Annotated in this window: 47 protein-coding genes (1 of these 47 only partly in view); 26 read left to right on the forward strand and 21 right to left on the reverse strand. The window is 73.8% G+C overall.

Translation table 11 applies throughout. From position 1 onward, the window contains the following. Positions 1–388 precede the first annotated feature (388 nt). Positions 389–3,763 (reverse strand): pyruvate carboxylase, encoded by a 3,375-nt coding sequence (locus tag AB0B40_RS27970; RefSeq protein WP_362266233.1) that lies wholly within the window; start codon positions 3,761–3,763, stop codon positions 389–391. Between the two features lie 430 nt (positions 3,764–4,193). Between AB0B40_RS27970 and AB0B40_RS27975 the strand changes: the two genes are divergently transcribed. The 8 genes from AB0B40_RS27975 (at position 4,194) to AB0B40_RS28010 (ending at position 13,427) form a co-directional block, all read left to right on the forward strand. Further along, positions 4,194–6,257 carry an ATP-binding protein gene (locus tag AB0B40_RS27975; RefSeq protein ID WP_362266185.1) on the forward strand — a complete coding sequence of 688 codons (2,064 nt, stop codon included), beginning with the start codon at positions 4,194–4,196 and terminating at the stop codon, positions 6,255–6,257. Further along, positions 6,254–6,661: a roadblock/LC7 domain-containing protein gene (locus AB0B40_RS27980; protein ID WP_345055344.1), complete on the forward strand. Its 408-nt coding sequence runs from the start codon at positions 6,254–6,256 to the stop codon at positions 6,659–6,661. Before AB0B40_RS27975 ends, AB0B40_RS27980 begins: the two co-directional genes overlap by 4 nt. A gap of 11 nt (positions 6,662–6,672) precedes the next feature. After that, positions 6,673–7,020 (forward strand): DUF742 domain-containing protein, encoded by a 348-nt coding sequence (locus AB0B40_RS27985; RefSeq protein WP_345055347.1) that lies wholly within the window; start codon positions 6,673–6,675, stop codon positions 7,018–7,020. 13 nt (positions 7,021–7,033) lie between these two features. After that, positions 7,034–7,627, forward strand: coding sequence for an ATP/GTP-binding protein (locus AB0B40_RS27990; RefSeq protein WP_345055417.1), 594 nt, complete (start codon positions 7,034–7,036; stop codon positions 7,625–7,627). Then, positions 7,624–8,835 (forward strand): cytochrome P450, encoded by a 1,212-nt coding sequence (locus tag AB0B40_RS27995; RefSeq protein WP_345055350.1) that lies wholly within the window; start codon positions 7,624–7,626, stop codon positions 8,833–8,835. Before AB0B40_RS27990 ends, AB0B40_RS27995 begins: the two co-directional genes overlap by 4 nt. 102 nt (positions 8,836–8,937) lie before the next feature. Beyond that, a complete protein-coding gene (locus AB0B40_RS28000; protein ID WP_345055353.1) occupies positions 8,938–10,164 on the forward strand; it encodes a cytochrome P450 in 1,227 nt (408 codons plus the stop codon). Positions 10,165–10,352: 188 nt separating this feature from the next. Continuing rightward, on the forward strand, positions 10,353–11,342 hold the full coding sequence (locus tag AB0B40_RS28005) for an aldo/keto reductase (RefSeq protein WP_345055356.1): 990 nt from the start codon (positions 10,353–10,355) through the stop codon (positions 11,340–11,342). Between the two features lie 768 nt (positions 11,343–12,110). After that, positions 12,111–13,427 carry an MFS transporter gene (locus AB0B40_RS28010; protein WP_362266235.1) on the forward strand — a complete coding sequence of 439 codons (1,317 nt, stop codon included), beginning with the start codon at positions 12,111–12,113 and terminating at the stop codon, positions 13,425–13,427. A 17-nt stretch (positions 13,428–13,444) separates the two neighbouring features. On the opposite strand, the gene AB0B40_RS28015 is transcribed toward AB0B40_RS28010, so the two are convergent. The 4 genes from AB0B40_RS28015 to AB0B40_RS28030 all read right to left on the reverse strand — a co-directional run bounded on the left by AB0B40_RS28015 (position 13,445) and on the right by AB0B40_RS28030 (position 16,794). After that, a complete protein-coding gene (locus AB0B40_RS28015; RefSeq protein ID WP_345055359.1) occupies positions 13,445–14,176 on the reverse strand; it encodes a metallophosphoesterase in 732 nt (243 codons plus the stop codon). Beyond that, entirely contained in the window at positions 14,173–14,451 is a 279-nt protein-coding gene (locus AB0B40_RS28020; RefSeq protein ID WP_345055361.1) for a hypothetical protein, read from the reverse strand. The genes AB0B40_RS28015 and AB0B40_RS28020 overlap by 4 nt, the downstream gene beginning before the upstream one ends. Further along, positions 14,448–15,137, reverse strand: coding sequence for a hypothetical protein (locus tag AB0B40_RS28025; RefSeq protein ID WP_362266189.1), 690 nt, complete (start codon positions 15,135–15,137; stop codon positions 14,448–14,450). Before AB0B40_RS28025 ends, AB0B40_RS28020 begins: the two co-directional genes overlap by 4 nt. A gap of 106 nt (positions 15,138–15,243) precedes the next feature. Continuing rightward, positions 15,244–16,794: an APC family permease gene (locus AB0B40_RS28030; protein ID WP_362266191.1), complete on the reverse strand. Its 1,551-nt coding sequence runs from the start codon at positions 16,792–16,794 to the stop codon at positions 15,244–15,246. 285 nt (positions 16,795–17,079) lie between these two features. Here AB0B40_RS28030 and AB0B40_RS28035 point away from each other — a divergent pair, with 285 nt between their 5' ends. Together AB0B40_RS28035 and AB0B40_RS28040 are read left to right on the forward strand one after the other, a co-directional pair. Beyond that, positions 17,080–18,234 (forward strand): PP2C family protein-serine/threonine phosphatase, encoded by a 1,155-nt coding sequence (locus tag AB0B40_RS28035; RefSeq protein ID WP_345055366.1) that lies wholly within the window; start codon positions 17,080–17,082, stop codon positions 18,232–18,234. Between the two features lie 336 nt (positions 18,235–18,570). Further along, a complete protein-coding gene (locus AB0B40_RS28040; protein WP_345055368.1) occupies positions 18,571–19,329 on the forward strand; it encodes an NPP1 family protein in 759 nt (252 codons plus the stop codon). A 99-nt stretch (positions 19,330–19,428) separates the two neighbouring features. On the opposite strand, the gene AB0B40_RS28045 is transcribed toward AB0B40_RS28040, so the two are convergent. The 4 genes from AB0B40_RS28045 to AB0B40_RS28060 all read right to left on the reverse strand — a co-directional run bounded on the left by AB0B40_RS28045 (position 19,429) and on the right by AB0B40_RS28060 (position 22,476). Then, positions 19,429–19,929: a hypothetical protein gene (locus AB0B40_RS28045; protein WP_345055370.1), complete on the reverse strand. Its 501-nt coding sequence runs from the start codon at positions 19,927–19,929 to the stop codon at positions 19,429–19,431. A 190-nt stretch (positions 19,930–20,119) separates the two neighbouring features. Continuing rightward, positions 20,120–20,596 carry an SRPBCC domain-containing protein gene (locus AB0B40_RS28050; protein WP_345055372.1) on the reverse strand — a complete coding sequence of 159 codons (477 nt, stop codon included), beginning with the start codon at positions 20,594–20,596 and terminating at the stop codon, positions 20,120–20,122. Positions 20,597–20,692: 96 nt separating this feature from the next. Further along, positions 20,693–21,508 carry an SAM-dependent methyltransferase gene (locus AB0B40_RS28055; RefSeq protein ID WP_345055374.1) on the reverse strand — a complete coding sequence of 272 codons (816 nt, stop codon included), beginning with the start codon at positions 21,506–21,508 and terminating at the stop codon, positions 20,693–20,695. 92 nt (positions 21,509–21,600) lie between these two features. Then, positions 21,601–22,476, reverse strand: a complete 876-nt coding sequence (locus tag AB0B40_RS28060; protein WP_345055376.1) for a helix-turn-helix transcriptional regulator — start codon at positions 22,474–22,476, stop codon at positions 21,601–21,603. 1,189 nt (positions 22,477–23,665) lie between these two features. On the opposite strand from AB0B40_RS28060, the gene AB0B40_RS28065 reads away from it, so the two are divergent. After that, positions 23,666–24,244, forward strand: coding sequence for a GNAT family protein (locus AB0B40_RS28065; RefSeq protein WP_345055378.1), 579 nt, complete (start codon positions 23,666–23,668; stop codon positions 24,242–24,244). Between the two features lie 159 nt (positions 24,245–24,403). Beyond that, a complete protein-coding gene (locus tag AB0B40_RS28070; protein ID WP_362266195.1) occupies positions 24,404–24,961 on the forward strand; it encodes a GNAT family N-acetyltransferase in 558 nt (185 codons plus the stop codon). 293 nt (positions 24,962–25,254) lie between these two features. Here AB0B40_RS28070 and AB0B40_RS28075 read toward each other — a convergent pair whose 3' ends face one another. After that, positions 25,255–25,713: an NAD(P)H-dependent oxidoreductase gene (locus AB0B40_RS28075; RefSeq protein ID WP_345055382.1), complete on the reverse strand. Its 459-nt coding sequence runs from the start codon at positions 25,711–25,713 to the stop codon at positions 25,255–25,257. Positions 25,714–25,822: 109 nt separating this feature from the next. Here AB0B40_RS28075 and AB0B40_RS28080 point away from each other — a divergent pair, with 109 nt between their 5' ends. From AB0B40_RS28080 to AB0B40_RS28090, 3 genes are all read left to right on the forward strand, one after another. Then, positions 25,823–26,464 carry a class I SAM-dependent methyltransferase gene (locus AB0B40_RS28080; protein ID WP_362266197.1) on the forward strand — a complete coding sequence of 214 codons (642 nt, stop codon included), beginning with the start codon at positions 25,823–25,825 and terminating at the stop codon, positions 26,462–26,464. 109 nt (positions 26,465–26,573) lie between these two features. Continuing rightward, complete coding sequence (locus tag AB0B40_RS28085; protein WP_345055386.1) at positions 26,574–27,281, forward strand: lipoprotein; 708 nt, start codon at positions 26,574–26,576, stop codon at positions 27,279–27,281. A 233-nt stretch (positions 27,282–27,514) separates the two neighbouring features. Beyond that, entirely contained in the window at positions 27,515–28,195 is a 681-nt protein-coding gene (locus AB0B40_RS28090) for a pyridoxamine 5'-phosphate oxidase family protein (RefSeq protein ID WP_345055388.1), read from the forward strand. A gap of 33 nt (positions 28,196–28,228) precedes the next feature. Here AB0B40_RS28090 and AB0B40_RS28095 read toward each other — a convergent pair whose 3' ends face one another. Both AB0B40_RS28095 and AB0B40_RS28100 read right to left on the reverse strand, forming a co-directional pair. Further along, positions 28,229–28,903, reverse strand: coding sequence for a hypothetical protein (locus AB0B40_RS28095; protein WP_362266200.1), 675 nt, complete (start codon positions 28,901–28,903; stop codon positions 28,229–28,231). A gap of 153 nt (positions 28,904–29,056) precedes the next feature. After that, positions 29,057–31,129: a DUF1996 domain-containing protein gene (locus AB0B40_RS28100; protein ID WP_362266237.1), complete on the reverse strand. Its 2,073-nt coding sequence runs from the start codon at positions 31,127–31,129 to the stop codon at positions 29,057–29,059. A 376-nt stretch (positions 31,130–31,505) separates the two neighbouring features. On the opposite strand from AB0B40_RS28100, the gene AB0B40_RS28105 reads away from it, so the two are divergent. From AB0B40_RS28105 to AB0B40_RS28120, 4 genes are all read left to right on the forward strand, one after another. Further along, positions 31,506–33,248, forward strand: coding sequence for an NlpC/P60 family protein (locus AB0B40_RS28105; RefSeq protein WP_362266202.1), 1,743 nt, complete (start codon positions 31,506–31,508; stop codon positions 33,246–33,248). A 217-nt stretch (positions 33,249–33,465) separates the two neighbouring features. Continuing rightward, positions 33,466–34,830 carry an FAD-dependent oxidoreductase gene (locus AB0B40_RS28110; RefSeq protein ID WP_345055393.1) on the forward strand — a complete coding sequence of 455 codons (1,365 nt, stop codon included), beginning with the start codon at positions 33,466–33,468 and terminating at the stop codon, positions 34,828–34,830. A gap of 463 nt (positions 34,831–35,293) precedes the next feature. Continuing rightward, on the forward strand, positions 35,294–36,550 hold the full coding sequence (locus tag AB0B40_RS28115) for a hypothetical protein (protein WP_362266204.1): 1,257 nt from the start codon (positions 35,294–35,296) through the stop codon (positions 36,548–36,550). A gap of 36 nt (positions 36,551–36,586) precedes the next feature. Next, the gene (locus AB0B40_RS28120) at positions 36,587–36,883 is read left to right on the forward strand and encodes a DUF1232 domain-containing protein (RefSeq protein ID WP_345055397.1); all 297 of its coding nucleotides are present in this window, start codon (positions 36,587–36,589) and stop codon (positions 36,881–36,883) included. Between the two features lie 35 nt (positions 36,884–36,918). On the opposite strand, the gene AB0B40_RS28125 is transcribed toward AB0B40_RS28120, so the two are convergent. Continuing rightward, positions 36,919–38,097: a hypothetical protein gene (locus AB0B40_RS28125; RefSeq protein WP_362266206.1), complete on the reverse strand. Its 1,179-nt coding sequence runs from the start codon at positions 38,095–38,097 to the stop codon at positions 36,919–36,921. Between the two features lie 372 nt (positions 38,098–38,469). Here AB0B40_RS28125 and AB0B40_RS28130 point away from each other — a divergent pair, with 372 nt between their 5' ends. Beyond that, complete coding sequence (locus AB0B40_RS28130) at positions 38,470–41,031, forward strand: SpoIIE family protein phosphatase (RefSeq protein ID WP_362266208.1); 2,562 nt, start codon at positions 38,470–38,472, stop codon at positions 41,029–41,031. Between the two features lie 113 nt (positions 41,032–41,144). Next, positions 41,145–43,883: a SpoIIE family protein phosphatase gene (locus AB0B40_RS28135; RefSeq protein WP_362266210.1), complete on the forward strand. Its 2,739-nt coding sequence runs from the start codon at positions 41,145–41,147 to the stop codon at positions 43,881–43,883. Positions 43,884–44,047: 164 nt separating this feature from the next. On the opposite strand, the gene AB0B40_RS28140 is transcribed toward AB0B40_RS28135, so the two are convergent. Both AB0B40_RS28140 and AB0B40_RS28145 read right to left on the reverse strand, forming a co-directional pair. Continuing rightward, positions 44,048–44,284: a hypothetical protein gene (locus AB0B40_RS28140; RefSeq protein WP_362266213.1), complete on the reverse strand. Its 237-nt coding sequence runs from the start codon at positions 44,282–44,284 to the stop codon at positions 44,048–44,050. A gap of 98 nt (positions 44,285–44,382) precedes the next feature. Next, the gene (locus AB0B40_RS28145) at positions 44,383–46,218 is read right to left on the reverse strand and encodes a glycoside hydrolase family 15 protein (RefSeq protein WP_345055405.1); all 1,836 of its coding nucleotides are present in this window, start codon (positions 46,216–46,218) and stop codon (positions 44,383–44,385) included. A gap of 255 nt (positions 46,219–46,473) precedes the next feature. Between AB0B40_RS28145 and AB0B40_RS28150 the strand changes: the two genes are divergently transcribed. Together AB0B40_RS28150 and sthA are read left to right on the forward strand one after the other, a co-directional pair. Then, positions 46,474–46,680: a hypothetical protein gene (locus AB0B40_RS28150; protein ID WP_345055406.1), complete on the forward strand. Its 207-nt coding sequence runs from the start codon at positions 46,474–46,476 to the stop codon at positions 46,678–46,680. Positions 46,681–46,900: 220 nt separating this feature from the next. Beyond that, positions 46,901–48,307, forward strand: coding sequence for a Si-specific NAD(P)(+) transhydrogenase (gene sthA / locus AB0B40_RS28155; protein WP_362266215.1), 1,407 nt, complete (start codon positions 46,901–46,903; stop codon positions 48,305–48,307). A 3-nt stretch (positions 48,308–48,310) separates the two neighbouring features. Here sthA and AB0B40_RS28160 read toward each other — a convergent pair whose 3' ends face one another. The 4 genes from AB0B40_RS28160 to AB0B40_RS28175 form a co-directional block, all read right to left on the reverse strand. Next, positions 48,311–48,784 (reverse strand): DUF5709 domain-containing protein, encoded by a 474-nt coding sequence (locus tag AB0B40_RS28160; RefSeq protein ID WP_345055410.1) that lies wholly within the window; start codon positions 48,782–48,784, stop codon positions 48,311–48,313. Between the two features lie 415 nt (positions 48,785–49,199). Next, on the reverse strand, positions 49,200–49,547 hold the full coding sequence (locus AB0B40_RS28165) for a DUF1330 domain-containing protein (RefSeq protein WP_345055412.1): 348 nt from the start codon (positions 49,545–49,547) through the stop codon (positions 49,200–49,202). A 113-nt stretch (positions 49,548–49,660) separates the two neighbouring features. Then, positions 49,661–50,608, reverse strand: a complete 948-nt coding sequence (locus AB0B40_RS28170) for a lysylphosphatidylglycerol synthase domain-containing protein (RefSeq protein ID WP_362266217.1) — start codon at positions 50,606–50,608, stop codon at positions 49,661–49,663. Next, positions 50,605–51,174, reverse strand: coding sequence for a hypothetical protein (locus tag AB0B40_RS28175; protein WP_362266219.1), 570 nt, complete (start codon positions 51,172–51,174; stop codon positions 50,605–50,607). Before AB0B40_RS28175 ends, AB0B40_RS28170 begins: the two co-directional genes overlap by 4 nt. A gap of 166 nt (positions 51,175–51,340) precedes the next feature. Between AB0B40_RS28175 and AB0B40_RS28180 the strand changes: the two genes are divergently transcribed. Next, positions 51,341–51,724 (forward strand): BlaI/MecI/CopY family transcriptional regulator, encoded by a 384-nt coding sequence (locus tag AB0B40_RS28180; RefSeq protein WP_345048445.1) that lies wholly within the window; start codon positions 51,341–51,343, stop codon positions 51,722–51,724. 81 nt (positions 51,725–51,805) lie between these two features. On the opposite strand, the gene AB0B40_RS28185 is transcribed toward AB0B40_RS28180, so the two are convergent. Both AB0B40_RS28185 and AB0B40_RS28190 read right to left on the reverse strand, forming a co-directional pair. Beyond that, positions 51,806–54,160, reverse strand: a complete 2,355-nt coding sequence (locus AB0B40_RS28185; RefSeq protein ID WP_345048444.1) for a glycosyl hydrolase family 65 protein — start codon at positions 54,158–54,160, stop codon at positions 51,806–51,808. Further along, positions 54,157–54,897 (reverse strand): beta-phosphoglucomutase family hydrolase, encoded by a 741-nt coding sequence (locus AB0B40_RS28190; protein WP_345048443.1) that lies wholly within the window; start codon positions 54,895–54,897, stop codon positions 54,157–54,159. Before AB0B40_RS28190 ends, AB0B40_RS28185 begins: the two co-directional genes overlap by 4 nt. Positions 54,898–55,003: 106 nt before the next feature. Between AB0B40_RS28190 and AB0B40_RS28195 the strand changes: the two genes are divergently transcribed. Continuing rightward, entirely contained in the window at positions 55,004–55,666 is a 663-nt protein-coding gene (locus tag AB0B40_RS28195) for a nucleoside/nucleotide kinase family protein (protein WP_345048441.1), read from the forward strand. A gap of 241 nt (positions 55,667–55,907) precedes the next feature. Then, positions 55,908–57,276 carry the 5' portion of a phospholipid carrier-dependent glycosyltransferase gene (locus AB0B40_RS28200; RefSeq protein ID WP_362266223.1) on the forward strand. Its footprint extends 389 nt past the window's final position, so only the first 1,369 of its 1,758 coding nucleotides appear in the window; it begins with the start codon at positions 55,908–55,910; the stop codon falls past the right edge of the window.

Raw genomic sequence — 57,276 nt, forward strand, 5'->3', positions numbered from 1 at the left:
GGGGGCGCAGCCACCCGGAGGCGGGGGCGCAGCCACCCGGAGGCGGGGGCGCAGCCACCCGGAGGCGGGGGCGCAGCGCGCGCACAGCCGCCGGGCGGTCCACAACCTCCGGGCGTCCCGGCCGCCGGGCGGGCGCCACTGCGGGACCGTCACCGGCGCCGACCAGGCAGGACCCGCCCGACGTACACCACCGACCAGGCGGGACCGCCGGACGCACGCCTCCGTAGGAGTGGAGCGACCGCCCGGCAAGCACGGCAGCCCCGGCCACCAGGCGGCCACGCCCACCGGCTGCCACCGCCACCAGGCCCCCGCACCGCCCAGCCGGCGTCGGCAGGGGGCGCCGGTGCCCGGTCGGCGGGCGGGCGTCGCGGTCAGGTGCGGGGCGGTGTCAGGCCAGTTCCGCCAGCAGGTCGCCGCCCTCCACCTGCTGGATGCGGTTGATGGCGAGCCGGGAGACGCGGCCCGCCTTCGGGGCGGTGATCGTCGCCTCCATCTTCATCGCCTCGATGGTGGCGATCGTGGCGCCCGCCGCCACCTCGTCGCCCTCCCTGACGGCCAGGGTCACCACACCGGCGAAGGGCGCCGCGACGTGGCCCGGGTCGGCGCGGTCGGCCTTCTCCGTCACCGGGACGTCGGTGGCGGCGGACCGGTCGCGGACCTGGATGGGCCGCAGCTGACCGTTGAGCGTGGACATCACGGTGCGCATACCGCGCTCGTCGGCCTCGCCGATCGCCTGCAGCTCGATCAGCAGCCGGACCCCGGGGTCCAGGTCGACGGCGTACTCCTTGGCGGGGCGCAGACCGTAGAAGAACGCCTTGCTGTCGAGCACGCTCGTGTCACCGAAGCTCTGCCGGTGCGTGTCGAACTCCCGGGCGGGGCCGGGGAACAGCAGCCGGTTGAGGGTGGCCCGGGGGTCCTTGCGGAGGCCGTCGCGGTCTTCGGCGGACAGTTCGGGGGCGGGCTTGGCCGCCGCCCGGCCCTGCAGCGCCTTGCTGCGGAACGGCTCCGGCCAGCCGCCGGGCGGGGTGCCCAGCTCGCCGCGCAGGAAGCCGATCACCGAGTCGGGGATGTCGTACTTGTCGGGGGTCGCCTCGAAGGCGTCCGGGGAGACGCCGGCGCCGACCAGGTGCAGGGCGAGGTCGCCGACCACCTTGGAGGACGGGGTGACCTTGACCAGGCGGCCGAGGATGCGGTCGGCGGCTGCGTACATCGCCTCGATGTCCTCGAAACGGTCGCCGAGGCCGAGGGCGACGGCCTGGGTGCGCAGGTTGGACAGCTGGCCGCCGGGGATCTCGTGGTGGTAGACGCGGCCGGTCGGGGAGGCGAGGCCCGCCTCGAACGGGGCGTAGACCTTGCGGACCCCCTCCCAGTACGGCTCCAGGTCACCGACCGCCTGGAGGTCCAGGCCCGTGGGACGGTCGGAGTGGTCGGTGGCGGCGACGATCGCGGACAGCGACGGCTGCGAGGTCGTACCGGCCATGGAGGCCACCGCGCCGTCGACCGCGTCGGCACCGGCCTGGATCGCGGCGAGGTAGGTCGCGAGCTGGCCGCCGGCGGTGTCGTGTGTGTGCAGGTGGACCGGCAGGTCGAACTCGCGGCGCAGCGCCGTCACGAGCTTCGCGGCGGCCGGGGCGCGCAGCAGACCGGCCATGTCCTTGATCGCGAGCACGTGGGCGCCGGCGTCGACGATCTGCTCGGCGAGGCGCAGGTAGTAGTCGAGGGTGTAGAGCCGCTCCGCCGGGTCGTTGAGGTCGGCGGTGTAGCAGAGGGCGACCTCGGCGATCGCCGTGCCCGTCGCGCGTACGGCGTCGATCGCGGGGCGCATCTGGCCGACGTCGTTGAGGGCGTCGAAGATGCGGAAGATGTCGATGCCGGTGGCGGCGGCCTCCTGCACGAAGGCGTCGGTCACCTCGGTCGGGTACGGCGTGTAGCCGACGGTGTTGCGCCCGCGCAGCAGCATCTGGAGGCAGATGTTCGGCACCGCCTCGCGCAGGGCGGCCAGCCGCTCCCACGGGTCCTCGGCGAGGAAGCGCAGCGCGACGTCGTAGGTGGCGCCGCCCCAGCACTCCAGGGACAGCAGCTGCGGCAGGGTGCGGGCGACGGCCGGGGCGACGGCGAGCAGGTCCTTGGTGCGCACCCGGGTGGCGAGCAGCGACTGGTGGGCGTCGCGGAAGGTGGTGTCGGTGACGCCGATGGTGGGCGACTCGCGCAGGTGCCGGGCGAAGCCGTCGGGGCCGAGGTCGGCCAGCAGCTGCCGGCTTCCGGCGGGCGGCTCGCCGGCGGGCAGCGGCGGCAGCTTGGTCAGCGGGTCGAGCAGGTCGGGCCGCTCACCGTGCGGCTTGTTGACGGTGACGTCGGCGAGGTAGGTGAGCAGCTTGGTGCCGCGGTCGGCCGAGTGGCGGGCGGTCAGCAGGTGCGGGCGCTGCTCGATGAAGGAGGTGGTGACCCGGCCGGCCTGGAAGTCGGGGTCGTCCAGGACCGCCTGGAGGAAGGGGATGTTGGTGGCCACACCGCGGATGCGGAACTCGGCGACCGCGCGCCGCGCCCGGCCGATCGCGGCGTGGAAGTCGCGGCCCCGGCAGGTGAGCTTGACCAGCATGGAGTCGAAGTGCGCGCTGATCTCCGTACCGGCGTGCGTGGTGCCGCCGTCGAGCCGGATGCCGGAGCCGCCCGGGGAGCGGTAGGCGCTGATCCGGCCGGTGTCCGGGCGGAACCCGTTGGCGGGGTCCTCGGTGGTGATACGGCACTGGAGGGCGGCGCCGCGCAGGGTGACCGTGTCCTGGGAGAGGCCGAGGTCGGCGAGGGTCTCCCCGGAGGCGATCCGGAGCTGGGCCTGGACCAGGTCGACGTCGGTGACCTCCTCGGTCACCGTGTGCTCGACCTGGATGCGCGGGTTCATCTCGATGAACACGTGGTTGCCGTCGCGGTCGACCAGGAACTCGACGGTGCCGGCGTTGCGGTAGCCGATCTCACGGGCGAAGCGGACGGCGTCGGCGCAGATCCGGTCGCGCAACTCCGGGTCCAGGTTGGGGGCGGGGGCCAGCTCGATGACCTTCTGGTGGCGGCGCTGCACCGAGCAGTCGCGCTCGAAGAGGTGGATGACGTTGCCGTCGCCGTCGGCGAGGATCTGCACCTCGATGTGGCGGGGCTCGACGACCGCCTTCTCCAGGAAGACGGTCGGGTCGCCGAACGCGGACGCGGCCTCGCGGGAGGCGGCCTCGATGGACTCGCGCAGCTGGGCCGGGTCCTCCACCCGGCGCATGCCGCGCCCGCCGCCGCCCGCCACCGCCTTGACGAAGACGGGGAAGCCGATCTCGTCGGCGGCGCGGACCAGTTCGTCCACGTCGTTGGAGGGCGCTGAGGAGCCCAGGACGGGCACGCCGGCGGCCCGGGCGGCGGCGACCGCGCGGGCCTTGTTGCCGGTCAGCTCCAGGGTCGCCGCGTCCGGGCCGACGAAGGTGATGCCCGCCTCCTCGCAAGCGCGGGCCAGTTCGGGGTTCTCGGACAGGAAGCCGTACCCGGGGTAGACGGCGTCGGCGCCCGCACGGCGGGCGGCGGCCACGACCTCGTCCACGGAGAGGTAGGCCCGTACGGGATGCCCCGGCTCGCCGATCTCGTACGCCTCGTCGGCCTTGAGCCGGTGCAGCGAGTTGCGGTCCTCGTGCGGGAAGACGGCGACGGTGCGCGCGCCTAGTTCGTAGCCCGCCCGGAACGCGCGGATCGCGATCTCTCCACGGTTGGCGACCAGCACCTTGCGGAACATCATGGTTTCCCTTCAGCTGCCCTGCCGGCGACGAACACCCTGGTGTCAGCCACGCGCTGCCGTACTCGCGGACACCCTAGGGGCTGCCCGCACGGGTCGATGTGCGAAAACCATCACATCGCGGGGGTGGCCGGCGCCACAGGGACGCGCCGGACCCCGGTCGGCAGGGTGCGGGAGTCGACCGCGCGGAGGCCTCCGGCCGCGTGAGCGCACCCCGGCACAATGCACTGGAATACCCTATCTGCCGCTTTCGCCGCTAATGCGGAGGTATCGACCCACTGCTGCGGGAAGCCGCACGGAACCTTTCTGTTCCGATCACGAACTCTCGTATAGTGACCGCCAGTTCACCACCGAGTGTCACGTCTCACCACTCGCACCCTTTTGCCCGCTCCACCGTGCCCTTATCTGCCGCAAGGACCAGACCGGACCGATGACCGCGCCCACGCACCCCGGCGACCGACCTTCCCTCCGTACGTTCGTCTCCGTCCTCGCCGTGACCGGTGTGCTGTCGGCGCTCGTGGTCTGTGCGGCCGTGGCGGTGGCGCCCGGCTCGGCGCGCACCACGCTCGCCTGGGGCGGAGCCGCGGCGGCGGTCGCGCTCAGCGCGGCGGTGGCCACGGCCGCGCACGCGCGCCGGAGCGCGCGCGACGCCCGGCACAGGCTGGAGGGTGCCACCCAGGACATCGGACGGCTGCTCCAGCAGCAGGCCCGTACGACGGAGGAGGCGCGCCAGGAGCAGCAGCGTCTGATCGACGAACTCGCCCGGCAGCGCACCGAGTTCACGGAGTCGTTCGCGGCGGAACGCGCTCGGTCGGAGGAGGTGACGACGCGGGAGCTGGAGCGGCTGCGACAGGAGAACGCCCGGTTGTCGGGCGAGTCGGAGCAGGCCCGGCGGGAGCGGGCCGCCGCGATCTCCGCCACCTCCAACGCCGCCGCTCGCATGCAGGCCCTGGCCACGGCCACGCTCGCCGACCTGCGGGCGATGGAGGAGCGGCACACCGACGAGGACGTGCTGGCCGACCTGCTCCAGCTCGACCACCGCACCGCCCAGGCCGGCCGGCTCGCGGACTCCATCGCCGTGCTCACCGGAGCGCGCTCGGGACGCCGGTGGGCGCGGCCGATCGGTATGGAGTCGATCCTGCGCGGCGCGATGGGCCGGATCGCCGGCTACCAGCGGGTGCGGGTGCACTCGGTGAGCGAGACGGCCGTCGCCGGGTACGCGGCCGAGGGGGTGATGCACGCGCTCGCCGAACTGCTCGACAACGCGGCGAACTTCTCGCCGCCGACCGCCGAGGTCCACGTCTACGTGGAGGAGGTGCCGGCCGGGGTCATCGTGTCGGTGGAGGACAGCGGGCTGGTGATGGGCGAGGTGCAGCTGCGCCGCGCCGAGCGGGCGGTCGCGGGTGACGTCTCCGGGCTGGGCGGTCTGACCGGCACCCGGCTCGGGCTCGCCGTGGTCGGCCGGCTGGCCCGCAAGCACGGGCTCAAGGTGTCGTTCCGGCCGTCGGCGCGCGGCGGCACGGGGGTGCTGATGCTCATCCCGCAGGACATCCTGTCCAGCCCCCTCCCGGCCGAGCCGGCCGCCGCCGCGACTCGCCCGGAGAGCGCCCCGCCCGCACCGGCACCGGCCGCCGTGGCCGTCTCTGCGGTCCACGAGTCCGCCGCGCCCCCGGAGGAGGGGCCGGGCGGACTGCCCAGGCGGCGCCGGGGCCGTACGCTCGCCGAGGCGGAGCGCGCCCGCTCGGCGGCACGCACCGGTCACCCCGCCGCGCCGGCCACCGACGAGGGCCGGACCCGCGCCGCCCGCTTCAGCAGCTTCCGCCAGGCCGTCCGGCCGTCCGCGCCGACGGACCGGCAGCCCGGCCCCCCGACCGTCCCGGACCGCGACACTCCGCCCCAGGACGGTCCCCCGACCACCCCGCCGGACGGCACGGCCCCAGCCCAGGACGGCCCCCCGGCCACCCCGCCGCACGGCAGAACCCCAGCCCAGGACGGTCCCCCGGCCACCCCGCCGCACGCGCCCGCACCGGCGTCCCCGCGAGACGCCGTACGGGACGGGCGGACGGCCCCTGCCGAGCAGGGCGCCACGCCGGACGAGCACACCGCCGGGAGCCCCAGAAACACCCCGCCGACCGGCCGCGCCGCCACACCCCGGTCGAGCAACGCGCCGGACGACCGGCCCGCCGCACCCCCGACGAACACCACACGCGACGACCGACCCGCCCAACCCCCGACCGACGCCGACCCGCACGACCGACCCGCCCAACCCCCGGCGGACACCGACCCGCACGACCGACCCGCCCAGCCCCCGGCGGACACCGACCCGCACGGTCGGTTCGGCGGCCGTCCCTCGGGCGGGGCGCCGGACGGTGCGTCGGCCGGTCCCTCCTCGGACGAAGCAGGCGAGCACAGCTCCCCCGCCCCCTCTCACCAGCACGCGCACCCCGCCCCCTCTCACCAGCACGCGCACCCGGAAGGCGACACCACTTCATGACCGGCCCGACCACCGCCGACGACAAGCTCACCTGGCTCCTGGAGGGCCTGCTGGAGAGGACCCCGGGTGCGCGGCACGCGCTCGTGCTGTCCCGGGACGGGCTGAAGCTGTGCCGGACCCCCGAGCTGAGCGTCGACCAGGCCGACCAGCTGGCCGCGATCGCCGCCGGCATCCAGTCGCTGTCGCACGGCGCGTCCGTGGAGTTCGGTGACGGCAGCGGCGGGGTGCGCTCGGCGATGACGGAGTTCTACGGCGGCGTGCTGTTCATCGTGGAGGCGGGCGCCGGCGCCCATCTCGCCGTGATCACCGGCGAGGAGGCCGACGCGGGAGTCGTCGGGCACAACATGAGCGAACTGGTGGAGCAGCTCGGCGAGCACCTGGCCGCTCCGCCCCGCACGTCATGAGCCGACCGGGCATGAACCGTCCCGGCCGGGACGATGCCCCCGACCGGCTGTACACCATCACGCAGGGCCGCACCCGCACCGACCCCGACAGCCCCTTCGACCTGGTCACCCTCGTCGTCGCCGAGTCGGAGCCGACGGCGGGCATGCAGTCGGAGCACGTGGCGATCCTGGACCTGGCCCGGTTCCCCACCTCGGTGGTGGAGATCGCCGCCGAGCTGCGGCTGCCCGTGGGCATCACCAAGGTGCTGCTGTGCGACCTGCTGGCGGCGGGCCGCGTCAGCGCCCGCCATCCGCGCCGGCCGGCCATAACCGACCCCGACATCCTGGAGCAGGTGCTCGTTGGACTCCGCAACCTCTGACGCGCGCACCCCGTTGGGTGCCGCCGCCGACCAGGGTTTCAAGATCGTGGTCGTGGGCGGCTTCGGCGTCGGCAAGACCACGCTGGTCCGCTCGGTCAGCGAGATACGTCCCCTCAACACCGAGGAGACGATGACGCAGGCCGGTGAGCCGGTCGACGACATACGCCAGGTGCGCGGCAAGTCCGCCACCACCGTCGCCTTCGACTTCGGACGGATCTCCCTGGACGCCCGCAACGTGCTGTACCTGTTCGGCGCGCCGGGCCAGGAGCGGTTCTGGTTCCTGTGGGACCGGCTGTTCTCCGGCACGCTCGGCGCGGTCGTGCTGGTCGACACCCGGCGGATCGACGACTCCTGGTACGCCATCGACCGGCTGGAGCACCACGGCACGCCGTTCATCGTGGCCTGCAACGACTTCGGCGGCCCGGTCCACGCCGGCGCCGACGTCCGCGAGGCCCTCGACCTGGATCCACAGGTGCCGCTGCTCGACTGCGACGCCCGCTCCCGCGCATCGGGCAAGCAGGTCCTGATCACGCTGGTGCAGCACGTGAAGAACCGGTACGCCGACCCGTCCGCGCGGGCGGGCCTGCCCCGACAGGAGTTCGTGTGACCACCCCCGACGCCGTCCCGCTCGGCGGCCCCCGGTTCCAGACCGAACCCGCCCGTCTGTACCGGGAGATGCGGCGCGACCACGGCGCCGTGGTGCCCGTGCTCCTCGACGGCGGCATCCCGGCCTGGCTGGTGCTCGGTTACCGGGAACTGCACCAGGTGACCGGCGATCCCGCGCTGTTCAGCCGGGACTCGGACCTGTGGAACCAGTGGGAGAACATCCCGGCGGACTGGCCGCTGCTGCCGATGATCGGGCGCAGGCAGCCGTCGATCCTCTACACGGTCGGTGAACGGCACCGGCAGCGCGCGGCGATGGTCAGCGGCGCGCTGGAGGCGGTGGACCCGTTCGAACTGAAGGGACACGCCGAGCGGTTCGCCGACGAGCTGATCGACGCCCTGTGCCCGGCGGGCGAGGCCGACCTGGTCGCGCAGTACGCGATGCTGCTTCCGGTGCGGGTCCTGGCCCGGCTCTACGGCTTCCCGGACGAGGACGGTCCGGGGCTGGTCACCGCCCTCAACGACATGATCGACGGCCGGGACCGCGCCCTGGCCGGACAGGCCCATCTGGCCGGTTCCATGGTGCGGTTGCTCGCGGACCGCAGGAAGGAGCCCGCGCACGACGTGGTCTCCCGGATGCTCGCCGACGACAGCGGGTTCACCGACGAGGAGATCGCGCAGGACCTGATGGTGATGCTGGCGGCCGGACACCAGCCCACCGCCGACTGGATCGGCAACTCGCTCCGGCTGATGCTGACCGACGACCGGTTCGCCGCCTCCCTGTTCGGCGGGCGCAACAGCGTCGCCGAGGCGATGAACGAGGTGCTGTGGGAGGACACGCCCACCCAGAACGTGGCGGGCCGGTGGGCCGCCCGCGACACGCACCTCGGGGGCCGGCGGGTCCGGGCCGGCGACCTGCTGCTGCTGGGTCTGCAGGGCGCCAACTCCGATCCGCAGGTCCGGACCGACGGCTCCGCGCTCACCGGCGGCAACAACGCGCACTTCTCCTTCGGTCACGGCGAGCACCGCTGCCCGTTCCCGGCGCAGGAGATCGCCGAGGTGATCGCGCGGACCGGTATCGAGGTGGTCCTGGACCGGCTGCCGGACATCGACCTGGCGGTGCCCGCCGAGTCCCTCACCCGCCGGTCCTCGCCCTGGCTCCGGGGGCTGACCGAGCTGCCCGTCCGGTTCACCCCGGTACCCGCCCTCTGACCGCGCCGCCTCGGCCGGCCGCCTTTCCGCCGGGGATCCGGGGGGGATCCCCCGGGACCTGCCCAGTACTCCGACCGACCCTGCCCTGGGAGGCACGTCACGATGACGACCGGTACCGAAGCACCCCGCATCGCCCTGGATCCCTTCGTCACCGACCTGGACGCCGAGAGCGCGGCGCTGCGCGCGGCCGGTCCGCTCGCCGCCGTGGAACTCCCGGGCGGGGTCCCGGTGTGGGCGGTGACCCGTCATGCCGAGGCCAAGGCGCTGCTCACCGATCCCCGGCTGGTGAAGGACATCGACGTCTGGGGGGCCTGGCGGCGCGGTGAGATCCCCGGCGACTGGCCGCTGATCGGCCTGGCCAACCCGGGCCGTTCCATGCTCACGGTGGACGGCGCCGACCACCGCCGGCTGCGCACCCTGGTCGCTCAGGCGCTCACCCCGCGCCGGGTGGAGCGGATGCGGGAGCGGATCGAGCAGCTCACCCAGGACCTGCTGGACGCGCTGGACGCGGGCGACGGGACGGTGGACCTGAAGGCGGCCTTCGCCTATCCGCTGCCCATGTACGTCATCGCCGACCTCATGGGGATCGAGGAGGCGCGGCTGCCCAGGCTGAAGGTGCTGTTCGAGAAGTTCTTCTCCACCCAGACCCCGCCGGCGGAGGTCGTCGCGACCCTCACCGAGCTAGCTCAGATCATGGCCGGGACGGTGGCGGCGAAGCGCGCCGAGCCGGGCGACGACCTGACCAGCGCGCTGATCCTGGCCTCCGCGGACGGCGACCGCCTCACGGACGCGGAGATCGTCTCCACGCTCCAGCTGATGGTGGCGGCGGGCCACGAGACGACCATCTCGCTGATCGTCAACGCCGTCGTCAACCTCTCCACCCACCCCGAGCAGCGCGCCCTGGTGCTGTCCGGCGAGGCCGACTGGTCGGCGGTGATCGAGGAGACGCTGCGGTACTCCACCCCCACCTCGCATGTGCTGATCCGGTTCGCGACCGAGGACGTGCCGGTCGGCGACAAGGTGATCCCGGCCGGGGACGCGCTGATCGTGTCGTACGGGGCGATCGGCCGCGACGAGCACGCGCACGGGCCGACCGCCGGGGACTTCGACATCACGCGCGAGACGAGGAACCGTCACATCTCCTTCGGTCACGGCCCGCACGTCTGCCCGGGAGCCGCCCTGTCCCGTCTGGAGGCGGGCGTCGCCCTGCCCGCGTTGTACGCCCGCTTCCCCGGGCTGGACCTGGCGGTGCCGGCCGCCGAACTGCGCAACAAGCCCGTGGTCACGCAGAACGACCTGTTCGAGCTGCCGGTACGGCTGAAGCCGTAGTGCCGCACGGAGCGCGCTTGACTTCGAGAGCGCTCCAACTCGTAGCGTCACGGACATCGGGCGGCCCCGCACCCGGCCTCCCACACGGGATGCCGGGTGCCGGAATCCGTCGCTAGATGGAAGAAGGCCCGCCGCCCGGGAGAACCGCCCGGGAGGACGACGAACGAGTGCGCACGAAAGGACCTCCCATGCAGAAGCGCAGCCTGCGGGACCTCCAGGTATCGGCCATCGGCCTCGGTTGCATGGGGATGTCCGCCTTCTACGGCTCCGCCGATCGGGACGAGGGGATCGCCACCATCCGGCGCGCCCTCGACCTGGGCATCGACTTCCTCGACACCGCGCAGGTCTACGGCCCGCTCACCAACGAGTCGCTGGTCGGCGAGGCGATACGGGGACACCGCGACGAGTACGTGATCGCGACGAAGTTCAACTACCGGATGGACGACGCCGTCCCCGGCGACATGAGCACGGTCGGCAGGCAGGACGGCTCGGCCGAGCACGTCCGCAGCTCGGTGCACGGCTCGCTGGAGCGCCTGGGCACCGACCACATCGATCTGTACTACCAGCACCGGGTGGACCCGAACGTGCCCATCGAGGAGACGGTGGGCGCGCTGGGCGAGCTGGTCGCCGAGGGCAAGGTGCGGCACATCGGACTGAGCGAGGCGAGCGCGGAGACCATCCGGCGGGCGAACGCCGTCCACCCGATCACCGCGGTGCAGAGCGAGTACTCGCTGTGGACGCGGGACGTGGAGGCCGAGGTGCTGCCCGCCTGCCGGGAGCTGGGCATCGGCTTCGTGCCGTACTCGCCGCTCGGCCGGGGCTTCCTCGCGGGCCGCTTCAACTCCCCCGACGAGCTGGACGAGAACGACTTCCGGCGCAGCAATCCCCGCTTCACGGAAGCCAACCTGGAGGCGAACCTGCGGCTGGCGGCGAAGGTGAAGGAGATCGCCGCCGAGAAGGACGTGACCCCGGCCCAGCTGGCCATCGCCTGGGTGCTGGCCCAGGGCGAGGACCTGGTGCCGATCCCGGGCACCAAGCGGCGCACCTACCTGGAGCAGAACGCCGCCGCGGTCGGTATCGAACTGACCGCGGAGGACCTCGCCCGCATCGACGCCGAGCTGCCCGAGGCGGCGGGCGAGCGGTACGACGAGGCGGGGATGCGGGCGGTCAACCGTTAGGGCGCTGTCGTACGGGCCGCCTTCGTCAGATCCAGGTCCGTGGTCTCCGGCGCCAGGATCGGAACCGGGAGACCGGGCCGCCGACGGCGAGGACGGCCGCGCCCACCAGGAACACGAAGCGGGCGCCGTACCGGTCAGGCCCGTCGCTGCGGCCACGGGAGTCGGCTACGCCCGCGCCTCAGGGCCGGCGGCCGTCGTCGCGCCCGGCGGCGGCTCGGTGCTGGACGCCGCCAAGGGCGTCGCCCTGCTGGTCGGCGATCCGGACGCGGCGGCGGCCGGCGCGGACCGGCTGTGCACCGGCACCACAGGAAGGTCCGCTGCCGCCACCGGCGCGAGGACGCCGTACGCCACGGCGAGCGCGGACAGCGGGCCGGTGTCCGGGCCGTCCCCCGGATATTGCGCGCGGCCCGAGTCGCGGGGCTGCGGGCGAAGGAGGCCGGGGGAAGGGCGGAGTGGTGACCGATCGCAGCGGAGCGTGACCGGGGGCGCGGCCGTCCGTGCTGTCGCTCACGCGGGGGCGGGGCGGGGCTGTGAGGAACCCCACGCGGGGGCCAACTGCCGTACCGCCGGGGCGGTTTCGGGGCTGCGGGAACGGTGCGGTGGAAGCGGTGAAGGCGGCTCCCCCCTCCCGTCTGCCACCATGGTCGACGCCCCGACCAGGCGGCCCGGCCGTGCGACGCAGCCGGCCCGACGGGCCCCGCCGGTCCCTGACGCCTCCCCCGGTTTCGAGTACTCCGCGTGTCCTCTTCCTCTGCCCTGTCCACGCCCATGCCCTCCACCGCCCCGGCCTCACGTTCGCCGTGGCGGTCCCTGCGCCACCGGAGCATGCGCTGGTGGTCGGCTGCGAACTTCGTCTCCAACGCCGGCACGTGGATGCAGCTCACGGTGCAGAACCTGCTCGTGCTGCAGATCACGGGTTCGGCGGCGGCGACCGGTCTGTCGATGTCCGTCCAGGCGGCGCCCGCGCTGTTCGTGAGCCTGCTCGGCGGCGCGGCCGTCGACCGCTGGCCCCGGAAGCTTACGGTCGCCGTCAGCCAGGCCCTGCTCGGCGCGGTGGCCTTCACCACGGCGCTGCTCGTGGCGCTGGACCGGATCGACATGACGTCGCTCATGGTGCTGGCCGCCGTGACCGGTGTCATCGCCACCGTCGACGGGCCGGCCTGCGCCCTGCTCGGAAACGACCTCGTGCCGGTCACGGACGTGCCGTCGGCGATCGGGGTGGGCGCCCTGGTGCACAGCGCCGGCCGGCTGGCCGGCACCGCCCTGGCCGGGGTGACCGTCGGTTTCCTCGGCACGGGCGCCGCGTACGCCGCCAACGGGGTGTCGTTCCTGTTCGTGGCCTCGGTGGTGCCGTTCCTGCGGCCGGCTCCCGGGGCCGGCGGGGAGCCGGCCGCCGGAGAACCGGCGGTTGCCTCGGCGGACGCCCCGGGCGCGGGGATGTCCGTGCGAGAGGGCCTGTCCTTCTTCCTGCGCCGGCCCCGCCTGGTCGCTCTCGCGGGCATCACCGGGATCAGTTCCGTCTTCGGCCGCAACTACGGGCTGACCCTCGCCGTCCTCGTCACCGGGCCGCTGGCCGGCGGCGCCGGGGCGTTCGGCACGGTCTCCACGGTGCTGGCCGTCGGCGGCATCCTGGGCGCGGTGCTGGGCGCCCGGCTGCGCAGGCCGTCGGTGCGGACCGTGGGACTGCTCGCGGCGGCGGGTGCCCTGCTCCAGGTGGTGGCGGGTCTGTCGCCGTCGCTGGCCGTGCTGCTGGTGATGGTGCTGCCGATGGCCATCGTGGAGTCCGTCTCCGACACGGCCGGTACGGCCGTGCTGCAGACCGATCCGCCCCCGCACATGCGGGGCCGGGTGCTCGGGGTGTGGAGCAGCATCGGCACCGTGTGGAGTCTCGGCGGCCCGCCCGCGCTGGGCCTGCTGATGGAGTGGGCCGGGGCACGCGGTGCCCTGGTCGCGGGCGGGCTGCTCATCGCGGCCTCGATCGGCGGGGGCCTGCTGGCGCGCCACCGCGGCGGACCGGTGCCGCTCACGCTGGCCGCCAGGCGCGGCGATGTGACCGGCCGGGAGGCCCTGGGCACGGCGGCCTGACGGGCTCCGCCCGGCGTTCAGCCGTCCCCGCCGGCCAGGTGGTACACGTGGAAGGCCTGCCCGATCACCGGCTGCGCGACGTTGCGCACGCGCACGCCGCCGCTGGTCATGCCGTGCTCGGTGCCGGCGTGGGCGTGGCCGTGCACCGCGAGGTCGGCGCCGCCGGTGTCGATGGCCTCCGCGAGCAGGTAGCTGCCGAGGAACGGGTAGATCTCCAGCGGCTCCCCGGCGAGGGTCTCCGGGACGGGTGAGAAGTGGGTCAGCGCGATCCGTACGTCGCAGTCCCGCTCCTCCAGGTCCTTCAGGGCACCGTGCAGCGCGTCGGCGCACCGGCGGGTGTAGCGGACGAACTCCTTCATGAGGGGTTCGCCGAACTCGCCGGCGCAGCGGCCGACGAATCCGCCGCCGAAGCCCTTGGTCCCGGCGACCCCGATCCGGGCGCCGTCGGCGGTGACGACGGCGGCCTGCCCTTCGAGGACGTGCGCGCCGGCGTCGCGAAGGATCGCGGTGACCTCCTCCGGACGCTCGTCGTGGTGGTCGTGGTTGCCCAGGACGGCGACGACGGGCACCCCGAGGTCCTTGATCTCCCGTGCGACGACCGCGGCCTCCTCCGGTGTGCCGTGCCGGGTGAGGTCGCCGGCGAGCAGCAGGACGTCGGCGCACTGGGGCAGGGTCTCGAAGGAGGGGCGCAGCGTGCCCTGGCTCTCGGGGCCCATGTGGATGTCCCCGACGGCCGCGACGCGGATCATGTGAGGTCCTCCCCGTGGTCGGGCGAGGCGGTCCCCGCGACGAGCAGGTCGCTGTGGACCGGGTGCCCCGCCAGTTCCTCGCGGGCCTGGCGCAGGATGTCGTCCCGGCACTGGGTGGACGGCACGGTGCCGGTGATCAGGACGGCGTCGCCGCGCAGTTCGAGGCGTACGCCCAGTTCTCCGCAGTTCCCCGAGGCCAGGTGCTCGGCGAGGTGGGCGACGCGGTAGTCCAGGTTCCCTGCCGCCGGCGGGGGCGGTGGGGTGGTGTCGGTCATGGCTGCCCCTCCTGGGCGTCGATGACGTTCAGCCGTTCGAGGAGGAAGAGGAAGGCGGCGGGCATGGGCTGGTCGCCGCAGGCCGCGCGGACCACGTCCCAGTCCACCTTCTCGCGGACGGCGCGGACGACCGGCAGGACCGACCCGAAGTCGCAGTAGTGCTCGGAGAAGGCACTGATCAGGCTGTGGATCAGGTCCGTCGGGCACAGGACGGGCATGAGTACCGAGTCGACCGGCAGGACATGGGCCCGGTCCAGCATGTCGCGGGTGACGGGCTGGTGTGCCAGCTCGAAGATGATGTCGACGTTCTGCCCGTGGCAGGTGGTCTTCAGCAGCCAGTCCTCCGGCGGGATCCGTACGTCGAGACCGGCCTCGCGCAGGGTGGTGGCCACCGCGTCGGCGTCGTCGGGCAGGATCGCGAAGTCGGCGTCGTGCTGGAGGTAGCGGCTGCCGCCGTGGGCGTAGACGGCGACACTGCCGGCCAGCGCGAAGGGGTGGCCGGCGCGTTTGAGTATGGCGCCGATCCGCTTGGCGGCCTCCAGGATCGCCTGGCTGCGGTCCTGCGGCAGTGCCGTCGGCTCCGCGGCGGGGGCGGCCGGCCGGCAACCCGGCCCGTCCGGGGCGAGGTGGAGTCCGGTGACCTCCGGTCGCCGGAGGGGCGAGGTTTCCTCCCCGTTCTGCGTCATGTCCTCTCCATTCGGCACCGTGCACCCGCGTACTGCCCCCGGGGCGGCCCCGGGGGCAGTACGGGTACCCGGCGCGCCGCCGCCGACACGGCGCGCCAGGGGAGGTTCACTCCTCGACGACGAGTGCGGGGGTTCCGGCGGTGAGGACCTGCCCGCGGAAGAAGGCGGGGCTGCGGCGCCGCATCACCAGCATGATCACCACGCCGAGGAGCAGCAGGCCGACGCCGATGACGAAGACGGAGCCGACACCGAGGACGGCCGAGCCGCTGCCGTAGGCCGGGTTCCACATGTCGTACAGCGTCTTGCCGAACACCGCGGTGAGCAGCAGGCCGCCGAGGACCGGGAAGAGCCCCTTGAAGAGGGCGTCGCGGGCGGAGCGGGTGAGGTCGTGCCGGAAGTACCAGGCGCAGGCGAACGCGGTGAGCGCGTAGTAGAAGCAGATCATCAGGCCGAGGGCGTAGATGGTGTCGACCAGGACGTGCTCGCTGAGCAGTGACATGACCGCGTAGAAGACGCCGGTGCCGACGCCGGCGGTGACGGTGGCCCGGCCGGGGGTGCGGAAGCGCTCGTGGACGCGGGCGTAGGAGGCGGGCAGGGCCTGGTACGTCGACATGGCGAGGACCGTGCGGGCGACGGGGATGAACGTGGTCTGCAGACTGGCGGCGGCCGAGGCGAGGACGGCGGCGAAGAGCAGGATGCCGAGGGCGTGGCCCATGACCGGGCCGGCCAGGGCGGCGAAGACGTTGTCGGAGGTGTCCGGGTTCGCCAGGCCCAGGCCGTCGGGGCCGGAGCCGACGGCCATCTGCGCGGCGACGGCGGTGGTGAGGTAGGAGCCGACCAGGACGACCATGGCGATCAGGGCGGCCCGGCCCGGTGTCTTCTCGCTGCCGACGGTCTCCTCGTTGGCGGTCAGGCACGTGTCCCAGCCCCAGTACATGAAGATCGACAGGGAGAGCCCGGCGCTGAAGGAGGCGAAGGACTTCACCCCGAACGGGTTCAGCCAGGACCAGGAGAAGTCGGCGTGGCCGGGGAAGGCGCCGGTGCGGGCCTTGTGCAGGGCCAGGACGACGAAGAGGGCGAGCACCACGAGCTGGAGTCCCACCAGCGCGTACTGCACGCCCTTCGTCGTCGTCATGCCGCGGTAGCTGATGGCGGTGGAGGCCGCGATCAGGGCCAGACAGGTCAGGATGTGGACGGCCTTGTCGCCGTCGAGGTCCGCGACCGTGCCGCTGCCGGTGAGCTCACCGGCCAGCAGCCAGAAGTAGGAGGTGGCGACTCCGGCGAGGTTGGACAGCACGATCACGGTGGCGATGACCAGACCCCAGCCGCACATCCAGCCGACGTGCGGCCCGAACGCCTTGACGGTCCAGGTGAAGGAGGTGCCGCAGTCGGGCACGGCCTTGTTCAGCTCCCGGTAGGCGAAGGCGACCAGCAGCATCGGCAGGAAACCGGCGAGGAACACCGCGGGCATGTGCAGGCCGGCCTCGCCGGCGGTGGAGCCGAGGGTGGAGGTGAGGCAGTAGACCGGGGCCACGGTGGAGACGCCGATGACCGCGCTGCCCAGCAGACCGATGGAATCGCCGCCCAGGCCCTTGCCCCGCACTCCGTCGCCGGATGCCGCGTCACGGGCGTCAGGCCTCATCGCCGTCTGTGTCATGACACCAGACGCTAAATGCTGCGATTTCGGTTGAGGGTATCCCAGAACACCCCACCGGGGCCTTAATTTCACAGGCCACACATCGAAATCACCCGGTGTTTGAACGGAAGATGACAGCAGCCTATCCATCAATCAAAGACAACGCGACCAGTGTCCGATATTCGGGAATCGAAGAGCCGTCTGGAATGTCCGGTTCCAATTCTTCCCGTGTGACGTACGCCGCTTCCGTCGGCCCGCTACTGCGGCGAGTGGCCGCCCGACCGGCCCGGGCGCACGCTGGGAGGCATGGCACCCCGGTTCCGGCGCGCGGGCCGGCGGCAGCCGTGGCAGTCGGTCCACGCGTTGCTGCTGCTCCCCGTCACGCTCATCGTGGTGATCACCGTGGTGGACCTGCGCACCCCCCACGACATCCACCTCGGACCGGCCCTGGTGATCGCACCCGCGCTCACCCCCTCCTTCGCCGGGCCCCGGACCACGGCCGCCGTCGGCGCGCTTGCGGTCGTCGCGCAGATCTTCATCGGCGTCAACCACGGCGGGATCGGCACCACGAACCACGTGGTGCAGATCATCACCCTCTCCGTCCTCGTGGTGCTCACCATCCTCTACAGCGCCCTGCGTGAGCGTCGGCAGGCCCAGCTGGCGCAGGTCCGCACGGTCGCCGAAGCCGCACAGCACGTCCTGATGTGGCCGCTGCCCGAGCAGATCGGCACCCTGCGGATCGCCTCGCTGTACCTGGCCGCGGAGGACGAGGCCCAGATCGGCGGCGACCTGTACGCCACGACGCTCAGCGAGGGCTCGGTGCGCGTCCTGATCGGTGACGTGCGCGGCAAGGGCCTGCCCGCCATCGGCGAGGCGGCGCTGCTGCTGGGCGCCTTCCGGGAGAGTGCGCACCGGCACATGCCGCTGGCGGACCTGGCCACCGCGCTGGACCAGAGCATCACCCGTTACGCGGCGGAGCTGGACGCCCCGGAGGAGGCGGGCGAGCGGTTCGCGACGGCGCTGCTGGTGGAGATCCCGGACCACGACCCGGTCACCCGGATGACCAGCTGCGGCCATCCCCCGCCGCTGCTGCTGAGCCCCGGCCATGTGGTCACGGTGCCGAGCCTGCACCCGTCGCCGCCGCTCGGGGTGCACGGCGACATCGAGAGCATGGAGCCGACGCTGGACGTGTTCTCCTTCCATCCGGGTGACACGCTGCTGCTGTACACGGACGGGGTGGTGGAGGCCCGGGACGAGCGGGGCCGGTTCTATCCGCTCGCCGAGCGGGTCGCGCGGTGGACCGACGACAGCCCCGAGACGCTGATGCACCACCTGCGGCGCGATCTGCTCGCCCACGCGGGCGGCCGGCTCGGCGACGACGCCGCACTCATCGCCCTGCACCGCACCCCCACCGACCGCCGCCGCCATCACAGCCGCGGCGACACGGTCCGACAGGGCTGATCCCCCGGCACACCCCTCATGCACGGCGCGGCCATGCCCGGCACGGCCAGGCCCCACGACACGGGCGGGGGCCCGCCACCGCCGGGAGCGGGCGCTGAGCCACCCCGGGCAGGGGCGAGACTCCGTCATGGCTGCGCACCCGGCACCGCTGAGCACCCGGCGCGAGGGCAGCACCCGGCACCGCTGAGCACCCGGCACCGCTGAGACCGGCGCGGGGACAGCGCCCGGCGCGGCGTCGGCGTTCAACTGGCCTTGTGGCAAAGTTCAGTCCGGAGGGTGGCCCGCCCTGCCGGGGCGTTGCGAGAATCTGCGGCGCCTCGACAACAGGGAGCCCCCGTGCGTCACTTGACCTCCGCGCTCGCCGCCGCCCTCGGCGCGCTCACCCTCGTCCTCACCGCACCGGGCACCGCCGGTGCGAGCGTCCTGCAACCGCTGCCGCAGAACGCCGACGGTCTGGAACAGACCTTCTCCCCCGCCTACGACTACGACGGCGACGGCTGTTACGCCACGGCGGCCATCGGCGCCGACGGCACGCTCAACCCCGGCCTGAAACTCGGCGGGGACGTCAACGGCCGCTGCCACGACTACGCCCAGCTCGCCAACGCCAACACCTACTCGCGCGAGAAGTGCAACAACGGCTGGTGCGCGGTGATGTACGCCAGCTACTTCGAGAAGGACCAGGCGACGCTGGGGCCCGCGGCCATCGGGCACACCCACGACTGGGAGCACGTCGTGGTGTGGATCAAGGACAACACGGTCCAGTACGTCTCGGTGTCCCAGCACTCCGGCTACCAGGTGGCGGCCCGGTCCGCGGTGCGCTTCGACGGCACCCACCCGAAGATCGTCTATCACAAGGACGGCGTCTCCACGCACTGCTTCCGGTTCGCCAACTCCAACGACGAGCCGCCGGAGAACGCCACGGGCGGTTGGTTCTACCCGCGTCTGGTGGGGTGGAACGGCTACCCCGCGGGCTATCGCGACAAGCTGCTGGGCGCCGACTTCGGCGCGGCCACCATCAAGATCAAGGACGGCGACTTCCCGTACGCGCTGGCCCACTCCATGCCGTCGGGCATCCCCTTCGACCCCAACGCGTGACGGCGGGCGCGTCCGCCCGCTCCCGACGGGCGCACGCCCGGGGGTCCGGGCCCCGCCCCGAATGGGGCGGGGCGGGGCCCGCGACCGGTGCCCCCGCTGTCAGCCGGCCTGCCTCAGGTCGGTGATCTTCAGGGTCTTCAGGTCGGACTGGACGTCGATCCGGCTGACCTGTGCCTTCGGCCCGTCGCCCCAGGTGAGCGTGACCCGGCTGGTGGCGTGGCCCATACCGGAGCCGGTGTAGGCGACCTTCCACTTCACGGGCACGTTCTGCGCGAACAGGATGCCGTCGGCGTGCTCCTTCGCCTCGAAGGCGGCGACCTTCTTCTGGGCGGCGGCCGAGAGGTAGAAGCCGCGCAAAGCCTTGGCGCTCGCCGCCGCGCCCGGGTCGTCGGTGGCCCACACGGCGTCGATGTAGGCGCCGTAGAAGTCGGCGACGTGCTGGGTGACGTTGCGGGGGTCGCCCTGGGCGGAGGACACGGCCGCCGCGCGGGTCGCGTGGCTCGCGGAGGCGCCCGCGAGGGCGGGGGTGACGGCGGCCAGGGTGAGGCCGGCGGTGAGCGCCGCGGCGGTGAGGAGGGTCTTGCGGCTACGAACGGTCATACGGTCGGACATGTATCTCATTCCCCCGGATTCTTCGCGACCGGGCCGATCCCGGCCTTCGACGGACCTTAAGACCTCAATTCGCTGGGTCTGGTTGCGCTTCTTTCCGCTTTCTTTCCGGGGGATCCGGCAGCCGCGGGGCAGGAGAAAGGTTGCGTCGGATTTCGGACGGGTCACGCCGGTCTTCCGGTCATTCCGGTTCCGGCGACTGCCACTCCCCGGCCAGCCGGGCGAGGTTGTCCAGGGCCATCCGGGTCCCCAGTTCGTTGTCCCGTCGGGGGATCGCGTCGGGGACGCCCTCGTGCCGGATCTCCACGTCCGTGCCGCCGTCGGCCGCGGTGAGCGTCGTCGTCATGGTCATGGTGGAGCGCAGGGCGTCGTCACCGGTCTCGAACGCGAAGACCTCGACCACCAGCGCGCCCGGCACCAGCCGGGCGAAATGGCCCCGGTAGGTGTCCGTGTGCCCGCCGGACTTGCCGGCGCCGGACGGGTCGTCGTAGGAGAGGGAGATCCGGAACGAGCCGCCCTCACGGGCCTCGAAGGTGTGCACCCGGGCGGTCATACCGGCCGGGACCCGCCAGGCCGCGACGGCGTCCGGGTCGGTCAGGATCCGGTAGACGGCGTGCGGGGGCGCCGGTACGTGCCGGACGACGCGGGTGGTGTACATGGGGCTCACGGTAGCCTCCGGGCGCCCGCCCGGGGCTCGTACGGCCGGGGCGGGGCCGGGGTCCGGGAGGTGGTTCGGACCCCGGCCCCGGGTCTGTCAGGGCTTGCGGGCGACCGCGCCGTACATGGCGATGTCCTCGTCGCGGATGCCCTGCTCGCCGCTGCCGTCGGGGCGCCACTTGTGCACCTGGACGATGCCGGGCTCGACCAGTTCGAGTCCCGTGAAGAACTGGTGGGCCTCGTCCAAGGTGCGCAGCCGCATCGGCATGCCGCGGGCCGCGTACTCGCGGGCGACGCGGCCCACCTCCTCGGGGGCGAAGTCGGCGGTGCCGATGGACATCGCGAGGTGACTGCCGGCGGGCAGCGGCTCCAGCAGCCGGCGCACGACGCCGGCCGCGTCGTCCGCGTCCAGCATGAAGTGCACGATCGCGATGACGGTGAGGGCGACGGGCCTGCTCAGGTCCAGGGTCTCGCGCAGCTCGGGGGCGTCCAGGATGGCCGCCGGGTCACGGAAGTCGGCCTCCAGATACGCGGTCCGGCCCTCCGGGGCGCTGGCCAGCAGCCCCTGGGAGAGGGTGAGCACGATCGGGTCGTTGTCGACGTAGACGACCCGCGACCCGGGAGCCACGGCCTGGGCGATCTCGTGCAGGTTGGGCGAGGTCGGGACGCCGGTGCCGATGTCCAGGAACTGGCGCATGCCCGCCTCCTCGGCGAGCCAGCGCACGGCGCGGTTCATCCAGTCGCGGTTGGCGCGCATGTGCACCGGGAGCGCGGGCCACTCCCGGGCCATGGCGTCGCCCGCCTCCCTGTCGGCGGGGTAGTAGTCCTTGCCCCCGAGTATGTAGTCGTAGACGCGGGCGGAGTGCGCGTTCCCGGTGTCGATCCGGTCGGCGGGCCATCCGTTGTCGGACAACGCCGTGTCTCCCATTCGGGTTCGGGGGTCGGGACTCGCGTCGGGGAACGCGGGGCGGGCCGCCGGTGCGGGCGGCGGCCCCGAGCGGCGGGTCACCACTCCTCACGCAGCGCGGCGAGCAGGGTCTCGGTCTTCCTCGCCGACGCGGCCTGGGCGCTGAGCCGGTCCAGGGCCTCCCGGTACACCACGACGTCGTCGGCCTTGTCCAGGTACACCGCCCCGACGAGACCGTTCAGGTAGCCGACGTCGGGCAGTTCACGGGCCCGGAACCGGAAGAGCTGGAACGCTCCGGCCCACAGGGCGGGGTGCGGTCCGTTGGCGAACGGCATGAGCTGCACGGTGACCTGCGGCAGCCGGCCGACCTCGATGAGGTGGTCGATCTGCGCGCGCATCACCTCGGGGCCGCCGACCGGCCGGCGCAGCACGGTCTCGTCCATCACCACCCACAGCCGCGGCGACGCGGGCCGGGCCAGCAGCTCCTTGCGGCGCATGCGCAGTGCGACGCGGCGCTCGGTTGCTTCGGCGGACGCGTGCGGGTGGGCCGCGGTGAGCAGGGCGCGGGCGTAGTCCTCCGTCTGCAGCAGCGCGTGCACGAACTGGTTCTCGTACGCGCGTACCTGGAGAGCCGCCTGCTCCAGGCTCAGGTAGGCGGCGAACCAGTCGGGCATCACGTCGCGGTACGTGTGCCACCAGCCGCGCTTGTTGGCCTCGCGCACGGACTGCAGGAAGGTGTCGATCTCCTCCCGGTCGGTGACGCCGTAGACCTGGAGGAGTTTCTCGGCGTCCGCGAGCCGCAGCCGTGCCACCTTGGCGGCTTCCATGCGGCGGATCGTGGAGTGGCTGACCCCGATGGCCGCGCCCGCCTCGGCATAGCCGAGCCCGGCCCGGGTACGCAGTTCCTCCAGCTGCCTGCCGAGGATCATGCGCAGTACGGAAGGGGCACCGCCCCAGTCGGTCTCCGCGGTCACATCCACCCCCTCGTCAGGCCCCCGGGATCACCCTCGCACGGCGATCTGTTTGCCCGCCCATTCGATCACGTTCTGGCGGATACAGCATGCACTTGGCCAGTTGAAAATTTCAACTTGTCGGTTGCGGGTCGTGGTTGGCAGGTGCCAGAGTGGACCCACTGCTCCGGCCGAACCACGGAGCGGGCGGCGCGGCCGAGTTGGGGAGACAGGCCGCACCCACCGCCTCCGGTCAGGTGGTGGGACGTCCGCTGTCCGGACGGCCGCGGCCCGACACCCGCGACCCCACTCGCGAGGCCGGACGAAAGGCGCACGGCGATGGCTCCGCCCTCCCTCCCCCGACCGCTCCACCGGCGGCTGTCCCCGGCGGCCGGCCTGCGCAGACCGGCGCGGACCGCTCCGGAAGCCGGGGAGTCGTCCCTGGTCGAGGTGGCGTTTCGGCGCCGGGCCGCGGACGCCGTGGCGCGTCCCGGCCGAATACCGGACGGCGGGCAGCTTCCGCATCGGCTGCCGGCCACGGCCCGCGTCCCCGGGCCGCCCGGAGGCGAGCGTGCCGGTCGACTCCCCGGGCCCCACGGCCCCGACCTGCTCGCCTCCGGGGTTCACTCCCCGGCTCCGCCGGCCGTGCGGCCCTGGGCGCCACCCGCCGTGGCGCGGGCGGCCCGCTGACCGTCCGCACCCGCAGGACAGCGGCGCGGCCGGGGCCTCTCCCGATCGACACACCGGAACACCCCGCCCGCCCTGCGGCCTCCGGCACCCGTCTCCGCCCTCACCCCCTCACCCCCTCACCCCGCGACGACACTCACCCGGACCGTCCCCCACTCGTCCGAAGGACAGCCATGCACCACTCCACCCCCCACCCCACTCCCACTCCCACCCCCGCCGCCGACCCGTCCTGGACCGGTGCCCGGCCCAAGCCCGGCCCGCAGGAGCAGGACGGCTGAGCCGCGTTCGGCAGCGCCCCCCGCCCCGGCAGATGACAAGCCGCGCCCCTACGGCAACCGGCCCGCGACCCGCTAGATTCACCGCCGGTGCGGGTCGTCCGCACCCGTCGGCGGCCCGGTTTCCGGTACGGATCGCGCACCCGCCGCGTGCCGTACCGCCGAGGGGTGCCATGGTCTGGACGCTGATCCGCCGCCGCCGGACCGCGTCCGGACTCCCCGTGCCGGGGAGGTGCGGGCCCGGTCGGCACGTGCTGGCCACCGAACGGCTGCTGCTGTTCACACCGCGAACCCGCCTGGACATGGTGGCGGGGCTAGCGGCGAGCGCGGACGCCGCGGCACAGCGGTGGCTCGGCACCCAGGCGGACGAGCTACTGCCCGACCCCGACACCCGCCGGGCCCTGCTGGCCTGGCGGCCCGCCGGCGACGACGGCCGCCGGATCCCGCGCGGCCTGGCCGAGCCGTACACGCCCGGCCCGGACGACCCGTTCTTCCTGGTCTGCGTGCGCCGGTCCGACCTCAGTTACGCCGGTGGGCTCGAACTGCAGCACCGGACCGGCGAGATGGGCGGCTGGCTGGCGCCGGACGCCCGTGGCCGGGGCATGGGCGCGGAGCTGTTCCGCGCGGGAGTGGAACTGGCCCACGGCCACGCCGGACTGACCACCGTCCGGGCCGGGGCCGAGCCCGGCAACACCGCGAGCCGGCGCGCCCTGGCCCGCGCGGGGTTCGTGCCGGACCGGGGCCCGGCCCGGCACACGCTGCCCGACGGCCGTGTCGTCGACGCCGTCTGGCACCGGCACGACTGCGCGGCGGCCCGCCGCTGCCACTGACGCGCACCGCTCGGCCACACCGCTCGACCACATCGCCCGACCGCGCTGCTCACCCTCGCGACCGCACGATCAGCGGGGCCGGACACGTGCGCGGCACCGGCCGCGCCCGGCCACCGAAGCGGACATATGCTGCGAAACACCGCACCGAAGGGAGGGCCCATGACCGATGCGCCCACCGAACCCGCCGCAGCCGAGCTGACACTCCGGCCACTCGGCTTCGAGCACCTGGCCGCCGTACTGGACCTCGGCCACCGGGTGTACGACACCGACGCGATGCCGTACACCGGCTGGTCGCTCTCGGCCGTCGCCGGGCACCTGGACGCGCCGGACCCGGCCTGCCTGGTGCTGCTCGACGGCGACCGGGTCGCCGGGTTCGTACTCGGCTCCCTGTCCTTCGAGCAGCGCGCCGACTGGGGATACCTGGAGTGGATCGCCGTGGACCCCGGCTATCAGGGGCGCGGGGTGGCCTCCCGGCTGGTCAAGGAGTGCTGTGCGCGGCTGGAGGCGGCCGGCGCGGTGTGCGTCGTCACGGACGTGGAGCGCCGCAACACCGCGTCCGCCGAGCTGATGCGCCGTAACGGCTTCGCGGAGGAGGCCACGGTCAGCCTCTTCGTTCGGCCGCTCGCCGACGCGCCCGCGGCCGGCGCGGGCCGGGCGCGGGAAGCCTCCGCTCCGCGCCGCCATCTCACCCGGGCGGCGGCCGAACGCGTCCGCTGAGCGGCGGAGCCGCCGGACCGGACGCACCCCCCGGCAGAGCCTCGGCGGACAGCGGGCCTCGGCGCACGGTCAGGCCCCGGCCACGGATCGGACGCCATCAGCGGGCGTGCCGCGGACGCGCACCTCGGGGAGCGTCACCGATCCGGAGGCGCCGGCCCCGCCCCGCAGGACTGACCCGCCCGCAGGAGTGTGCCCGGTCCCCGGCGCGCACGTGGCCGGACGTCGCCTCGGCGGCGGTGGGCGCCGGAAGGAGCGGCCCGGTCAGGCGGTGGGCGCCGGAAGGAGCGGCCCGGTCAGGCGTCGGGCATCAGACCCGCCGCGAGGGTGGCGCCCAGCTCCCAGCACGCCTGTGTGCCGGCCTTGCCCGGCTCGCCGGTGACGGTCACCGGTTCGGCCGTCCGGCGCCAGCCGAGGCCGGTGGTGACGGTCTCGACGGCGCGGACGGCGCCGGTGACGTCGTTTCCGCCGTGGACGTAGAAGCCGAAGGGGCGGCCCCGGGTCTCGTCGAGGCAGGGGTAGTAGATCTGGTCGAAGAAGTGTTTGAGAGCGCCGGACATGTAGCCGAGGTTGGCGGGTGTGCCGAGCAGATACCCGTCGGCTTCGAGCACGTCGGAGGCGGTGGCGGACAGGGCCGCCCGGCGCACGACGCGGACGCCCTCGATCTCGGGGGTCGTCGCGCCGGACACCACGGCTTCCAACAGCGCCTGGCAGTGAGGCGAGGGGGTGTGATGGACGATCAGCAGGGTAGGCACACCGGGCACCCTGCCGTGCGTCCGCCGCCCTTGCAAACGGCGGGCCGGGACGGGCGTCGCGAGTGGGCCCCCGGAAGGCGGGGCTCGCGGGAGAGCGGGAGGAGTCGTCGTGGCCGAGGAGGACCGCCGCGCACCGGCTGCCGTGGTGTTCGACGCGCTGGGGCCGGCGTACGAGCAGGCGTTCGCCGGTTCCGCGGCCCACCGGGCGTCGCTCGGCCGGCTGCTGGAACTGCTGGCGCCGGGCAGCCGGGTGCTGGACGTGGGCAGCGGGACCGGTCGGCCGACCGCACAGACCCTCGCCGAGGCCGGCCACCGGGTGCTGGGGATCGACATCTCCCCTGTCATGGTCGGCCTGGCAGCCCGTCAGGTGCCCGGGGCCGAGTTCCGGCTCGCCGACATCCGTGACACCCCGTTGCCGGAGGCCTCGTTCGACGCGGCGTGCGGATACTTCTCGCTGCTGCAGATGGCCCGCGCCGAACAGGCGGCCGTCGTGGCGGGGCTGGCCCGGGCGGTACGGCCCGGCGGCCTGGTCGCGCTGGCCACCGTGCCGCTGGACGTGGAGGACGTCGCAGGGGTCTTCATGGGGCAGCCGGTGCGGGTGACGAGCTTCTCCGCCGAGGCGTTCACCCGCCTGGTGACCGAGGCGGGCCTGACGGTGCTGAGCGAGGAGCAGACGGTGTTCACCCCGGACCACCCCGAGGCCGCGCCCGAACCCCACCTCTTCCTGCTGGCCCGGCGCGGGTCGGAGTGACCCCGGGCCGGTGGGCTCAGGCGGACGGAAAAAGCCCCTTCGGTGATGTCGGCGCCCTCGGTTACAGTGGCCGCTCTGAACCGTAGGGGAGACGACAGTGCAGGTCAGGGTGGGGACAGTCGGAGGCCGAGTGGTCGTGGCGGCGGCGCTGGCGGCGGTGCTCGGCGGGTGCGCGGAGGCGGCGGACGACGGGAAGCGGGCCGCGAGCCCGTCGGCGAGCGCCAAGGGCGCGGCGGCCGGGGGCACGGCGGGGAAGGGTACGGCGGCTGCCCGCGGCGGCACGATCGGCCCGGCCGGCTCGGCCTGTGAACTGCCCGTCAGGTTCGGTGTCGCCGAGCGCTGGACGGCCGAAGCGGTCGACGCGGAGAAGGAACTGGGCACGTCGGGCAAGCCGGCGCGGGGTGAGGACGGCGACCTGGGCGGAGCGCTCGCCGACGCCTTCCTCCGGCAGGGACCGGTCACCATGGCCTGCGAGATCGACGCCAAGCCGGCCGGCCACATCGGCTACCTGCGCGTGTGGACCGGCAAGCCCGGCGACGCGGACGCGGGCAGCGTGCTGCGCCGGTTCGTGGCCGCCGAGGACAATGTCGGCAAGGAGAAGTACCACTCCTTCAGGACCGGCGGCGGCCTCGCCGCGGTGGAGGTGGAGTACCTCTACACGAGCAAGCTCCTGGAGGAGACGAAGAAGGAGAGCGCCTTCGCCGTCAGCACGCCCGACGGTCCGGTGATCCTGCACCTCGGCGGCATGGACACCGAGGAGCACGAGGGGATGCGGCCCGCGTACGACCTCGCCAAGCAGACCCTCGCGCTCTCCTGAGGCGGGCAGCCCCGCTCAGCCCCGGCTCGTGCGCCGGCCCAGGCAGGTGAGCGGGCCCACCGGATCCCATGCGAGGTTCGCCCGACCTCGTACAAGGGAATTCGTTGAGTTGGGCTTCTCAGGCAACGGTTTGCGAAGATCCGTAGTCTTTTGGAGATGGAATCAGTACTGTTCCCGGTCGTCGTGCTACGCCCGTCCATGCACCGGGGCGCGCCCCGGAGGAGGAAGCTTCCATGAACCCTGGTTCTCCGCAGAGGCTCTTGCCGGTGACCGAGCGCACGCGCCACCGTCGGCTACGGGAACAGGGCAGCCTGGACCGCGACCAGCTCGACGCGATCCTCGGCGCGGGCTTCGTCTGCCACCTCGGCGTCACGGTCGACGGAAACCTTCTGGTGGTCCCCACCGTCTACGGATCCGACGGCAGCAGCTTGTACTTCCACGGCTCGGTCGCCAGCCGCAGCCTCGCCGCCTCGCCCGACGCCCAGGTCTGCGTCACCGTCACCCACGTCGACGGGCTGGTCCTGGCCCGCTCGGTCTTCGAGCACGGCGTGAACTACCGCAGCGCCATGATCTTCGGCACGCCCCGTCCGGTCACGGACCCCGAGGAGAAGCTGGCCGGCCTGCGCTGTCTGACCGAGCAGGCAACGCCGGGCCAGTGGGACTACGCCCGCCGCCCCAGCCGCAAGGAACTCGCCGCCACGGCCCTGCTCGCCCTCCCGCTGGATGAGGCATCGGTCAAGATCCGCACGGGCGCACCGGACGACGGGGACGGCGAGGACGCCCGGCTCGGTCTGTGGGCGGGCGTCATGCCGCTGCGCTCCGCCTGGGGCGACCTGGAGCCGGACCCGCTCCTGCCCGAGGGCATCGGAGCCCCGGCTCACCTGACGAAGCGGGTCGGCACCGCGGCCAACTGACCGGACGAGCCGTGGTGCGGTGGATCCCGCTCGTCAGAGCGTGTCGGCCGCCGCGAACTCACCCGTCACACCTGCGCGGGCCAGCGCCCGGACGATGGCCGGCCGGTCCAGCGGATCGTCGTAGCGGTTGCTCTGGCCCAGCCGTTCCAGCAGCCTGCGCGGCTCCAGCCGGTACGCTTCCGCGTCGGCCAGGAGACGGTCCGCGCCCGGCCCGTCGACCGTGTCGTCCAGGTGGTCCGTCAGTTCGCCCAGTACCTCGGTGCGGTCGATGAAGTAGCTCATGCCGCAGTCCAGGCCGTCGTCGTCAAGGCCGTCAGGGTACGGGGCCCGGGCCCAGGTGCCGTTGTCGTACCAGTAGACGCAGCCGATCTCGCGCCCTTCGAGTCGGCCCCGCAGCTCCTCATAGGGCAGCCAGTCCGGGCCGCCCGCCAGCACGTCGATCGCCGGCTCGTACCACTTGACGTCGCTCGCCTCGTCCTCGCCGTAGAGCACGAAACGACCGTCGCCCTCCTTGGACATGACCCACCAGGTGCAGCCGCAGTCGTCCCAGTGCAGGCCCTGGTCATCGATCCAGCGGCCGCTCCGGTGGCGCGGCGGGCGCTCCTCGTCCTCGGTAGTCGCCTCGAGGGCGGCGAGCAGCGCCCAGCGCGCCCACAGCTCCTCGGCCGGCGGAAGGTCCTCCGGCAGTCCTGGCCGGTGAACGGTCACGTGTGCCCCCGTGTATGCGTTCCGATGATGATCACCGCAACGATACGGTCTGCGGCTGACACGACCGTCCCAGGGCCGGCCGGCTCCGACGGCCATGGCGAACGCCTCGGGCAAGGGACGAAGTCCGCTCCCCGCGCCCCCGGGACGGCCCGGTCAGTACCGCATGTGCCGGGCCCGGAGGAACATGAACAGGCCCGACAGGGCGAGCAGCGTGCCGATGGCGGCGGGCCACAGGTGGGCCCCCGTCTCCGCCAGACCGCCCCCGGCCGCCTGGGGTTCGGGCTGCGCTGCCACCGGCGGGGTGTATCCGGCGGCGCCGGCCTGGCCCGACGGGGAGGAGCCGGGCGCGGCGGAGGCCGGTGCGGACTGTGCCGGTGCCGGGTGTGCCGCCGTGGAGCGGGACGGGGCGGTCCGGGCCGGTCCGGTCCTGGCGTCGGTGTCCTGCTTGGTGGTGCGGGCCGGTGCGGTCGTCACGTCGGTCCGCGGGGCGCCGCCGGGGCGGGAGGCCGACGGTGCCGGTGCGACGGTGGCCCCCTCGCCGGGCTCATCGGTGGTGTTCGCACCAGGGGCCGTCGAACCGCCCTCGCCGGGTTCCGCCGCGCTGCCTCCGCCCGGGCCGGTGCCGGTACCCACGCTCGGTTCCGTGCCGGTACCCACGCTCGGTTCCGTGCCGGTGCCTCCGCTCGGTTCCGTACCGGTGCTTCCGCCGGGCTCCTCGGTGGCGCCGGCGCCGGGCGCGGCCGTGGCGGCGGAGCCCGCACTCGCCGTGGGGGCCGCCGTCGCGCCGGGGGCGTCGGCGGAGGCACCGCAGGTGCGGCCGGAGTTGATGCAGTCGACCATCTCGCGCATCAGGTCCTCGTCGAAGACGTTGATGAAGTCGCCGTGGTCGGTGACGGGCTTGTGCAGTTGCTCGGGGAAGGAGTCCACCGCGAACAGCGGAACGGTCCGACCGCCGTCCGCGACGCTCGGCGCGGGGACGTCGTAGACGATGCGCTGCACCAGCTGCGGAATGGGCTGGAAGCCGGCCGGGCAGGAGCCGTCCTCGGCGGCGAAGGCCACATGGGTGCGGTGGTTGGCGCTGTCGATGTTGCGGCCGTCCCAGCAGCTCTGGAACCGGAAGGTGCGCACGACGTCACTGCCCTGCGGGCACAACGGGTACTTGTCCTTCAGCTGCCGGTCCTCGTACCCGGTGCAGCTCCAGGACGCGTTCGCGTTGCCGGGGCCGTTGACGAACGCCTTGGCGTCGCCGGTGATGATGCGCAGCAGGCGCGGCATGGCGGTGACCTTGCCGCGCGCGTTGCCCACGAACGTCAGCGTCACCTGCCGGGGCGTGACGATCCGGCCCGCGTTGCCCTCCGTGCCGCCGCCCGGCGCTCCCGCGTCCCGTTCCCGGGTGCCGTCCTGCAGGCGGAGCACCGGCCAGTAGTAGGTCGACCTGTCCCCCCGGTCCACACAGCTCGTGTCGGCGTTCGCGAGGTCCTCGTCACTGGCGAAGGCGTTGTTGGACTGATTGCCGACGTAGTCGTGGAAGTGGTGGGCGCCGTTGGAGACACCCGGGGCGACGATGACGTTGTCGGAGTTGAACAGGCCGTTCGCGTTGACGCCGCAGTCGGAGGTGAAGGTGCCCCGGGAGGCGTCGGCCTGTGGGGGCGGGGCCGGCGCTTGGGGCGGTACGGCGGTGATGTCCGCGTAGTCGGAGACGACGGGTCCGTTGCCACCCTGGCCCGCGCCGTTCGGGCTCTGGCCGTTCTGTCCCTGGCCCTCACCCTCGCCCGGCTGGGTGCCGTCGCCCGGCGAGGCCGGGGGCTGAGCACTCTCACCGGGGCGCAAGGTACAGGCGGCCAGGGCGTCCAGGCCCTGGGGGCGCTGCCCCGCGCGGTCGATGGCGTCGGCGATCCGCCCGACGGACGCCGACCGCTTCTCCTTCAGCGGGTTCATGATCGCGTCAGCCTCGGAGCCTCCGCCCCGGCCGTCGCCCTGGCTCCAGCGCTGCAGTTGCCGGTACGCCTCCGCGGTCTGCTGGTCCAGCAGGGCGAGTTCGTGGTCGACGTCCGCGCGGGCCGCGTCCGGCACGGCCGTCAGCCGGCTGCCGACGTCGGGACAGTCGATGGTCGGCATGCCCGTGGACAGGACGTGGCCGGCGGCGTCCGTACCGGATCCGTCGCCCCAGCCCTCGGAGGCCGAGGCGTAGACGTTCGCCGCGACGATCCCGGCTCCCCCCAGCATCAGGGCGACCGCGGCGAGGGTCGCGCGTCGTGCGCCGGTCGGGCGTCTGCGCCTGTTGCGTACCAAGGTTGTCCCCTGTGTGTGATCGCCGGTGGTGTGTTCGCCGGTCGGGCATGGAGTTCCCCGGCTTCATACGGCGGGGAAGGCCATCGCGTTCAACGGAATCGCGAATTCACCGGTGACTCACAGGAAACCATGGTCCGCAGCGTTTCCCCACCGAACGGCACTGCGAACATCACGAATATGTATCGGACATTCCACACCTCAACCTTCACACGAGGCACACACGTTGGCTAGGTTGACGCGTGGCCGCGCCCGGCACCGCCCCGGCGAGCCGTCCAACTGCCCCGTGGGGCAAGGAAGGAGCACGTCTTCCATGGCGCCGGAGAGCCGCGACGAGGTTCGGCAGCGGATCGACTCCCTGTACGACCAGGCCGAGAACGCCACCGGTAACTTCAACGCGACCCGGGCCATGGCCCTGCGGGCGCGCTCACGTGGCGTCCCGTTGGCCAAGCGGCCCACCCGACGTCCGGATCCGGCGCTCACCGAGATCACCCGGCAGTGGTTCGACACGGCACGCGGAAAGTTCGGCCCGACCGTGCCCGCCGTACTGCCCGCCGACCGCCTCCCCGCGCCGGCGCCCGAGCGGCCGGCCACCTCGGTCCGTGCGCTGGACCCCGGCCGGGGTGCCCTCGTGGGCGGTGAGAGGGCGGCCCTGGGCCCGGCGCCGGCCGCACCGGCACCCCAGGCCCTGGAGCGGGGCGCCGACGGGGCGCCGGCCGCACTGCGGGCCGCGGGCGCGCCGGCCGAACCGACGGCGCCCTCCCCCATGGACCTGCTACCGGTGGAGGCGCCCACGGGCGGCTGGATGACGGCGCCCGCCACCGAGCCGACCCAACTCGCGGGCACGACAACCGGGTCCACGGGTGGCCTTGCGGCGACGCCCGACACACCCCACCTGCCGGGCCTGTGGGAGCCTGGCGCGCCCGGCGGTACCCCCCAGGCCTCGCCCCTCCCCCTGCACCCCCTGCCGATCGAGACGCCCACAGGCGGCTGGATGACGGCACCCACCACCGAGCCGACCCAACTCGCGGGCACGACAACCGGGTCCACGGGTGGCCTGACGGCGCCGACCGGCACACCCCACCTCCTGGGCCTGTGGGAGCCTGGCACGTCCGGCGGTGCCCCCGAGGCCTCGCCCCTCCCCCTGCACCCCCTGCCGATCGAGACGCCCACAGGCGGCTGGATGACGGCACCCACCACCGAGCCGACCCAACTCGCGGGCACGACAACCGAGTCCACGAGTGACCTTGCGGCGACGCCCGACACACCCCACCTGCCGGGCCTGTGGGCGCCTGGCGCGGTCGGCGGCGCTCCCGTGGCCTCGGCCCTCCTCCCGGCTCCGCCGCTGTCCCGGGCGGACGGAGACCGGGTCCGGATGCCGAGGCCGCTGCCCGGTGCCGCCGGGTTCGGCGGGCTCGCCCCCGCCGTCGCCAAGGCGGCCGGCCGGCGCAAGCTCGCCACCACCGGCGAACTCCTCGCCCGCCACACCATGCGCCCCGGCCTCCCGGCCCAGCCGGCGCCGGCCGCCGACCTCACGCCCGCGGGCCAGGCGAACACCGGCACGGGCACCTTCACCTACCAGGCACCCCCTGCGTCCGTCGCCGACACCGGCCCCGTCCCCCGTCCGGCCGTGGCCCCCGCGGCCCAGCCCGCGACGGCCGTCCTGACCGGCGCCGTGGTACCGGAGTCACCCCGTGCCTCACGCGCCGCCAGGGCGATCGCCTTCGCCCGGGCGCAGATCGGGAAGCCGTGCGTGTGGGGTGCGACGGGGCCGGACTCGTACGACTGCTCCAGCCTCACCCAGGCCGCATGGCGGGCCGCGGGTGTCACGCTGCCGCGCGCCGCGCACGAGCAGGCGCTGTCCGGCACCCCCGTGACGACGGCCGGGATCGAACCCGGTGACCTCGTCCTCTTCTTCGAGGACGACCGGCACGTGGGTCTCCACGTCGGCGGCGGGATGATGGTGCACGCTCCGGGCCCGGGGTCCACCATCCGCGAGGAGTCGATCTACGGCGCCGGGGAGGCGGCGATCCGCCGGATCGTCCGGCCGGCGTGACCCGGGACGAAGAGTCGGTCAGGACACATACCGGACACATACCGGCCGGCCGGCGCCGGAGTCCGGTCACTCGTCCGCTCCGAGCCATAAGTAAGATCGGGATCACCCATAAGCCCGACTTATGAGGTCATAGACCAGACCCCCGTAGCAACTTAGGTCTGCCTTAGTTTAGGCTTCCTGATCAAGTCGCCCATTCGCGCTCGAAGGGAACCTGATCATGCCGCGCCCCCTGCGGGTAGCCATCGTCGGAGCCGGCCCCGCCGGGATCTACGCCGCCGACGCCCTGCTCAAGTCCGAGGTGGCCGCCGACCCCGGTGTGTCCATCGACCTCTTCGAGCGGATGCCCGCCCCGTTCGGCCTGATCCGGTACGGCGTCGCGCCGGACCACCCACGCATCAAGGGCATCATCACCGCCCTCCACCAGGTGCTGGACAAGCCGCAGATCCGACTGTTCGGCAACGTCGACTACCCGACGGACCTCGGCCTGGACGACCTGCGCGCCTTCTACGACGCGGTGATCTTCTCCACCGGCGCGACGGCCGACCGCGAGCTGTCCATACCCGGCATCGACCTGGACGGCTCCTACGGCGCCGCCGACTTCGTCTCGTGGTACGACGGCCACCCCGACGTCCCGCGCACCTGGCCGCTGGAGGCCGAGAAGGTCGCCGTGCTGGGCGTCGGCAACGTCGCTCTGGACGTGGCCCGCGTCCTGGCCAAGACCGCCGACGAACTGCTGCCGACCGAGATCCCGCCGAACGTCCACGACGGTCTGAAGGCCAACAAGGCCGTGGAGATCCACGTCTTCGGCCGCCGTGGCCCGGCGCAGGCGAAGTTCAGCCCGATGGAGCTGCGCGAGCTGGACCACTCCCCGAACATCGAGGTCATCGTCGACCCCGAGGACATCGACTACGACGCGGGCTCGATCGAGACCCGGCGCGGCAACAAGCAGGCCGACATGGTCGCCAAGACGCTGGAGAACTGGGCGATCCGGGACGTCGGCAACCGCCCGCACAAGCTCTTCCTGCACTTCTTCGAGTCGCCGGCCGAGATCCTCGGCGAGGACGGCAGGGTCGTCGGCCTGCGCACCGAGCGCACCGCCCTGGACGGCACCGGAAACGTCAAGGGCACCGGCGAGTTCAAGGACTGGGACGTCACCGCGGTCTACCGCGCGGTCGGTTACCTCTCCGAGAAGCTGCCCAAGCTGCCCTGGGACATCGCCTCCGGAACCGTCCCGGACGAGGGCGGCCGCGTCATCGAGGAGGGCGGCACCCCGCTGCAGTCCACCTATGTCACCGGCTGGATCCGCCGCGGCCCGGTCGGTCTCATCGGCCACACCAAGGGCGACGCCAACGAGACCGTGGCCAATCTCCTGGACGACTACGCCCACGGCAGGCTGCACACTCCGTCCGCGCCCGAGCCGGAGGCCGTGGACGCCTTCCTCGCCGAGCACAACGTCCGCTTCACCACCTGGGAGGGCTGGTACAAGCTGGACGCCGCCGAGCGTGCCCTGGGCGAGCCGCAGGGCCGCGAGCGGGTGAAGCTCGTCGAGCGTGAGGACATGCTGCGGGAGAGCGGGGCGTAAGACCCCGGCCCCTCTCGGCGCCCTGGGCCTGGCCCTCCGGCCGGCGTCGGACGCGGTCACGCCCCGCGATCACAACCGGCGGCCACGGCCCGCGGTCACGGCCAGTTCCGTGGTCGGTGGGACGAGGCCCGCTGTCTGTCCGGGGCCGCCGCCGGCCCTCACGAACCCGTGTCCGCCGGGGCGCGCCGCGTCGGGGCGTACCCGGGGAGTGAACGGGGACCGCCCCTGAGCGGATGGACGGGCGGACCCCGTTCGCCGGACATTGTGGGCGCGGGGACCGGCCGCGGGACACGGGTGAAGCGCGGTCACCCGACGTGCACCGCGCACACGCCGGGCGCACCGCGCGCACCCCGTGCGCCGGTCGCACTCCCAGGCGACGCGCGGGGCCGGGCCCCGGCCGCCGTGTTACGCCGTGCAACGGTGATACTGGGGTGCGCACCCGCTCCCATCAGCAGATTGGCTCATGTCGAACTCCGCCACCGACCACGCCACCGTCCCGCAGACGCTCTGGGCTGCCCGGGGACGCCACACCGGACCCGCTCCCGAGGACGTCGTCCGCCGCACCCTGCGACGGCGCAAGGAGAGCGGGGACATCGACGACTTCGCGGAGCCTGCCGCGGCCGAGGACTCGGCCCGGCGGGTCTTCGAGGCCCGCTGGCGAGCCGGCGGCACGGTGACCGTGCGGGCCCGGCTCACCCTCGTACCGCTCGAGGGCCGGCCGCAGGGCCACGGGTGGCGGCTGGTCGCGGAGGCCGAACGCCCGTGGGACGAGGCGTGGCCCTCGCCCGCGACGCTGTTCTGGCCCGAGGGCGACGACGAGGACGGTGACGGCGGTGAGGACGGCGCCTGGGACCATCACCCGACGGTCCCCGGTCTGCGCCTGCGGCAGGCCAACGCGCTGCCCGAGGACGACAAGGAGATGCGGCGCCGGCTGCGGGACGCGGCCCGGGAGGCATGGTGCGTCCACGTCGTCGTGCACGAGGCGATGACGCCGGACGAGCGGGGCCGGCTGCCGCTGGCGCGGCTGCTGCCGCCCGGTATGCGGCACCGTGTGGTCGAGCACCGGGCCGCGCCCCAGCAGCTGCGTGGGGCCAACTGGGCGCTGAAGGACCTCGGTGTCGAGGTGCCGCGCGGCGGTGCGGTCCTGCTGCCGCCGGATCCGGCGCCGGAAGGCTACGACGGCCGTCGGCACAGTGTGCGCACTGTGTTCCTGGACGGTTCGCAGCCGGCCGATCTCATCGAGGCGACGCGGCACTTCCTCGCATTGCCCCGGCCCCTGCCGCGGGACGCCGCTGAGGCGCTGGCGGACCTGCGCGAGAACTGGACCCTGCTGACCCTCGACGAAGAGCTGGAGCGCCAACGGCGGCTGGTGGCCATGTACGCCGACGCGCTGGAGGCGATGACGAAATCCCGGGACCTGTACAAGGAGGCCGCCGAGCAGGCGCTGGAGGCGCTGGCCGCCTACCGTGACGTCCCCGCGGCCGCCGTGCCGCAGCAGCGGCCGGGCTCCCGGACACCGGGCGCGCTGCAGCAGCTGACGCGCACGTTCGAACGGCTGAAGCTCACGGCCATGGGCCGGCAGCAGCCGGAGAACGCCGCGGACACCGCGCCGAGCGGCCCGCCGAACGGCACGCCGGGCGGCTCCGGGCGGGAGAACGGCGTACGGGAGAACGGCGGCGGCGAGGGCACCCGTGAGGGCATGGAGGACGGCTCGTCCTGAGCGTCCCCGTCCCACCGACCGGGAGAAGGAGCCAGGATGGACACGACCACGACCCTGACGGTGATCGCGGTCTGCGTCGCGGCGGCGCTGCTCGCCGTCGCCGTGGGTCTGCTGGTCCGGCTGGTGCGGACCCGGCGGACGCTGCGGCGGGCGGGGCTGCCGACCGGCCCACGCTGGGTGTTCTGGGGTGCGGTGGCGTATCTGCTGCTGCCCACCGACCTGCTGCCGGACCCGATCTACCTGGACGACATCGGCGTGCTGCTCCTCGCCGTGCGCAGCCTGCGCGCTGCCCGGCCGCTGCCGCAGGGTGACGACCGGGTCCTGGGCGACTGAGGTCCCGGGCGCAAGGCCCGGTAGGGCTCAACGGCTCACCGCGCGTCCTCGCCCGCGGTCAGGGCGGTCAGCAGGACCGACAGCGCGCCGAGGGCGGCTGCCGCCGCCGCCGGGCCGGCCAGCCAGGGCGGGGCCAGGGTCGCCGTCGCCAGCCGGGCCGGGTCCGGCAGGCCGAACCGCCCGCCGAGCACCTGCCCCGCGGCGAGCACCGCCGTCACGCCGACGGCGGCCGTCGCCGCGACGAGCCGGGCCGGCGCCGCGCGCGCCGTGAGGGCCAGCGCCAGCAGCCCGCACAGTGCCGAGGCGAGGAGGGTGGCCCCGAGGACGCCGTGGGACAAACCGGTCCAGTAACGCGGGACGTAGGCCACCGCGCACAGGAACAGCAGCAGCGCGGCACCCCGGGCGGCCCACACGTACGCCGCCGTCGCCTCGCCGTCCCCGGCCCGGTCCCGCACCGCCTGTCGCTTCCCCGGCTCCCTGGCGGCGCCCTCTTCGGCGGGCGGCCCTTGGGCGGACCGTTCCACGGCGGGCCGCACCTGCGGACCCGGCGGGGGTGCCGTTGCCGTTGCCGTTGCCGTTGCCGTTGCAGCGGGCGCGGACCTGAGGGCGGCGGGTTCGGGACCTGCCGACCCGGGGCCGGCCGATGCGGACCCCGTCCGCTCGAAACGGGTCGACGCCGGCCCGGCCGGCTTGAACCCGGCCGGCCCGGGAGCCGGCGGGTCGAGTCGCGCGCCTTCGGGTCGCACACCCTCGGACGCCTTCGGGCCCGCGGACAGCCGGCCGATCAGCTCGGCCAGCTCCTCGACGGGCCGGTGGACGGCCACCGCCCGTACGGCCTCCTCCCAGCAGTGGGGCTCCGCCGGGCTGCGGTGCAGCAGCTCCATCAGCCGGGAGACGTCCTCCAGGGGACGGTTTTCGGCGGCGGCGCGGATCACCTCGTCCGCGCCGTCCGACTCCCGGGGCGGCCTGGTCAGGAGCGTCACCAGGCGGGTGACGTCCTCCACGGACCGGTCGACCCCGATCGCGCGCAACGCGTCGGCCTTGGCCCGGGCGTGCTCCGGCGAACCCTCCAGCAGGGCGATGAGCCGGACGACGTCCTCCAGGGGGCGGTCCGCGACGGCCGCGTGCACCAGGCCCCGCAAGGGGTCGCCGTGCTCGGAGCCGTGCGCGCGCTGGGGCTCGGGAAGCCCCTCGGGAGGCCGCAGGGGACGCATCAGGAGCCGGGGGTACGGCTTGGCGAGGCCGGTGACGGCGGCCGGTGCCGGAGATATCGGCGAATCGTCGGGACGGGGGGACGAAGGGCTGGTCGGCATCTCGGACTCCAGGAGAAGGATGCGACCGCACCTGCGCCCCCGCACGCGGTCGCGGCGTTACGCAGTCCATTACTAGGAGCGGCTCGGGGGCCTCGCCACTCGGGCGGGGCACCGGTGTGAGAGGGGGGCACCGGCCGCGTCCCGTACCCGCTTCCCCCGCTGACGGGCACGGGCGCGCCCGTCCCGCTCCTCCCGCCCAGGTGCGTTCGGCGCGTCCGGTGGCGCATTCTTGCTGTGTCATCCAGCGAAGGCGCACGGGACGAGGTAGGGCCGATGGCTGGGAGCGACGAGCAGGCGGTCCGCGGGCGGGACCGGCTGGCCGCGCTGCTGGCCGACGCCTCGACCGGCGCCCTCGCCGCGGCCGGTGGCCTGGTCGCGGGCGTGTATCTGCGGTCCGCCACCCCGGGCCTGCTGCGCCTGTCGGTGCTCGCCGGTCTGCCGGGACCGCTGTTCAAGCCCTGGTGGCGGCTGCACGTCGACCGTCCCTTCCCCGTCGCCGACGCCTACCGGCTCGGCGTCCCGGTGGTCCTGCCGAACGCCACGGAGACCATGCGGCGTTATCCGCAGTTGGCGGCCGGTCTGCCCTTCCCCTTCGGATCGGTGCACGTGCCGGTGCCGGGCAGGACCGAGCCGCTGGGCGTGCTCACGGTGCTGCGCCCGGCGGTGACGGACACCGAGGACGAGTTCCTGGACCGGGAGCCGCTCGCCCGGCTGGCCGCGGCGCTGGGCGTCGGGCTGCTCGCCCTGGCCGACGGGGACGAGGCCGCGGTGCTCTGGGACGGGGAGCCGATGGGTGTACTGCCGCCCGTCCGCCGGTCCGCACAGGCCGCCGCAGGGCGCTTCCACTGGGACCCGGTGACCGCCGCGCTACGCGCGGACGACCCGTTGCACACCCTTCTCGGGCTGCGCCCCGGCGGGTTGGGGGGCACCGCGAAGGCCCTCGCGGAGGCGGTGGCCCCGGCCGACGCGCCCCGGATCCTGGCCGCGCTGCGCGAGACCGCCGCCGGAAGGCCGCCGAGCGCGCCGCTCGCCGTGCGGGCCCGGGACGGTGCTCCGCGCCTGCTGCTCCTGTGGCCGGAGGGCGCCGACGGCACCGAGCCCGCGGTCGGCGACGTCGTGGTCGGCGGTGTCGTGTTCCACCCCGGTCCGGCCGCCGCGGACGGCGCGGCCGACCTGCTGCCGCAGGGCGTGTTCTGCATGGACCGGCTCGGGCTCATCGTGTACGCCAATCCGGCGGCGGCCCGGCTCACGGGCCGGACGCGGGAGTGGCTGATCGGACGTCAGCTGTGGGACGCGATGCCCTGGCTGGCCGGGGCGCCGTACGACGACCATCTGCGTGGCGCCCTGCTCGCCCCGGACCCGGTGCACTTCCATGCGCGGCGGCCGGGCGGCGAGCGGGACGGGCCCGGCGAGGGCGACTGGCTGGCCGTGTCGGTGCATCCGGGCGCGGACCTGCTGACCTGCACGCTGGTCCCGGCCAGCCGGCTGGATCCCGGGACGGAGCGGGTTCCCGAGGCGCTCGTACCGCCGGGCACGGTGGCGGCCGAGCGCCCGACGGCGTCGCTGTACCGGCCGATCGCGCTGGCCATCGCGCTGACGGACGCGGTGACCGCACGGCAGGTGTCGGCGGTGGTGATGCAGGAGCTGCTGCCCGCCTTCGGCGGCCGTCAGCTGGCCATCTACCTGCTCCAGGACCGGCATCTGTACCTGGCGTGGGAGACCGGGTTCCCGCAGGGCTTCCTCGCCCCGTTCGACGGCGTGGGTCTCGACGCCCGCATACCGGGCGTGGAGACCCTGACGACCGGACGGCCGCTGTTCTTCGAGTCCATGGAGCAGATCGTGGCGGCGTACCCGGGTCTCGCCATCGACGCCGACGTGGGAGCGCGTGCCTTCCTGCCGCTGATCGCGTCCGGCCGGCCGGTCGGCTCCTGCATCCTCGGCTTCGACCGTCCGCGCGGCTTCAGCACGGAGGAGCGTACGGTGCTCACCGCGCTCGCCGGGCTGATCGCGCACGCGATGGAGCGGGCACGCCGCTACGACAGCGAGGCGGCCCTCGCCCGCGGTCTGCAGCAGGCCCTGCTGCCGCGCCGGCTGTCGGCGCATCCGCTGGTGGAGACCGCCGGCCGCTATCTGCCGGGCGCCCAGGGCATGGACGTGGGCGGCGACTGGTACGACGTGGTCGAGGCCGGGGACGGGCTGGCGCTGGTCATCGGCGATGTGCAGGGGCACGGGGTGCAGGCGGCGGCCACCATGGGTCAGCTGCGCAGCGCCGTCCGCGCGTTCGCGCTGGGCGACCGGCCGCCGGACGAGGTGCTGAGCGGCACCAACCACCTGCTGATCGACCTGGACCCGGGCCAGTTCGCCAGCTGCTGCTACCTGCGCCTGGACCCCGTCACCGGCCGGGCCCGGATCGCCCGGGCGGGCCATCTGCCGCCCCTGCTGCGCTGTCCGGACGGCCGCGTCCGGGTGCTGGACATCCCGGGCGGTGTCGTCCTCGGGGTGTATCCGCGGGCCCGGTACCCGGTGACCGAGCTGCTGCTGGAACCGGACTCGATCCTCGCCCTGTACACCGACGGTCTGGTGGAGCGGCCCGGCATGGACATCGAGGACGGCATCGCCTCTCTCGGGCTGGTACTCGCCGAGGCCGGCGGCGCGGTCGGCCGGCGCGCCGGGTGGTCCCTGGCAGAGGTCGCCGACCGGCTCACGGCCACCGTCCGGCTCGCCCCCGATCGCCCGGACGACGTGGCCCTCCTCCTGGCCGCCCGCCGTCCGGCGGCTGCGCGCCGTCCCGAGGGCCGTGCAGGGCACGGCCCGGCTCCCCCGGACCGGTCATGACCGGGCCGCACGGGCCCGAGCGCGCCGGTACCGGCCGGGTGTCGTCCGGTCGGGGGCCGGCACCTCGCGTGACGCCCTCGCCTGAGGGCGCCGGGCAGTGTAGACATGGGCACATGGTGCGACTGCCCGGCCGGACCACGACCCGGCCGCCCCGAGCGTCGGGGCGCCCGCGCGCACCGTACGACCCGCCCCGGCCACCACGCGGCACGGGCGGCAGCCGGCCGGGCAGGCTCCGGTCCGCGGTCACCGGGCGCAGCGTGGCCGGTCAGGTGTTCGTGCTGCAGGTGGTGATCGTGCTGCTGCTGGTCGTCTCGGCGGTGGTGGCCCAGCTGCTCCAGGTGCGGCACGACAGCGACGTCGAGGCCGCCAACCGTTCCCTCGCCGTGGCCGAGACGTTCGCCAACGCGCCCGGCACGGCCCCGGCCCTGCGTTCCCCCGATCCCACGGCCCTGCTCCAGCCGCGCGCGGAGGCCGCCCGCAAGGCGACCGGCGTGGACTTCATCGTCGTGATGAACACCGACGGAGTCCGCTACACGCACCCCGAGACCGACCGCATCGGAAAGAAGTTCGTCGGCGACATCGGCCCGGCCCTGGCCGGCCACACCGTCACCGAGCACATCACCGGCACCATCGGCCCGCTGGTGCAGGTCGTGGTGCCGGTGAAGGACCCGGCCGGCGCGGTGGTGGGCCTGGTGTCCGCGGGGATCACCACCGCGCACGTGGGCGGTGCCGCCGACCAGCAGCTGCCGCTGCTGCTCGCCGCGGGGGCCGTCGCGCTCATACTGGCCACCGGGGGCACCGCCCTGGTCAGCAGACGGCTGCTGCGCCAGACGCACGGCCTCGGGCCGTACGAGATGACCCGGATGTACGAGCACCACGACGCGGTGCTGCACGCGGTCCGGGAGGGTGTGCTGATCGTCGGCGGTGACGGCCGGCTGCTGCTCGCCAACGACGAGGCCCACCGCCTGCTGGACCTGCCCGCGCACGCGGAACGGCTGAACGTGCGGGATCTGGGCCTGGACGACGAGACGGCGGCCCTGCTGGCCTCGGGACGGGTGGCCACGGACGAGGTGCACCTGGTGAAGGACCGCCTGCTGGCGATCAACCAGCGGCCCACGGACCTGCGCGGCGGGCCGCCCGGCAGCGTCACGACGCTGCGCGACTCCACCGAGCTGCGCGCCCTGTCGGGCCGGGCGGAGGTGGCCCGGGAACGGCTGAACATGCTGTACGACGCCGGGGTGGGCATCGGCACCAGCCTGGACGTGGCCCGGACCGCGGAGGAACTGGCCGGGCTGGCGGTGCCCCGCTTCTCGGACTTCGCGACGGTGGACCTGTTCGACGCGGTGCTCAGCGGGGAGGAGCCGCGGCCGGGGGCGGTGCTGCGCCGCGCGGCCTACGCCGGCATCCGCGAGGACGCCCCGCTGTACCCGGTCGGCGAGCGGATCCGGTTCGTGGCCACCTCTCCGCAGGCCCGCGCGCTGACGACCGGACAGTCGGTCGTGGTGCCGCGTCTGGGCGAGGCGACCGGCTGGCGGGCGCAGAACCGGGAGCGCACCGACCAGGTGCTGGAGTACGGCATCCGCTCACTGATCACCGTGCCGTTGCGGGCGGGCAGTCTGGTGCTGGGGGTGGCGAACTTCTGGCGTGCGGAGAAGCCGCAGCCGTTCGACGCCGAGGAGGTGGCCCTGGCGGAGGAGCTGGTGGCGCGGGCCGCGGTGTCCATCGACAACGCCCGCAGGTACACCCGTGAACACAGCATGGCGGTCACCCTCCAGCGCAGCCTGCTGCCGCGCACCCTGCCCGCGCAGGGCGCCCTGGACATCGCCTACCGCTATCTGCCGGCCCAGTCCGGCGTCGGCGGCGACTGGTTCGACGTGCTGCCGCTGTCCGGTGCCCGGGTGGCGCTCGTCGTCGGGGACGTCGTGGGACACGGGCTGCACGCGGCGGCGACCATGGGCCGGCTGCGGACGGCCGTGCACAACTTCTCCTCGCTGGACCTGCCGCCGGACGAACTCCTCGGTCTGCTGGACGAGCTGGTCGGCCGGATCGACCAGGACGAGACGCCGACGGGCGGCGCGGACGTGGTCACGGGCGCGACCTGCCTGTACGCGATCTACGACCCGGTGTCCCGGCTGTGCACCCTGGCCCGGGCCGGTCATCCGCCGCCCGCGGTGGTACGGCCGGACGGCAGCGTGGAGTTCGCGGACGTGCCCGCGGGGCCGCCGCTGGGCCTGGGCGGGCTGCCGTTCGAGACGGCCGAGCTGGAGCTGGCGGAGGGCAGCCGGCTGGTGCTGTACACCGACGGTCTGGTGGAGGACCGGGAGCGGGACATCGACGAGGGGCTCGGTCTGCTGCGGGACGCCCTGCTCCGGGCTCCGGACGCCTCCCCCGAGGACACCTGCCGTGCCGTGCTGGACCGGTTGCCGGCCCGGCCGAGCGACGACGTGGCGCTGATCGTCGCCCGCACCCGGGTGCTGGACTCGGACCGGGTCGCCCGGTGGGAGGTGCCGTCCGACCCGGCCGCGGTGTCGCAGGTGCGGGCCTCGGTGACCCGGACGCTGTCCGACTGGGACCTGGAGGAGCTGGTGTTCACGACCGAGCTGATCCTCAGCGAGCTGGTCACCAACGCGATCCGCTACGGGCGGGGCCCGATCGGGGTACGGCTGCTGCGTGACCGCACCCTGATCTGCGAGGTCTCCGACCGCAGCACGACCTCGCCGCATCTGCGGTACGCGGCGAGCACCGACGAGGGCGGCCGGGGCCTGTTCCTGGTCGCGCAGCTCGCCGAGCGCTGGGGCACCCGGTACACGCCGAACGGCAAGGTGATCTGGGCGGAGCAGCCGCTGCCCTGAGGAGCCGGGAGGCCGGCGGACGGCGTGGGCCCGGCGGACGCCGACGCGGGGGTCCACCGCGTTCGCCGTGGCCTCGGGGGCCGGCCGGCTGCGCGGTGACCGGGCGCGTGTGCGGCCCGCCGGGCCCTGATCCGAGTTCGCGGTGCGCCCGGGCGGAGCGGCGGTCAGCCGCCGCCCAGCCGGGAGCGCAGCAGCTGCTTGCCCTGCTCGGCACCCTTGCGGCTGTGGGCCTGGGCCTTGCGGAACAGTTCCGCGACCTCGTCGTCCTTCTCACGCTCGGCGTCCTGGATGTACTGCTCCAGCCGCAGGGCGTTGTTCAGGCACGCCTCGACGTACCAGATCAGGTTGTAGTCCTTGTCGCGGGTGCCGGTGACGTCGCCGGTCTCGCTGGTGCTGGTCATCCGGGGGCTCCTCCCTCTGTCGACGCTGTGTCGATCCCGCTTGCGGGCGTCCCGGGTACCCGAACGCCCTGGGGACACACCAGCCCGGTCCGGGCGGCTCAGCCGAGGGCGCGGTCCAGGTTGAACGCGGCGCTGATCAGGGACAGATGGGTGAACGCCTGGGGGAAGTTGCCCTGTTGCTCGCCGGTGCGGCCGATCTCCTCGGCGTACAGGCCGAGATGGTTGGCGTAGGTCAGCATCTTCTCGAAGGCCAGCCGGGCCTCGTCGACCCGGCCGGCCCGGACGAGCGCCTCGACGTACCAGAAGGAGCAGATGGAGAACGTGCCCTCGTCGCCGCGGAGGCCGTCGGGGCTGGCCTGCGGGTCGTAGCGGTAGACGAGGGAGTCGGAGACGAGGTCCTCGGTGAGGACGTCCAGGGTGGAGAGCCACTTGGGGTCGGTGGGGGCGATGAACTTGGCGAGCGGCATCATCAGCACCGCGGCGTCGAGGACGTCGGCGCCCTCGTACTGCACGAAGGCGCCCCGGCGCTCCGACCAGCCGTGGTCCATGATCCTGCGGTAGATGGTGTCCCGTGCCTGGCGCCAGCGCCGGTGGTCGGCGGGCAGCCCGCGGTGGGTGGCCAGGCGGATGGCGCGCTCGATGGCGACCCAGCACATCAGCCGGGAGTACAGGAAGGTCTTCCGCCCGCCGCGGGTCTCCCAGACGCCCTCGTCGGGCTGGTCCCAGTGCTCGCACACCCAGTCGACCAGCTGGCACACGTCGTCCCACTGGTCGCTGGAGATGGGCTGTGCCCACTTGTCGTAGAGGTAGATGGAGTCGATCAGTGCGCCGTAGATGTCCAGCTGGAGCTGGTCGGCGGCGGCGTTGCCGACCCGGACGGGTGCGGAGCCCAGGTGCCCCTCCAGGTGGGGCAGGTCGCGTTCGGGCAGGTCGGCGCGGCCGTCGATGCCGTACATGACCTGCAGGGGTCCGGAGGCGGCGCCGTCACCGGGGCTGATGTGCGTGGTCAGGAACTTCATGAAGGCCGCGGCCTCGCCGCTGAAGCCGAGCCTGAGCAGTGCGTAGACGGCGAAGGCTGCGTCGCGGACCCAGACGTAGCGGTAGTCCCAGTTGCGCTCGCCGCCGAGCTGCTCGGGCAGGCTGGTGGTGGGCGCGGCGACGATGGCGCCGGTGGGGGCGTAGGTGAGCAGCTTCAGGGTGAGGGCCGAGCGGTGCACCATCTCGCGCCAGCGGCCCCGGTAGCGGGACTGGTGCAGCCACCTGCGCCAGTAGGTGACGGTGGCGTTGAACTCCTGCTCCGCCTCGTGGTGGGCGCAGCCGCGGGGCGGCACCTGGTCGCCGAGCTGGTCGAGGGCGAACACCGCCGTCTCGCCCTCGGCCAGCTTGAAGTCGGCCCACGCGTCGCGGGCGTCGTTCTCCAGCGTGACCGTGGAGGTCAGCGCCAGGGACCGCTCCGGGGACTCGAAGACGAGCATGTCGTCCACGGAGTTCAGGGTGTGCTGGTCGGCCCCGTAGTTGAAGCGCGGGGCGATCAGCGCCCGGAACGGCACCGTGCCGCGGACGCACACCACGCGCCGGATCACCCGGTGCCGGCTCACCTCGAACGACCCGTCGCTGCGGACGGGCATGAAGTCCTGCACCTCGCCGACGCCCTCCTCCGTGAAGAAGCGGGTGATCAGCACATTGGTGTCGGGGAAGTAGAACTGCTTGGTGCGTGCCGGTACGGCGGCGGCCAGCTCGAAGCGTCCGCCCCGTTCGGCGTCGAGGATGGCCGCGAAGACGCTCGGGGAGTCGAACGAGGGGCAGCAGTACCAGTCGATGGTGCCGTTGGTGCCGACCAGGGCCACGCTGCGCAGGTCGCCGATGAGGCCGTGTTCGGCGATGGGCAGGTAGCGGGGGCTGGGGGCGTCCCCGGCGAACGGCGTCGCGGCCATCGGCGGCCTCCCGGTGAGTTTGCGGTGAAGTTTATCCGCCTACCCTATGTTTTCTCCCGTTAAGGTGGTTTTTCCAGTGTGCGGGATGTTTTCCGGTCGGGGAGCGCGTGGTTTCGCGCGGCGTGGGCAGGCGCTCTTCACCCGCTCCCCAGGCGCTTCCGGATGCAGGGTGCGCCGGGGAGGGCAATGGTGAGAGTGTGCCCCGTTCGGAGGCACCGGCACGGATGCGGTCATCCGGACCGAGGAGGAGGCATCATGGCGACATCCACCCCCGAAGAGTCCCGTTCGTCGGACGACGTCTGCACCCCGGACGCCCTGCTCCATTCCGCGCCCTCGAGGGACGTCACCCCCGAGGACATGGTGATGGCGGCGGGCAGGGACGTCACACCGAAGAACCTCGACTGGGCGCGCCGCAAGCTGGAGTCGGAGGGGCCGGCAGCCGTCGAGAAGCTGCTGCCCTAGGCGGTCCGGGGGACTGCCGCGAAGGAACGGGGAGGCGGGCCGGGCGGCACACGCCCGGCCCGCCCGGCATGACCGGCATGACCGGCATGACCGGCACTGCCGGAAGCACGCCCACGCACGGGATCGCTGCCGCATCGCTGCCGGATCGCCGCCGCACGCCGGGACATGAACCGCGGCCGTCCCTTCCCCAGGACGGCCGGTGCCTGCCAGACTCCCGAGCGTGCCCGACTTCGACTTCGACGTGCTCGTCATCGGATCCGGCCCCGGCGGCCAGAAAGCCGCCATCGCCGCGGCCAAGCTCGGCCGCCGGGTCGCCCTCGCCGACCGCCCCGACATGCTCGGTGGGGTCTCCCTGCACACCGGCACCATCCCCTCCAAGACCCTGCGCGAGGCGGTGCTGTACCTGACCGGCCTCACCCAGCGCGACCTGTACGGGCAGAGCTACCGGCTGAAGGAGGACATCACCGTCGCCGACCTGACCGCGCGCACCCGGCACGTGGTCGGCCGGGAGGTGGACGTCGTCCGCAGTCAGCTGGCACGCAACCAGGTGACCCTGTACTCCGGCACGGCCCGCTTCACCGACCCGCACACGGTGGCGGTGTCCGAACCGTCCGGCCGGGAGCGGCTGATCGGCGCGGAGCACATCGTGATCGCCACCGGCACCCGGCCGGCCCGCCCGGACAGCGTCGCGTTCGACGGGCGGACCATCATGGACTCCGACAACGTGCTCTCGCTGGAGCGCGTGCCGCGGTCCATGGTGATCGTCGGCGCGGGCGTGATCGGCATGGAGTACGCCTCGATGTTCGCCGCGCTGGGCAGCAGGGTGACCGTGGTGGAGAAGCGCCCCGGCATGCTGGACCTGTGTGACGTGGAGATCGTGGAGTCGCTCAGGTACCACCTGCGGGACCTGGCCGTGACCTTCCGGTTCGGCGAGACGGTCGCCGCCGTGGAGCGCCACCCGCGAGGCACGCTCACCGTGCTGGAGAGCGGCAAGAAGATACCGGCGGACACGGTGATGTACTCGGCCGGCCGGCAGGGTCTCACCGACGACCTCGACCTCGGGCGGGCCGGCCTGGCGGCGGACGCGCGCGGCCGGATCGAGGTCGACGACGACTACCGCACCGAGGTCCCGCACATCTACGCCGTGGGTGACGTCATCGGCTTCCCGGCACTCGCGGCGACCTCCATGGAACAGGGCCGGGCCGCCGCCTACCACGCGTGCGGCGAGCCGGTCGGGCGGATGCACCGGCTCCAGCCGATCGGCATCTACACCATTCCGGAGATCAGCTTCGTCGGCCGGACCGAGGACCAGCTCACCGAGGACCGGGTGCCGTTCGAAGTGGGCATGGCCCGGTACCGGGAGCTGGCCCGGGGGCAGATCATCGGGGACTCCCACGGCATGCTGAAGCTGCTGGTGTCACCCGGGGACCGCACCCTGCTCGGGGTGCACTGCTTCGGCTCGGGCGCGACCGAGCTGATCCACATCGGACAGTCCGTGATGGGGTGCGGGGGCACGGTGGACTATCTGGTCAACGCGGTGTTCAACTACCCGACGCTGGCGGAGTCGTACAAGGTCGCCGCGCTCGACGCGACGAATCGGCTCCGCCAGGTGGACCGGCTGGACTAGGCCCTAGGCGTCCTCCACCACGTGCACCGCCGCCTCCTCGGCTCCCGCCGCTCCCCCGTCCACGCCCACGTCCCGCGCGACCTCCTCCTTGACCGTGTCGGTGTGGGCTCCCTCGTCCGGGGCGACCAGGCGGCCGGCTCGGGATTCGCCCGCCTCGGGGCCGACGGGCTCGCCCTCGCCGCCGGGCAGGTCGCCGATCTCGTCGCCGGCCGGCGGGGTGACGTCCGGGACCTCCTGGCCGAGCCGTTCGTCCAGGGTCTCCCCCGCGCGCTGCTCAGCGGCGGTGGTGCCGTGCTTGGTGACGCCGAGGGGCCGCTCGGGCGGGGAGTAGCCCTCGTCGAGCATGTCGTCGTACGTCCGCTCGCCGACCGCGTCCTGCAGATCCAGGGGGCCGGCGTCCTCCTGTTCCTCGTTGGTTCCGGTGGGCTGGTAGACGTCGTCAGCCATGGGGGTCTGCTCGGACTGCTGGTCGCTCATCGTCGCCTCCTTCGGGGCTCGCGGGCGGTCCCGGTCCGCGTTTCCCGTGGCCGGATCATTAATCCCGCCGCCGCCCGGGCCGGACGGACCGAAGTGGCCGAGGGGGGAGAAGGCGGTCGGCGGACACCGGCGGACAGGAGGCGCCGTCGCGCCGGGGGCCCTGCCCCGCCCCTGCCGCGCCCGGAGCCGTGGACGCGGTGCCGGGCCGAGCGCGTGGGCTCGGGCCGAGCGGGGAGGGTCGGAGCGGAGTCAGGGGCGGCCGTCACGGGATGCGTCTTCACCGGTGGCGCGGTCCCGGCCGCGGCTACAGCCTTGTGCCACGGAGAAGCACCTGCAACTTCTGCGCAGTAAAGGCTGCGGCAGACCTCTCCCATGGGGAGGGAAAGCAAGCAGACCCTGGACCGGACGGTGATGCTTAGTCGGCCGGCATGCCCTCCCGCATCGCCCGCGCGGTGCCGGCCGCGTCGTAACCCTCGGGGACGCCCGGGACCAGGACGATGTCGCCGTCGATGTGCCGCGAGCGCAGCGGCGCGATCTCCTGGTACGCGGGTGAGTCCCACCAGGCCCGCGCCTCGTCGATCGTCGGGAAGGAGATCACCACGACGTGTCCGGGCCAGTGGCCCTCCTTGACCTCGTGCTGCGCGCCGTGCACGAGGAAGCGGCCGCCGTACGGCTCGAAGGTGGCGGTGATGCGCTCGATGTACTCGGCGATCTCCGGGTGCGGAGCGGCCTCCTGCAGGTGCGCTATGGCGTAGGCGGGCATGAATGTCCCCTTCCGGTCGACCGGGCTGGCGTATGCCGACGATCCTGGCACGGGGGCCCGCCAAGATCGATGACCTGGCAGGTAATGCCCCCCTGCACCGCGCCTCCCGGTCGTCACAGGGCCTTGCGCCGCACCAGTACCCCGAGCACCAGCAGGCCGGGCAGCAGCGGCAGCCACACGGTGAGCAGCCGGTAGCCGAGCACCGCGGACGCGGCGGCGGCGCCGGGGGTGCCGGCGGCGGTGAGTACGAGCGCCAGCGCGGCGTCCAGCGAGCCGAGGCCGCCCGGTGTGGGCAGCAGGGCGGCGGCACTGCTGGCCGCGAGGTACAGCAGGGCCACCTGGAGCGGGGCGAGCGGCAGCCCGACGGCCCGGGTGACGGCGATGAGGACCAGGGCGTGCAGCGCGGCGAAGGCCAGGGAGCCGCCCCACAGGGCCGCCGCACGGGTCGGGCAGGCGTGCAGCACGCGGATGTCGGTCAGTACGGCGGCGAGCGCGCGCCGGCAGCGCGACCACCAGGGGGTGGCCAGCAGGACCGCGGCCAGTACGGCCCCGGCGAGGACGGCGGCGACCACCACCGGGGAGACGTGCGGCAGGCGCAGCAGCCCCGGGCAGGCGGGCGCGAGCAGCGCGATCAGCGCCAGGCGGACGGCGGCCCCGGTGGCGGCCTTGACGGCGAGCGCGCCGGCCGCGCGGGCGGGCGGCAGCCCGCAGCGCATCAGGAAGCGCAGGTTCACCGCGCCGGCGCCGAGCCCGGCGGGCAGCAGGTGGTTGGCGGAGGCGGCGGCGAACTGTGCGGCGACCAGCCGGGCGCCGGGCAGCCGCCGGACGACGGCGCCCTGCTGGGCGAGCGCGGAGGCCGCCCAGGTGCCCACGGCCGCCACCGCGCCGGCCAGCAGCCAGCCCTGGTCGGCGTCCGCCAGCCGCCCGGCCCCGCTCTCCAGCGCGGGCCAGTGCCGGCGCGCCAGGTACAGCGCGCCGAGCAGTACGGCGAGGCAGACGCCGGCCTGCCAGCAGGTACGCCGGCGGCCCAGAGCCGCGGCGAACCCGGCCGGAGACGTCATGAGCGGGCACCCGGCACGACATGGTGCGCCGGCGGCGCGCCGCCAACCGCGGACACCCGCCTCCGGGCGCGACCCGGCGGCGCGGACCCGGCCGACACAGCCGGGGCGAGCGGCGACCGCCGGGCGGTGCGGGCGACACCGCCGACGGCACCGCCGTCGTCCGGCCCGACGGCGGCGGTGCCGTCGTCCGGCCCGGCGACACGGTGCGGCAGTGCCGCACCCACGGCCGCGGACGCCCGGCTCCGGGCGTGGTCCGGTAGCGCGGACCCGGCCGGTGCCGACGCGGCGAGCGGCGGCCTCGGGGCGGTGGCCTCCTGGCCGCAGGGCGGCCGGACGCCGCGCCGGTGCGGGGCGGTCACGGCACGGGTCCGGGGCCGGCCGAGTGCGTGGGCGCTTTCTGCCGTCCGCGTGACGCCGGTCAGCTGCTTTCCGGCGTGAACGGCGAGGAGCGGGTGGGCCGGAGAGAGCGCGGCGAGCGGCCGGGCGGCACGAGTGGTGCCGGCGGGTGTGCGGCGCGAGCGCTGCCGGCTCACCGCGTCGAGTGTGACGTGCGCGCTGCCGGCCATGACCACCCCTTCGTCCCCACGGGTCGTAGGGGCCCACTGTCACCTCCCGGCTCGCGGACGGGGGTACTAACGGGAAATAACACGGCCAAACCGGCGTGTATCACCCGGCCGTACCCGGCGGAGAGGGCCATCCGGGCGACGGCACTACGCGCTGTAAGGTTGGGGCATGGCTGGCACAGGGTCCCGCGGCAGGGCGGAGCGACGCGGCGCCGGTGAGCTGGAGAGCGAGGTACTGGCCGCCCTCTGGGCCACCGAGCGGCCACTGACGCCCGCGGAGATCCAGCAAGAGATCGGTGGGGGCATCGCGTACAACACGGTCCACACGATCCTCAAACGCCTGTACGACAAAGGGCTGGTGCTGCGGGACGCCGACGGCCGGCGCGGCGCGTACCGTCCGGCCAAGAACGCGGCCGAGCTGACCGCGCAGGTGATGCACGAGGCCCTGGGCCGGGGGCCGGACCCGATCGCCGCGCTCCGGCACTTCGTGACCGGGCTGAGCGCGGAGGAGGAGACGGCCCTGCGCACGCTGCTCGCCGAAGACGGCATGTGAGGTCGCCGCCGCGGGATGCGGACGCAAGGGCAGTGCTCGTACGGCCCCCGCGTCCGCGACCGTTCACGCCGCGGCCCGGACTCAGCCGCCGTTCGGCGCCCGGTGGGGCGGCTGTTCGGGGGTGGGGCGGCGGACCATCGGCGGTACGGCCCGCACGGCCGGCTCCTCGGTGCTGACCGTCAGCGGCTCACCGTGGTGACGGAGCGTCAGCGGCTCACCGTCCAGGAGCACGTACGTCACCTTGTCCGCGCCGATGTCCACGCGCAGCCTGCGTCCCCGGAACTGGACGTGGAAGGCGAGCCGGCGCAGCCGCTCGGGCAGCCGGGGCGCGAAGCGCAGCCGGCCGGCCTCGCGGCGCATGCCGCCGAAGCCCGCGACCAGGGCCATCCAGGTGCCCGCGAGCGAGGCGATGTGCAGCCCGTCGCGGGTGTTGTGCTCCAGGTCGTGCAGGTCCATCAGCGCCGCCTCGGCGGTGTACGCGTAGGCGAGGTCCAGATGGCCGGTCAGGGCGGCGATGACGGCCTGGCAGCAGGCGGACAGGGAGGAGTCGCGGACGGTCAGCGGCTCGTAGTAGGCGAAGTTCCGGGCGATCTGCTCCTCGTCGTGCTCCTGCTCGAAGTAGTCGCCGCAGGTGTACATGGCCAGCACCAGGTCGGCCTGTTTGACGACCTGCTTGCGGTAGAGGTCGAAGTAGGGGAAGTGGAGCAGCAGCGGGTACTGGTCGGAGCGGGTGCCGGCGAAGTCCCAGCGCTGGTAGCGGGTGAACCCGGCGTGCTGTTCGTGGACGCCGAGTTCGTCGTTGTAGGGGATGTGCATGGCGTCGGCGGCGTCCCGCCAGGCGGCGCTCTCCTCCTCGTCCACGCCGAGCCGCTGCCCCTCCCCCGGGTGGCGTTCCACGGCGTCGGCGGCCGCACGCAGGTTCTGGCGGGCCATCAGGTTGGTGTACGTGTTGTCGTCGGCGACCGCGCTGTACTCGTCGGGGCCGGTGACGCCGTCGAGGTGGAAGACCCCGTGGGTGTCGTGATGGCCCAGCGACCGCCACAGCCGGGCCGTCTCGACCAGCAGTTCCACGCCGGTCTCCCGCTCGAAGGCGGTGTCGCCGGTGGCCTCGACGTACCGGACGACGGCGTCGGCTATGCCGGCGTTCACGTGGAAGGCGGCGGTGCCGGCCGGCCAGTAGGCCGAGCCCTCCGGGCCGGCGATGGTCCGCCAGGGGAAGGCGGCGCCGGCCAGTCCCAGTTGGGCGGCGCGTTCGCGCGCCTCGTCCAGGGTGGTGTGCCGCCAGCGCAGCGCCTCGGCCACGGCCTCGGGCGCGGTGTGGGCGAGGAGCGGCAGCACGAACATCTCGGTGTCCCAGAACGCGTGCCCGTCGTACCCGGAGCCGGTCAGTCCCTTCGCCGGGATCGCGCGCCGCTCGGCACGGCACCCCGCCTGCAGGACGTGGAACAGCGCGAAGCGGACGGCCTGCTGGATCTCCTCGTCGCCCTCCACCTCGACGTCGGCGCGGGCCCAGAAGTCGTCCAGGCAGGCCCGCTGGTCGGCGAGCAGACCCTGCCAGCCGTCGTGCGCGGCGGCGGCGAGCGCGGCGTCGACCTGGTCGGCCATCGCGGGCAGCGACCGGGCGCCGGACCAGCCGTGGGCGACCAGCTTCTCCACCCGCAGGGTCTGTCCGGGCTCCAGCACCGAGGTGACGGTGAGCCGGGCGACGTCGATGCCGCTCTCACTGCGGCTCGTGGTGCGCTCGGGACCGGTGACCACGTGGTCGGCGGCCACCGCGACGCGCAGGCCGCTACGCCGGGTGCGGTGCACCAGCCGCAGCCGCTCGCCGGAGGCGAAGCCGTCCTCCTGTTCCAGCGGCGACTTCAGCGCCTTGGCCGCGCGCGGGTCACCGTCAGGCTCCGGCAGGCTCTCGTTGGCGACCAGCTCCGACTGGATCACCACCCGGCTGCGGCTGCCGACGGCCTCCACCTCGTACGCCACCGCGGCCACCGCCCGCTGGGTCAGCGACACCAGCCGGGTCGAGCGCACCCGGACCGTCGAACCGGCCGGGGAGGTCCACTCGCAGGTCCGCTCCAGCACTCCGCGGCGCAGGTCCAGGACGCGCTCGTGGGAGACCAGCCGGCCGTAGCGCAGATCGAACGGCTCGTCGTCCACCAGCAGCCGCAGGATCTTGCCGTTGGTGACGTTGATGACGGTCTGTCCGGACTCGGGGTAGCCGTAGCCGGCCTCCGCGTACGGCAGCGGGTGCACCTCGTGCACACCGTTGAGGTAGCTGCCGGGCAGGCCGTGCGGTTCGCCCTCGTCCAGGTTGCCGCGCCAGCCGACGTGCCCGTTGGAGAGCGCGAACACCGACTCGCTCTGGGCGAGCACGTCGAGATCCAGGGCGGTCTCGCGGACGGACCACGGCTCGACGGCGTACGCCCGCTCGTTGATCACTGCTTGCCTCCCAGCTCGGCGAGGTCCTGTACGACGGTGTCGGCGCCGTGCGCGTACAGCGCGTCGGTCTGGCCCACCCGGTCCACGCCGACGACGTACCCGAAGCCGCCCGCGCGGCCCGCGTCCATGCCGGCCAGCGCGTCCTCGAAGACGGCCGCGCGGGACGCCTCGACGCCCAGGTCGCGGGCGGCGGCGAGGAAGGTGTCGGGGTGCGGCTTGCCCGGCAGGTTCCGTTCGGCGGCCACCACGCCGTCGATGCGGACGTCGAAGAAGTGCTCGGCGCCGACGGAGCGCAGCACGTCCCGGCAGTTGGCGCTGGAGGAGACGATCGCGGTGCGCAGCCCCTCGGCGCGCACCGCCTCCAGGTAGCGCAGCGTGCCCTCGTACGCCTCCACTCCGCCGGTGCGGATCTTCGCGAGCAGCAGTTCGTTCTTCCGGTTGCCGACGCCGTGCACGGTGCGGGCGTCCGGCGGGTCGCCGGGCTCGCCCTCGGGGAGGTGGATGCCGCGTGAGTCGAGGAAGGCCCGGACGCCGTCGGCGCGGGGGCGGCCGTCGACGTACTCGTCGTAGTCGGCGGCGGCGTCGAACGGCCGTCCCTGCGCCCCCTGGTAGTCGCGCAGGAACGCGTCGAACGTCTCCTTCCAGGCCGCCGCGTGGACGACGGCGGTCTTGGTGACGACCCCGTCGAGGTCGAACAGGCAGGCCTGGATGGTGTCGGGCAGACCGAGTTGAGTCATAACGGGAGCGTTCCCCGCCGGGCGCTCCTCAATTGGGTGGCGCACGCCACATGTACGGCGGGCGGCCGGTGACACACGCCGCAGGCCCGGTGACACACTCTGCTGTGTGCCGCTGACCTTCGACGACCTCCTCGTGCGCGCCCGTGCCCTGTCCCGGGACGGCCGGCGTGCCCTGCTGGGCATCGCCGGCAGCCCCGGTGCGGGCAAGACGACGCTGGCCGAGCGCCTGGTGCGCTCCCTCAACGGCGACGGCCCGCCCTGGGCCGTGCACGTCCCCATGGACGGCTTTCATCTCGCCGACGCGGAGCTGGACCGGCTGGGCCGCCGGGACCGCAAGGGCGCGCCGGACACGTTCGACGCGGCCGGGTACGCCGCGCTGTTGCGCCGGCTGCGCGAGGAGTCCCACGAGGTGGTGTACGCGCCGGGGTTCGAGCGGGTGCTGGAGCAGCCGCTCGCCGGTCTGCTCCCCGTACCGCCCCAGGCCCGGCTGGTGGTGACCGAGGGGAACTACCTGCTGCTGACGGACGGGCCGTGGGCGCGGGTGCGGCCGTGCCTGGACGAGGTGTGGTTCTGCGAGATCTCCGAGGAGGAGCGGATCCGCCGGCTGGTCGCCCGGCACGAGGAGTTCGGCAAGGAGCACACGGCGGCCGTGGCCTGGGTACGGGGCACGGACCAGCGCAACGCCGACCTGGTGGCGGTGACGCGCGAGCGGGCGGACCTGGTGGTGCCCGCCACGGCGCTGCCCGCCCCGCCGCCCCGCGAGGGCTGACGTTCCCACCCCTGCTTCCGTGCGCCGGCCGGCCCCGGCGTGCCTGCCGGGGTGGGGTGTTCGGGCGGAGCGAGGTGAACCGCGCCCGGTTGTGGACCGTACCCGTCTGCACGGCAGAAGGTCTGCCGGTACGACTCGTGCGGCGGTGACACCGGCGGCGGTGGGAGCGGTGCGACAGTAGGGCCATGACGCGGCCCCCGAGCTCGCTCCGCTCTCGCGAGCCGGTGCCACCGGAGGGCGGATGATGGCACGCGAACGGCAACCGGTCCTGACACCCGCGGCGCCGGTCACGGAACCGCCGCGGCCGGCCCCCGCCGGAGCGTACGCCCGGCTGCGCCGCCACCGTCGCCGGCTGCTGCCGCTCCTCGTCGTACTGCTGCTCGCGCAGATGGCCGTGGCGATGGTCACCTCGGCCGTCCGGCAGACTCCCACCATCGACGAGCCGGTGTACGTCGCGACGGCCACCGACTATCTGCACGAGCACCGGCTGCGCTACAACCCCGAACATCCCCCGCTCGGGAAGCTGCTGATCGCGGCCGGGGTGGCGGTGGCCGACCCGCACTACGCCCCCGCGCGCACCGGCACGCAGTCGGCGGTGGGCCGGCGCCTGCTGTACGAGTCGGGCAACGACCCCTGGCGGCTGATGCTGTGGGCGCGGCTGCCGGTGATCGCGCTGACGCTGCTGTTCGGGCTGGTCGTGTTCGCGTTCGCCCGGGACCTGGCGGGCGGGGCGGGCGGGCTGGCGGCGCTGGCCCTGTACGCCTTCTCGCCCGATGTGATCGCGCACGGGTCGCTGGCCACGCTGGACGCCCCGGCGGCCGGGTTCGTGCTGACGTCGGTCTGGCTGGTGTGGCGGGCCCGGCGCCGGCCTGTGCGGTACCTGCCGCCGGCGGGGGCGGCGGTGGGAGCGGCCGTGGCGACCAAGATGAGCGCGCTGCCGGCGGTGCCGGTGCTGATGGCGCTGGCGGTGGTTTCGGTGGTGGCCGCCGAGCGGTCCGGGCCGGTCTCCTGGTGGCCCCGCTCCGTCTCCTGGCCCGTCTCCCGGACCGTCTCCCGGCCGGCCGGCGGCCGGCGGCGGGTGCCGGCGGCGCTGGTGGGCGCGGTCGTCGTCGCGGTAGCGGCCGTGGCCGTCGTGTGGGCCGCGTATCTGGCCGTCGATCCCCGGCTGCGGTTCTCGCCCGCCGAGCCGGTGCCGGCCGTGGCGGGCCTGCGCGGGCGGCTGGTGGAGCTGCTGCCGGTGCCGCCGGCGTACCGGGCCGGGATGCTGGTGCAGTTCGGTCTGGAGGACCAGCACTGGCAGAGCTATCTGTTCGGGCGTCTGTACACCGGTTCGCTCTGGTACTACCTGCCGGCCGCTCTGCTGGTGAAGACGCCGCTCGGGCTGATGGCGCTGGGCGTGGCCGGTGCGGTGGCGGTCGTGGCGCTCGGGCGGCTGCGGCCCGCGGCGCCGTACCTGCTGGTGCCGCCCGCGGTGCTGCTGGCGGCGGCGATGACGGGGGCGCGGGACCTCGGCACCCGGTACGTGCTGTTCGTGCCGATGTTCCTCGCGGTGGCGGCGGCCTGTGCGGTCACCCTCCGGCGACGCGGCAGCGGGCTCCTTGCCGGGGTGC

Origin of the sequence: Streptomyces sp. NPDC042638 (assembly GCF_040647235.1) — a bacterium.
Lineage (GTDB): Bacteria > Actinomycetota > Actinomycetes > Streptomycetales > Streptomycetaceae > Streptomyces > Streptomyces rameus.

Coding starts and splice junctions, on each gene's coding strand:
- AB0B40_RS27970 (WP_362266233.1), bottom strand. CDS start 3,763: ATGTTCCGCAAGGTGCTGGTCGCCAACCGTGGAGAGATCGCGATCCGC.
- AB0B40_RS27975 (WP_362266185.1), top strand. CDS start 4,194: ATGACCGCGCCCACGCACCCCGGCGACCGACCTTCCCTCCGTACGTTC.
- AB0B40_RS27980 (WP_345055344.1), top strand. CDS start 6,254: ATGACCGGCCCGACCACCGCCGACGACAAGCTCACCTGGCTCCTGGAG.
- AB0B40_RS27985 (WP_345055347.1), top strand. CDS start 6,673: ATGAACCGTCCCGGCCGGGACGATGCCCCCGACCGGCTGTACACCATC.
- AB0B40_RS28000 (WP_345055353.1), top strand. CDS start 8,938: ATGACGACCGGTACCGAAGCACCCCGCATCGCCCTGGATCCCTTCGTC.
- AB0B40_RS28005 (WP_345055356.1), top strand. CDS start 10,353: ATGCAGAAGCGCAGCCTGCGGGACCTCCAGGTATCGGCCATCGGCCTC.
- AB0B40_RS28010 (WP_362266235.1), top strand. CDS start 12,111: ATGCCCTCCACCGCCCCGGCCTCACGTTCGCCGTGGCGGTCCCTGCGC.
- AB0B40_RS28015 (WP_345055359.1), bottom strand. CDS start 14,176: ATGATCCGCGTCGCGGCCGTCGGGGACATCCACATGGGCCCCGAGAGC.
- AB0B40_RS28020 (WP_345055361.1), bottom strand. CDS start 14,451: ATGACCGACACCACCCCACCGCCCCCGCCGGCGGCAGGGAACCTGGAC.
- AB0B40_RS28025 (WP_362266189.1), bottom strand. CDS start 15,137: ATGACGCAGAACGGGGAGGAAACCTCGCCCCTCCGGCGACCGGAGGTC.
- AB0B40_RS28030 (WP_362266191.1), bottom strand. CDS start 16,794: ATGACACAGACGGCGATGAGGCCTGACGCCCGTGACGCGGCATCCGGC.
- AB0B40_RS28035 (WP_345055366.1), top strand. CDS start 17,080: ATGGCACCCCGGTTCCGGCGCGCGGGCCGGCGGCAGCCGTGGCAGTCG.
- AB0B40_RS28045 (WP_345055370.1), bottom strand. CDS start 19,929: ATGACCGTTCGTAGCCGCAAGACCCTCCTCACCGCCGCGGCGCTCACC.
- AB0B40_RS28050 (WP_345055372.1), bottom strand. CDS start 20,596: ATGTACACCACCCGCGTCGTCCGGCACGTACCGGCGCCCCCGCACGCC.
- AB0B40_RS28070 (WP_362266195.1), top strand. CDS start 24,404: ATGACCGATGCGCCCACCGAACCCGCCGCAGCCGAGCTGACACTCCGG.
- AB0B40_RS28090 (WP_345055388.1), top strand. CDS start 27,515: ATGAACCCTGGTTCTCCGCAGAGGCTCTTGCCGGTGACCGAGCGCACG.
- AB0B40_RS28100 (WP_362266237.1), bottom strand. CDS start 31,129: ATGCTGGGGGGAGCCGGGATCGTCGCGGCGAACGTCTACGCCTCGGCC.
- AB0B40_RS28105 (WP_362266202.1), top strand. CDS start 31,506: ATGGCGCCGGAGAGCCGCGACGAGGTTCGGCAGCGGATCGACTCCCTG.
- AB0B40_RS28110 (WP_345055393.1), top strand. CDS start 33,466: ATGCCGCGCCCCCTGCGGGTAGCCATCGTCGGAGCCGGCCCCGCCGGG.
- AB0B40_RS28115 (WP_362266204.1), top strand. CDS start 35,294: ATGTCGAACTCCGCCACCGACCACGCCACCGTCCCGCAGACGCTCTGG.
- AB0B40_RS28120 (WP_345055397.1), top strand. CDS start 36,587: ATGGACACGACCACGACCCTGACGGTGATCGCGGTCTGCGTCGCGGCG.
- AB0B40_RS28125 (WP_362266206.1), bottom strand. CDS start 38,097: ATGCGTCCCCTGCGGCCTCCCGAGGGGCTTCCCGAGCCCCAGCGCGCG.
- AB0B40_RS28130 (WP_362266208.1), top strand. CDS start 38,470: ATGGCTGGGAGCGACGAGCAGGCGGTCCGCGGGCGGGACCGGCTGGCC.
- AB0B40_RS28135 (WP_362266210.1), top strand. CDS start 41,145: ATGGTGCGACTGCCCGGCCGGACCACGACCCGGCCGCCCCGAGCGTCG.
- AB0B40_RS28140 (WP_362266213.1), bottom strand. CDS start 44,284: ATGACCAGCACCAGCGAGACCGGCGACGTCACCGGCACCCGCGACAAG.
- AB0B40_RS28145 (WP_345055405.1), bottom strand. CDS start 46,218: ATGGCCGCGACGCCGTTCGCCGGGGACGCCCCCAGCCCCCGCTACCTG.
- AB0B40_RS28150 (WP_345055406.1), top strand. CDS start 46,474: ATGGCGACATCCACCCCCGAAGAGTCCCGTTCGTCGGACGACGTCTGC.
- AB0B40_RS28160 (WP_345055410.1), bottom strand. CDS start 48,784: ATGAGCGACCAGCAGTCCGAGCAGACCCCCATGGCTGACGACGTCTAC.
- AB0B40_RS28165 (WP_345055412.1), bottom strand. CDS start 49,547: ATGCCCGCCTACGCCATAGCGCACCTGCAGGAGGCCGCTCCGCACCCG.
- AB0B40_RS28170 (WP_362266217.1), bottom strand. CDS start 50,608: ATGACGTCTCCGGCCGGGTTCGCCGCGGCTCTGGGCCGCCGGCGTACC.
- AB0B40_RS28175 (WP_362266219.1), bottom strand. CDS start 51,174: ATGGCCGGCAGCGCGCACGTCACACTCGACGCGGTGAGCCGGCAGCGC.
- AB0B40_RS28180 (WP_345048445.1), top strand. CDS start 51,341: ATGGCTGGCACAGGGTCCCGCGGCAGGGCGGAGCGACGCGGCGCCGGT.
- AB0B40_RS28190 (WP_345048443.1), bottom strand. CDS start 54,897: ATGACTCAACTCGGTCTGCCCGACACCATCCAGGCCTGCCTGTTCGAC.